The 57,292-nt window shown below is 57.2% G+C and carries 60 protein-coding genes, 1 pseudogene and 1 riboswitch (2 of these 62 only partly in view); of the genes and pseudogenes, 11 read left to right on the forward strand and 50 right to left on the reverse strand.

Annotation, left to right across the window (positions count from 1 at the left end):
* The 6 genes from tapB to yacG all read left to right on the forward strand — a co-directional run.
* Positions 1–508, forward strand: partial view of a PilB family type IVa pilus assembly ATPase TapB gene (tapB, locus tag ACB040_RS03800; protein ID WP_139740536.1) — the end only. It extends 1,199 nt beyond the left edge of the window; the window shows 508 of its 1,707 coding nt (coding positions 1,200–1,707); the start codon falls outside the window, past its left edge; it ends in the stop codon at positions 506–508.
* Between the two features lie 240 nt (positions 509–748).
* A complete protein-coding gene (locus tag ACB040_RS03805; RefSeq protein WP_005336136.1) occupies positions 749–1,990 on the forward strand; it encodes a type II secretion system F family protein in 1,242 nt (413 codons plus the stop codon).
* Positions 1,991–2,050: 60 nt separating this feature from the next.
* Positions 2,051–2,923, forward strand: a complete 873-nt coding sequence (locus tag ACB040_RS03810; RefSeq protein ID WP_338773535.1) for an A24 family peptidase — start codon at positions 2,051–2,053, stop codon at positions 2,921–2,923.
* 13 nt (positions 2,924–2,936) lie between these two features.
* Positions 2,937–3,551 (forward strand): dephospho-CoA kinase, encoded by a 615-nt coding sequence (gene coaE / locus ACB040_RS03815; protein WP_338773534.1) that lies wholly within the window; start codon positions 2,937–2,939, stop codon positions 3,549–3,551.
* Between the two features lie 37 nt (positions 3,552–3,588).
* On the forward strand, positions 3,589–4,311 hold the full coding sequence (zapD, locus tag ACB040_RS03820; RefSeq protein ID WP_005336141.1) for a cell division protein ZapD: 723 nt from the start codon (positions 3,589–3,591) through the stop codon (positions 4,309–4,311).
* Positions 4,312–4,320: 9 nt separating this feature from the next.
* The gene (yacG, locus tag ACB040_RS03825; protein WP_005336142.1) at positions 4,321–4,515 is read left to right on the forward strand and encodes a DNA gyrase inhibitor YacG; all 195 of its coding nucleotides are present in this window, start codon (positions 4,321–4,323) and stop codon (positions 4,513–4,515) included.
* A gap of 77 nt (positions 4,516–4,592) precedes the next feature.
* On the opposite strand, the gene mutT is transcribed toward yacG, so the two are convergent.
* From mutT to mraZ, 18 genes are all read right to left on the reverse strand, one after another.
* Positions 4,593–4,997, reverse strand: a complete 405-nt coding sequence (gene mutT, locus ACB040_RS03830) for an 8-oxo-dGTP diphosphatase MutT (protein ID WP_204384572.1) — start codon at positions 4,995–4,997, stop codon at positions 4,593–4,595.
* A 184-nt stretch (positions 4,998–5,181) separates the two neighbouring features.
* A complete protein-coding gene (secA, locus tag ACB040_RS03835) occupies positions 5,182–7,902 on the reverse strand; it encodes a preprotein translocase subunit SecA (protein ID WP_005336144.1) in 2,721 nt (906 codons plus the stop codon).
* Between the two features lie 59 nt (positions 7,903–7,961).
* A complete protein-coding gene (locus ACB040_RS03840; RefSeq protein WP_005355107.1) occupies positions 7,962–8,867 on the reverse strand; it encodes a M23 family metallopeptidase in 906 nt (301 codons plus the stop codon).
* A gap of 140 nt (positions 8,868–9,007) precedes the next feature.
* Positions 9,008–9,931 (reverse strand): UDP-3-O-acyl-N-acetylglucosamine deacetylase, encoded by a 924-nt coding sequence (gene lpxC, locus ACB040_RS03845; RefSeq protein ID WP_005336146.1) that lies wholly within the window; start codon positions 9,929–9,931, stop codon positions 9,008–9,010.
* A 99-nt stretch (positions 9,932–10,030) separates the two neighbouring features.
* Complete coding sequence (gene ftsZ, locus ACB040_RS03850; protein WP_005336147.1) at positions 10,031–11,182, reverse strand: cell division protein FtsZ; 1,152 nt, start codon at positions 11,180–11,182, stop codon at positions 10,031–10,033.
* 39 nt (positions 11,183–11,221) lie between these two features.
* Complete coding sequence (gene ftsA, locus ACB040_RS03855; RefSeq protein WP_005336148.1) at positions 11,222–12,481, reverse strand: cell division protein FtsA; 1,260 nt, start codon at positions 12,479–12,481, stop codon at positions 11,222–11,224.
* Positions 12,462–13,214 carry a cell division protein FtsQ/DivIB gene (locus ACB040_RS03860; RefSeq protein ID WP_005336149.1) on the reverse strand — a complete coding sequence of 251 codons (753 nt, stop codon included), beginning with the start codon at positions 13,212–13,214 and terminating at the stop codon, positions 12,462–12,464. Before ACB040_RS03860 ends, ftsA begins: the two co-directional genes overlap by 20 nt.
* A 97-nt stretch (positions 13,215–13,311) precedes the next feature.
* The gene (murC, locus tag ACB040_RS03865) at positions 13,312–14,766 is read right to left on the reverse strand and encodes a UDP-N-acetylmuramate--L-alanine ligase (RefSeq protein WP_005336150.1); all 1,455 of its coding nucleotides are present in this window, start codon (positions 14,764–14,766) and stop codon (positions 13,312–13,314) included.
* 111 nt (positions 14,767–14,877) lie between these two features.
* Complete coding sequence (gene murG / locus ACB040_RS03870; RefSeq protein ID WP_213389782.1) at positions 14,878–15,960, reverse strand: undecaprenyldiphospho-muramoylpentapeptide beta-N-acetylglucosaminyltransferase; 1,083 nt, start codon at positions 15,958–15,960, stop codon at positions 14,878–14,880.
* A complete protein-coding gene (ftsW, locus tag ACB040_RS03875; RefSeq protein WP_338773529.1) occupies positions 15,960–17,141 on the reverse strand; it encodes a cell division protein FtsW in 1,182 nt (393 codons plus the stop codon). Before ftsW ends, murG begins: the two co-directional genes overlap by 1 nt.
* Positions 17,138–18,421, reverse strand: coding sequence for a UDP-N-acetylmuramoyl-L-alanine--D-glutamate ligase (gene murD / locus ACB040_RS03880; protein ID WP_338773527.1), 1,284 nt, complete (start codon positions 18,419–18,421; stop codon positions 17,138–17,140). The genes ftsW and murD overlap by 4 nt, the downstream gene beginning before the upstream one ends.
* Positions 18,422–18,425: 4 nt before the next feature.
* Positions 18,426–19,508 (reverse strand): phospho-N-acetylmuramoyl-pentapeptide-transferase, encoded by a 1,083-nt coding sequence (gene mraY / locus ACB040_RS03885; RefSeq protein WP_005356635.1) that lies wholly within the window; start codon positions 19,506–19,508, stop codon positions 18,426–18,428.
* Positions 19,502–20,857, reverse strand: a complete 1,356-nt coding sequence (murF, locus tag ACB040_RS03890; protein ID WP_338773525.1) for a UDP-N-acetylmuramoyl-tripeptide--D-alanyl-D-alanine ligase — start codon at positions 20,855–20,857, stop codon at positions 19,502–19,504. Before murF ends, mraY begins: the two co-directional genes overlap by 7 nt.
* Positions 20,854–22,386, reverse strand: coding sequence for a UDP-N-acetylmuramoyl-L-alanyl-D-glutamate--2,6-diaminopimelate ligase (gene murE, locus ACB040_RS03895; RefSeq protein WP_338773523.1), 1,533 nt, complete (start codon positions 22,384–22,386; stop codon positions 20,854–20,856). Before murE ends, murF begins: the two co-directional genes overlap by 4 nt.
* Positions 22,319–24,073 (reverse strand): peptidoglycan glycosyltransferase FtsI, encoded by a 1,755-nt coding sequence (locus tag ACB040_RS03900; RefSeq protein WP_005336163.1) that lies wholly within the window; start codon positions 24,071–24,073, stop codon positions 22,319–22,321. Before ACB040_RS03900 ends, murE begins: the two co-directional genes overlap by 68 nt.
* Entirely contained in the window at positions 24,070–24,384 is a 315-nt protein-coding gene (ftsL, locus tag ACB040_RS03905) for a cell division protein FtsL (RefSeq protein ID WP_005336166.1), read from the reverse strand. Before ftsL ends, ACB040_RS03900 begins: the two co-directional genes overlap by 4 nt.
* A gap of 3 nt (positions 24,385–24,387) precedes the next feature.
* A complete protein-coding gene (gene rsmH, locus ACB040_RS03910) occupies positions 24,388–25,326 on the reverse strand; it encodes a 16S rRNA (cytosine(1402)-N(4))-methyltransferase RsmH (protein WP_005336168.1) in 939 nt (312 codons plus the stop codon).
* Positions 25,327–25,785 (reverse strand): division/cell wall cluster transcriptional repressor MraZ, encoded by a 459-nt coding sequence (gene mraZ / locus ACB040_RS03915; protein WP_338773521.1) that lies wholly within the window; start codon positions 25,783–25,785, stop codon positions 25,327–25,329. It lies immediately after the preceding gene.
* 114 nt (positions 25,786–25,899) lie between these two features.
* On the opposite strand from mraZ, the gene ACB040_RS03920 reads away from it, so the two are divergent.
* Together ACB040_RS03920 and ACB040_RS03925 are read left to right on the forward strand one after the other, a co-directional pair.
* Positions 25,900–26,349, forward strand: coding sequence for a hypothetical protein (locus tag ACB040_RS03920; RefSeq protein WP_159157764.1), 450 nt, complete (start codon positions 25,900–25,902; stop codon positions 26,347–26,349).
* 80 nt (positions 26,350–26,429) lie between these two features.
* Positions 26,430–27,437, forward strand: a complete 1,008-nt coding sequence (locus ACB040_RS03925; protein WP_338773519.1) for a lytic transglycosylase domain-containing protein — start codon at positions 26,430–26,432, stop codon at positions 27,435–27,437.
* Here ACB040_RS03925 and ACB040_RS03930 read toward each other — a convergent pair.
* From ACB040_RS03930 to lfgB, 23 genes and pseudogenes are all read right to left on the reverse strand, one after another.
* The gene (locus ACB040_RS03930) at positions 27,370–27,831 is read right to left on the reverse strand and encodes a hypothetical protein (RefSeq protein ID WP_158110345.1); all 462 of its coding nucleotides are present in this window, start codon (positions 27,829–27,831) and stop codon (positions 27,370–27,372) included. The genes ACB040_RS03925 and ACB040_RS03930 overlap by 68 nt on opposite strands.
* Entirely contained in the window at positions 27,818–28,765 is a 948-nt protein-coding gene (gene lafU / locus ACB040_RS03935) for a lateral flagellar motor protein LafU (RefSeq protein ID WP_139494768.1), read from the reverse strand. The genes ACB040_RS03930 and lafU overlap by 14 nt, the downstream gene beginning before the upstream one ends.
* A complete protein-coding gene (gene lafT / locus ACB040_RS03940; RefSeq protein WP_338773515.1) occupies positions 28,765–29,622 on the reverse strand; it encodes a lateral flagellar motor stator protein LafT in 858 nt (285 codons plus the stop codon). The genes lafU and lafT overlap by 1 nt, the downstream gene beginning before the upstream one ends.
* 50 nt (positions 29,623–29,672) lie before the next feature.
* Entirely contained in the window at positions 29,673–30,389 is a 717-nt protein-coding gene (lafS, locus tag ACB040_RS03945) for a lateral flagellar system RNA polymerase sigma factor LafS (protein WP_047438672.1), read from the reverse strand.
* Positions 30,390–30,396: 7 nt separating this feature from the next.
* Positions 30,397–30,819 carry a lateral flagellar basal body-associated protein LafF gene (gene lafF, locus ACB040_RS03950; protein ID WP_272870671.1) on the reverse strand — a complete coding sequence of 141 codons (423 nt, stop codon included), beginning with the start codon at positions 30,817–30,819 and terminating at the stop codon, positions 30,397–30,399.
* Positions 30,820–30,890: 71 nt separating this feature from the next.
* Positions 30,891–31,973 (reverse strand): flagellar hook-length control protein FliK, encoded by a 1,083-nt coding sequence (locus ACB040_RS03955; protein WP_338773510.1) that lies wholly within the window; start codon positions 31,971–31,973, stop codon positions 30,891–30,893.
* Positions 31,964–32,365, reverse strand: coding sequence for a LafX (locus ACB040_RS03960; RefSeq protein WP_234921483.1), 402 nt, complete (start codon positions 32,363–32,365; stop codon positions 31,964–31,966). Before ACB040_RS03960 ends, ACB040_RS03955 begins: the two co-directional genes overlap by 10 nt.
* Before the next feature lie 59 nt (positions 32,366–32,424).
* On the reverse strand, positions 32,425–32,817 hold the full coding sequence (gene lafC, locus ACB040_RS03965; RefSeq protein ID WP_005336195.1) for a lateral flagellar export chaperone LafC: 393 nt from the start codon (positions 32,815–32,817) through the stop codon (positions 32,425–32,427).
* 48 nt (positions 32,818–32,865) lie between these two features.
* Entirely contained in the window at positions 32,866–34,152 is a 1,287-nt protein-coding gene (lafB, locus tag ACB040_RS03970) for a lateral flagellar capping protein LafB (protein ID WP_338773507.1), read from the reverse strand.
* 121 nt (positions 34,153–34,273) lie between these two features.
* Positions 34,274–34,789 (reverse strand): flagellin, encoded by a 516-nt coding sequence (locus ACB040_RS03975; protein WP_371153441.1) that lies wholly within the window; start codon positions 34,787–34,789, stop codon positions 34,274–34,276.
* 129 nt (positions 34,790–34,918) lie between these two features.
* Positions 34,919–35,440, reverse strand: a pseudogene (locus ACB040_RS03980) (Lateral flagellin); the annotation flags it as partial.
* Between the two features lie 249 nt (positions 35,441–35,689).
* Complete coding sequence (locus ACB040_RS03985; protein ID WP_371153324.1) at positions 35,690–36,694, reverse strand: hypothetical protein; 1,005 nt, start codon at positions 36,692–36,694, stop codon at positions 35,690–35,692.
* Between the two features lie 17 nt (positions 36,695–36,711).
* Complete coding sequence (gene lfgL / locus ACB040_RS03990) at positions 36,712–37,629, reverse strand: lateral flagellar hook-associated protein LfgL (RefSeq protein WP_338773501.1); 918 nt, start codon at positions 37,627–37,629, stop codon at positions 36,712–36,714.
* A gap of 11 nt (positions 37,630–37,640) precedes the next feature.
* Entirely contained in the window at positions 37,641–38,984 is a 1,344-nt protein-coding gene (gene lfgK / locus ACB040_RS03995; RefSeq protein WP_338773499.1) for a lateral flagellar hook-associated protein LfgK, read from the reverse strand.
* Positions 38,984–39,382, reverse strand: a complete 399-nt coding sequence (locus tag ACB040_RS04000) for a rod-binding protein (RefSeq protein ID WP_118854516.1) — start codon at positions 39,380–39,382, stop codon at positions 38,984–38,986. The genes lfgK and ACB040_RS04000 overlap by 1 nt, the downstream gene beginning before the upstream one ends.
* 8 nt (positions 39,383–39,390) lie before the next feature.
* Entirely contained in the window at positions 39,391–40,497 is a 1,107-nt protein-coding gene (gene fgIL, locus ACB040_RS04005; protein ID WP_267517642.1) for a lateral flagellar basal body P-ring FlgIL, read from the reverse strand.
* An 8-nt stretch (positions 40,498–40,505) separates the two neighbouring features.
* Positions 40,506–41,177, reverse strand: a complete 672-nt coding sequence (flgH, locus tag ACB040_RS04010; protein WP_101529990.1) for a flagellar basal body L-ring protein FlgH — start codon at positions 41,175–41,177, stop codon at positions 40,506–40,508.
* Positions 41,177–41,962, reverse strand: a complete 786-nt coding sequence (gene lfgG, locus ACB040_RS04015; RefSeq protein WP_005336212.1) for a lateral flagellar basal-body rod protein LfgG — start codon at positions 41,960–41,962, stop codon at positions 41,177–41,179. The genes flgH and lfgG overlap by 1 nt, the downstream gene beginning before the upstream one ends.
* A 78-nt stretch (positions 41,963–42,040) precedes the next feature.
* Positions 42,041–42,775: a lateral flagellar basal-body rod protein LfgF gene (lfgF, locus tag ACB040_RS04020; protein WP_047438690.1), complete on the reverse strand. Its 735-nt coding sequence runs from the start codon at positions 42,773–42,775 to the stop codon at positions 42,041–42,043.
* Between the two features lie 9 nt (positions 42,776–42,784).
* Complete coding sequence (gene flgEL / locus ACB040_RS04025; RefSeq protein WP_139440292.1) at positions 42,785–44,029, reverse strand: lateral flagellar hook protein FlgEL; 1,245 nt, start codon at positions 44,027–44,029, stop codon at positions 42,785–42,787.
* An 18-nt stretch (positions 44,030–44,047) separates the two neighbouring features.
* Positions 44,048–44,755, reverse strand: coding sequence for a flagellar hook assembly protein FlgD (locus ACB040_RS04030; RefSeq protein WP_279465664.1), 708 nt, complete (start codon positions 44,753–44,755; stop codon positions 44,048–44,050).
* A gap of 3 nt (positions 44,756–44,758) precedes the next feature.
* Positions 44,759–45,184, reverse strand: a complete 426-nt coding sequence (gene flgCL, locus ACB040_RS04035) for a lateral flagellar basal body rod protein FlgCL (protein ID WP_019444815.1) — start codon at positions 45,182–45,184, stop codon at positions 44,759–44,761.
* Positions 45,185–45,186: 2 nt separating this feature from the next.
* A complete protein-coding gene (gene lfgB, locus ACB040_RS04040; RefSeq protein ID WP_101529985.1) occupies positions 45,187–45,576 on the reverse strand; it encodes a lateral flagellar basal body rod protein LfgB in 390 nt (129 codons plus the stop codon).
* Positions 45,577–45,713: 137 nt separating this feature from the next.
* On the opposite strand from lfgB, the gene flgA reads away from it, so the two are divergent.
* The 3 genes from flgA to ACB040_RS04055 all read left to right on the forward strand — a co-directional run bounded on the left by flgA (position 45,714) and on the right by ACB040_RS04055 (position 47,219).
* Entirely contained in the window at positions 45,714–46,427 is a 714-nt protein-coding gene (gene flgA, locus ACB040_RS04045; protein ID WP_371153331.1) for a flagellar basal body P-ring formation chaperone FlgA, read from the forward strand.
* Positions 46,428–46,503: 76 nt separating this feature from the next.
* Complete coding sequence (gene flgM / locus ACB040_RS04050) at positions 46,504–46,779, forward strand: flagellar biosynthesis anti-sigma factor FlgM (RefSeq protein ID WP_043821914.1); 276 nt, start codon at positions 46,504–46,506, stop codon at positions 46,777–46,779.
* Positions 46,776–47,219: a flagellar protein FlgN gene (locus tag ACB040_RS04055; RefSeq protein WP_371153334.1), complete on the forward strand. Its 444-nt coding sequence runs from the start codon at positions 46,776–46,778 to the stop codon at positions 47,217–47,219. The genes flgM and ACB040_RS04055 overlap by 4 nt, the downstream gene beginning before the upstream one ends.
* 9 nt (positions 47,220–47,228) lie before the next feature.
* Here ACB040_RS04055 and lfiJ read toward each other — a convergent pair whose 3' ends face one another.
* From lfiJ to flhB, 9 genes are all read right to left on the reverse strand, one after another.
* Positions 47,229–47,642, reverse strand: coding sequence for a lateral flagellar protein LfiJ (gene lfiJ / locus ACB040_RS04060; protein WP_005336226.1), 414 nt, complete (start codon positions 47,640–47,642; stop codon positions 47,229–47,231).
* A 9-nt stretch (positions 47,643–47,651) separates the two neighbouring features.
* Entirely contained in the window at positions 47,652–48,983 is a 1,332-nt protein-coding gene (gene lfiI, locus ACB040_RS04065; protein WP_371153336.1) for a lateral flagellar FliI-like assembly ATPase LfiI, read from the reverse strand.
* The gene (gene lfiH / locus ACB040_RS04070) at positions 48,976–49,668 is read right to left on the reverse strand and encodes a lateral flagellar assembly protein FliH (protein WP_005336232.1); all 693 of its coding nucleotides are present in this window, start codon (positions 49,666–49,668) and stop codon (positions 48,976–48,978) included. Before lfiH ends, lfiI begins: the two co-directional genes overlap by 8 nt.
* 12 nt (positions 49,669–49,680) lie before the next feature.
* Positions 49,681–50,709: a lateral flagellar motor switch protein FliGL gene (gene fliGL / locus ACB040_RS04075; RefSeq protein WP_069527056.1), complete on the reverse strand. Its 1,029-nt coding sequence runs from the start codon at positions 50,707–50,709 to the stop codon at positions 49,681–49,683.
* Positions 50,696–52,438 carry a lateral flagellar M-ring protein FliFL gene (fliFL, locus tag ACB040_RS04080; RefSeq protein ID WP_371153443.1) on the reverse strand — a complete coding sequence of 581 codons (1,743 nt, stop codon included), beginning with the start codon at positions 52,436–52,438 and terminating at the stop codon, positions 50,696–50,698. The genes fliGL and fliFL overlap by 14 nt, the downstream gene beginning before the upstream one ends.
* A 17-nt stretch (positions 52,439–52,455) precedes the next feature.
* Positions 52,456–52,782 (reverse strand): lateral flagellar hook-basal body complex protein LfiE, encoded by a 327-nt coding sequence (lfiE, locus tag ACB040_RS04085; RefSeq protein ID WP_245095695.1) that lies wholly within the window; start codon positions 52,780–52,782, stop codon positions 52,456–52,458.
* Positions 52,783–52,785: 3 nt separating this feature from the next.
* The gene (lafK, locus tag ACB040_RS04090; protein ID WP_201905118.1) at positions 52,786–54,171 is read right to left on the reverse strand and encodes a lateral flagellar response regulator transcription factor LafK; all 1,386 of its coding nucleotides are present in this window, start codon (positions 54,169–54,171) and stop codon (positions 52,786–52,788) included.
* Between the two features lie 135 nt (positions 54,172–54,306).
* A riboswitch (cyclic di-GMP riboswitch) is annotated at positions 54,307–54,394 on the reverse strand.
* Positions 54,395–54,568: 174 nt separating this feature from the next.
* Positions 54,569–56,644, reverse strand: a complete 2,076-nt coding sequence (gene lfhA / locus ACB040_RS04095) for a lateral flagellar biosynthesis protein LfhA (RefSeq protein ID WP_371153340.1) — start codon at positions 56,642–56,644, stop codon at positions 54,569–54,571.
* Positions 56,645–56,647: 3 nt separating this feature from the next.
* Positions 56,648–57,292 carry the 3' portion of a flagellar biosynthesis protein FlhB gene (gene flhB, locus ACB040_RS04100; RefSeq protein WP_005336244.1) on the reverse strand. Its footprint extends 492 nt past the window's final position, so 645 of the gene's 1,137 nt are visible here — the last part of the coding sequence; the start codon falls outside the window, past its right edge; its stop codon occupies positions 56,648–56,650.

The raw sequence follows: 57,292 nt of genomic DNA on the forward strand, positions 1-57,292 counted from the left end.
TCTCGAAACCGCCGAGATTGCCATCAAGGCTGCCCAAACCGGTCACCTGGTGCTCTCCACCCTGCACACCAACTCCGCCGCCGAGACCCTGACCCGGATGATGAACATGGGGGTTCCGGCCTTCAACATCGCCTCCTCGGTGACCCTGATCATGGCCCAGCGGTTGGCCCGTAAGCTGTGCGACCACTGCAAGGCGCCGGAGGTGGTGCCGGAAGCCGAACTGCTGGAGCTGGGCTTTACGCCACAGCAGCTGGCGGCCGGGCTGCGACTGTTCAAACCGGTCGGTTGCAAGGAGTGTTCCGGCGGCTACAAGGGACGGGTCGGCATCTACGAAATCATGCTGATGTCGGAGAACATCGCCAAATTGATTATGCAGGGGGCAAACTCCCTGCAAATCGCAGCTATCGCGCAGAAGGAGGGGATGCGCACCCTGCGCACCTCGGGGCTGGAGAAGGCCCGGCTCGGGGTCACCAGTCTGGCCGAGGTCAACAGGGTCACCACCAACTGATCCGTATGACGGAACGACCCGACGGTTTGGCTGGCAGAGCGAATTCGTCGTTCACGAACATGGAATAGATGACAACCCGAACGACAGAATAATCAGGCATTAAAGTGACCGGGCTGGCGCCAAGAAGGTACCACCCACCCTATCAGTACCCCGCAGGCATCAAGCCAGTCGGGCACCTTGACCAGGTTGGTGACGTGCAGAGTCCGACTCTGACAACCAACCCCATTGCAGGATGCAAAGATGGCAACCCTAACGAAAAAGAACAATGCCCCCAAGAAAGTCTTCGCCTTCCGCTGGCACGGGGTTAATCGCAAGGGGCAGAAGGTCTCCGGCGAGCTGCAGGCCGACAGCATCAACACCGTCAAGACCGAACTGCGCAAGCAGGGGGTCAACGTCACCAAGGTAGCCAAGAAATCCCAGGGGCTCTTCTCCAAGGGCGGCGCCAAGATCAAACCGATGGATATCGCCATCGTCTCCCGTCAGATCACCACCATGCTCTCCGCCGGTGTACCGCTGGTGCAGAGCCTGCAGATCATCGCCCGCAGTCACGAGAAAGCCTCGATGCGCGAGCTGATGGGGCAGATTGCCGCCGATGTGGAGACCGGTACCCCCATGTCGGAGGCGCTGCGCCGCCATCCCCTCTACTTTGACGATCTCTATTGCGATCTTGTGGAAGCCGGTGAGCAATCCGGTGCACTGGAGACCATCTACGACCGTATCGCCACTTACCGGGAAAAGTCGGAAGCGCTCAAGTCGAAGATCAAGAAGGCGATGTTCTACCCCACCATGGTCATTCTGGTCGCCATCGTGGTCACCTCCATCCTGCTGCTGTTCGTCATTCCGCAGTTCGAGGATATCTTCAAGAGCTTTGGTGCCGAGCTGCCGGTGTTCACCCAGTTTGTTATCGGCATCTCCCGCTTTATGCAGAACTGGTGGTATGTCTTCTTTGGTGGCACCGCCCTTGGTATCTTCCTTTACGTGCGGGCCTGGCGGGCCTCCCAGAAGGTAAAAGACAATACCGACAAATTTGTCCTCACCATTCCGGTGGTCGGGATGATCCTGCACAAGGCGGCGATGGCTCGCTTTGCCCGCACCCTGTCGACCACCTTCTCCGCCGGTATTCCGCTGGTAGATGCGCTGATTTCGGCGGCTGGTGCCTCCGGCAACTATGTCTATCGCACCGCCGTCATGGCCATCCGCAACGAGGTGGTGGCAGGCATGCAGATCAACGTGGCGATGCGCACCGTCGATCTCTTCCCCGACATGGTGATCCAGATGGTGATGATCGGTGAGGAGTCCGGCGCCATCGATGATATGCTCTCCAAGGTCGCCACCATCTTCGAACAGGAGGTGGATGATCTGGTCGATGGCCTCACCAGCCTGCTGGAACCCCTCATCATGGTGGTGCTCGGGGTGCTGGTCGGCGGCATGGTTATCGCCATGTACCTGCCCATCTTCAAGCTTGGCGACGTGGTAGGCTGATTCATCAGGGCATGGCACCAAAACCATGCCCTCCCCTCATTCAATAACTGACGGTTGGTTATGACACTTCTTCTCGAGCTGGCTCACAGCTTGCCCTGGCTCTACTTCTCGCTGGTTTTTCTCTTCTCCCTGATGATCGGCAGCTTCCTCAACGTAGTGATCCACCGCCTGCCCATCATGCTGGAGCGGGAGTGGCAGGCCGAGTATCGCGGCTACTTTTCCCCCGATGAGGAGGCCACTGCGCCAGAGCGCTACAACCTGATGGTCCCCCGCTCCGCATGTCCTCACTGTGGCCACGCCATCACTGCGCTGGAGAACATCCCGCTGTTGAGCTGGCTCTGGCTCAAAGGGCGTTGCCGCGACTGTCAGGCCCCCATCTCGGCCCGCTATCCGCTGGTAGAGCTGCTGACAGCCCTGCTCTCGGTGGCCGTTGCCATGGTCATAACCCCGGGCTGGGGCACGCTGGCCGCCCTGCTGCTGACCTGGGTGCTGGTCGCCCTCACCTTTATCGATCTCGACAAGATGTTGCTGCCCGACCAGCTCACCCTGCCCCTGCTGTGGGGTGGGCTGCTGTTCAATCTGGTAGGTGGCTTCGTCCCCTTGGCTGATGCAGTGATCGGCGCCATGGCGGGCTATCTGGTGCTCTGGAGCCTCTACTGGGCTTTCAAGCTGCTAACCGGCAAGGAGGGGATGGGCTATGGCGACTTCAAGCTGCTGGCGGCGCTGGGCGCCTGGCTCGGTTGGCAGGCGCTGCCCATAATTCTGCTGCTCTCATCCTTGGTCGGTGCCGTGATCGGCATCAGCCTGATCGCCTTGCAAAAACACCATCAGGGCAAGCCCATACCCTTCGGCCCCTACCTCGCCATCGCGGGCTGGATCGCCCTGCTATGGGGCGATACCATCACCCGCTGGTATCTCTCTACCCTGCTTTGAGCAAGAGGCCCCCATGTATGTAGTTGCTATCACAGGTGGTATCGGCAGCGGCAAGACCACTATCGCCAATCAGTTTGCCGCGCTGGGTATCGAGGTGGTGGATGCCGATGTGATCGCCCGCGAAGTGGTCGAGCTGGGTACCCCGGCCCTTGCCGCCATAGCCGACCATTTTGGCCCGAATGTGATTGATCCGAGCGGTCAACTCGACCGTCGCGCCCTGCGCGACCGGGTCTTCAGCGACCCGCAGGCCAAGGGGTGGCTCAATGCCCTGCTCCACCCGCTGATTCGCAGCGAAATGCTGCGCCAGTGTGCCGCGGCCAGTTCACCTTACTGCCTGCTGGTGGTGCCGCTGCTGGTGGAGAACAAACTCACCGGCCTCGCCAATCGGGTACTGGTGATCGATGTGGATGAAGCCACTCAGATTGAACGCACCTGCCGCCGTGATGGGGTATCGGCCGAGCAAGCCAAGGCCATCATCGCCGCCCAAGCGAGTCGGGTGGAGCGCCTCGCTGCGGCGGATGATGTCATCGAAAACCACAATGGCAGCGAAATGGCGATTAAAACGCGGATTTTGGCGCTGCACGAGACATATCTGGCAATTGCCTCTCAACAAGGCCGCCAAGTGTGAGTACACTAGGCCGGTTTATGGCTGGCCAGGATTAGGCATGATTTACGATTTCCCCCTCAATGAAAAAAGCCGGACCTATCTTCGTCTGGAGTCCCTGTTTTCCCAGATCCGCGACAATCTGGAGAGTGAACAATCCTGGGCACATATCGCCTTCTTCAAGGGGCTGTTCGATCTGCAGGAGTTGCTGGAGCGTGGTGACCTGCGCGCAGACCTCATCAAGGATCTGGAGCGTCTCGGCCAGCGTCTGAGCCACTGGGCCAGCCTGCCCGATGTCGATCTGGAGCAGATCAAACTGATGCAGCAAGAGAGCAGCCAGCTCTCTCGCAACCTGCTCAACTCGCCACGCCCAGGTGCCCGCCTGAAAGAGGATCGTCTGCTCGGCTCCATCCGCCAGCGCTTCTCCATTCCGGGTGGCCTTTGTGCCTTCGACGTACCGCAGCTACACCACTGGCTCGGTACTCCGGCCATCACCCGTCACCAGCAGATGCAGGGCTGGCTGAGCGATATCAACCTGCTGATGAATGCCATCACCCTGCTGCTGCGCCTGTGGCGTGAATCAGGCAGCTTCAGTGAGCAGGTTGCCAGCAACGGTTTCTTCCAGGACACCGCCGAGAGCGCCGAGCTGATCCGCATCAAGCTGCCGGGCAATCTGTTCTGCTACCCCACCCTGAGCGGCCACAAGAACCGCTTCGCCCTGCGCTTTCTGCCCACCGCAGAACAGCCGATTGGCGACGTGCCGTTCCAGCTCGCCTGCTGCTAAGGAGGGCTTATGGTCACCAAGGTAAAGTGTCCGACCTGTCAGAGCGAAGTGGAGTGGGGCCCGCAGAGTCCGTTCCGCCCCTTCTGCAGCAAGCGCTGCCAACTGATTGATCTTGGCGAGTGGGCCGATGAAGAGAAGCGGATCCCGGGGGAGATCAACCCGGATCTGCTGCCGGAGCCGGAAGAGGGCGATCAGTGGCTATAAGCCCCTGGTCACTCACCTCTGCAATATCAAAAAAGGGCCGATTGGCCCTTTTTTGATGCTTGTTGATTGCTACCGGCTCAAGCCTGCAGACCCTGTAGCCGCGCTACAATCGGGCCATTGGCATCGGGGAAGTGGTAGTTGTTCAGCTCGGCCACCGGCACCCACAGACACTCTTGCCCCTCCTTGCCGAACGGCTCACCGCTGAAACGGGTCACCTTCCAGATATCCAGCAACACCTGCTTCTCGGGGTAGTCGTGCTGCAGTTCCATAAAGGGGGCACAATCCAAAACCCGGATGCCAATCTCTTCCCACAGCTCCCGATCCAGCGCGGTGAGCAGATCCTCGCCCGACTCCACCTTGCCACCGGGAAACTCCCAGCGATCTCCCTGATGGCGATCGGAGGAGCGTCTGGCGATGAAGATATCGCCCCGTTCATTCTCGATGACGCCAACCGCCACCCAGATCCGTTTTTTCTGTTCCATCTTGCTACCTTTACACGCGATACATGATCGTGCCGTTCGATGAGCCCAACCTCCGGCTGGGTGAGCGACCGATGATGCCTGATATCCGATTTCTTTCCGTCAAGTGGCGCCACCCTAGTGACTTTGCCACCCTCTGGCAAAAACAAGGCGGGCACTTGGCCCGCCTGTTATGGCATAGCGTCGATCAGGTCAACTGACCGTGGCAGTGCTTGTACTTCTTGCCAGAACCACACGGGCAGGGATCGTTGCGACCGACCTTCTGCTCGTCACGTACGAAGGTGGTGTGCCCCTCTTCGCCTGCGGCCTGTTCATCAGCCAGCTGGCTCTCAGCTGCGGCGTGGGTATAGGTGCGGGGAGCGGCTTCCGCCTGCTGGCGCTGCTGCTCTTCCATCGCTTCCACATCGCGCTCCTGCACCTGAACACGGCTCAGGATGCTGACCACGTCGCGCTTGAGGGTTTCCAGCATCTGGGTGAACAGATCGAAGGATTCGCGCTTGTACTCCTGCTTGGGGTTCTTCTGGGCGTAACCGCGCAGATGGATGCCCTGACGCAGGTGATCCATGGCCGCCAGATGCTCTTTCCACAGACCATCCAGAGTTTGCAGCATCACCGCCTTCTCGAAGTTGCGCAGCACCTCTTTACCGACCAACTCTTCCTTGTGGGCATAGAGCTTGGTGGCTTCATCCAGAATGCGCTCGCGCAGCTTCTCTTCATACAGCTTGTCATCTTCCGCCAGCCACTGCTGCAGCGGCAGATCCAGCGCGAAGTCGGCCTTCAGGCGCGCTTCCAAACCCGGCACATCCCACATCTCTTCCAGAGACTGGGGCGGGATGTATTCATCGATCACGGCGCCGTACACATCATCACGGATAACGTGGATGGTCTCGGAGATGTCGTTGGTATCCAGCAGCTCGTTGCGCTGCTCGTACACCACCTTGCGCTGGTCGTTGGCCACGTCATCAAACTCCAGCAAGCTCTTGCGGATGTCGAAGTTGCGACCTTCCACCTTGCGTTGGGCGTTTTCGATCGCCTTGGTGACCCACGGATGCTCGATGGCTTCGCCCTCTTCCATGCCCAGCTTCTTCATCATGCCGGTCACGCGATCGGAGGCGAAGATCCGCATCAGGGTATCTTCCATGGAGAGGTAGAAACGGGATGAGCCCGGGTCACCCTGACGACCGGAACGGCCGCGCAGCTGGTTATCGATACGGCGGGACTCGTGACGCTCGGTACCGATAATGTGCAGACCACCGGCGGCCAGCACCGCATCGTGACGCACCTGCCAGGCGGCTTTTAGCTCGGCAATCTGCTCGCTGGTCGGGTTCTCCAGCTTGGCAATCTCTGCCTGCCAGTTGCCGCCCAACACGATGTCGGTACCACGACCGGCCATGTTGGTGGCGATGGTGACCGCACCTGTCTGACCGGCCTGGGCAACGATCTCCGCTTCCATGGCGTGGAACTTGGCGTTCAGCACCTTGTGCGGGATCTTCTCCTTGGTCAGGATGCCGGAGAGCAGCTCGGAGTTCTCGATAGAGACGGTACCAACCAGTACAGGCTGGCCCTTGGCCACACACTGACGGATATCTTCGATGATGGCGGCATACTTCTCATTGGCGGTCAGGTAGACCAGATCGCCCATATCCTTGCGCACCATCGGCTTGTTGGTCGGGATAACCACGGTATCCAGGCCATAAATCTGCTGGAATTCAAAGGCTTCGGTATCCGCAGTACCTGTCATCCCCGCCAGCTTGTTGTAGAGACGGAAGTAGTTCTGGAAGGTGATGGATGCCAGCGTCTGGTTCTCGTTCTGGATCTTCACCCCTTCCTTCGCTTCAACGGCCTGATGCAGACCATCGGACCAGCGACGACCCGGCATGGTACGGCCAGTGTGCTCGTCGACGATGACGATCTCGTCTTTCTGGACGATATAGTCCACGTTGCGCTCGAACAGGGTGTGAGCACGCAAACCCGCATTGACGTGGTGCAGCAGGCTGATGTTGGAGGCGGAGAACAGGGAGTCGTTCTCATCCAGCAGCCCCTCTTTCTTGAGCAGCTCTTCCACGAAGATCTGACCGTTTTCGGTCAGCAGCGCCTGGCGGTTCTTCTCGTCCACCGTGTAGTGACCGTCGCCGGTGTACTCTTCGGTGTCTTCCTTGTCCTGCTTGACCAGCAGCGGGATCAGCTTGTTGACGCGGATATAGAGCTCTGAGCTGTCTTCGGCCGGGCCGGAGATGATAAGCGGAGTACGGGCCTCATCGATAAGTACCGAGTCCACCTCATCCACCAGCGCGTAGTTGAGCGGACGCTGTACCCGCTGCTCGGGCGAGAACGCCATGTTGTCGCGCAGGTAGTCAAAACCGAATTCGTTGTTGGTACCGTAGGTGATGTCGGCGGCGTAGGCGTCACGCTTCTGGGACGCATCCATACCGGGCACGTTGCAATCAACGGTCATGCCGAGGAAGGCAAACAGCGGGCGGTTCGCCTCCGCATCACGCTTGGCCAAATAGTCGTTCACCGTTACCACGTGCACACCACGGCCGCTCAGGGCGTTCAGGTAAGCTGGCAGGGTGGCGGTCAGGGTCTTACCTTCACCGGTCTTCATTTCCGCGATGCGGTTGGAGTTCAGCACCATGCCGCCGATCAGCTGCACGTCGAAGTGGCGCATGCCAAACACCCGCTTGGAGGCTTCACGCACGGTCGCGAACGCTTCCGGCAGCAACTGCTCCAGGGTCTCACCCTGCTCGATACGCTGACGATATTCAGCCGTTTTGGCCTGCAACTCGGCATCGGACAGAGCCTCGAACTGCGGCTCCATGGCATTGATCTGTTTTACAATTTTGCGCAAAGCCTTGAGCGTTCTGTCGTTCCGGCTGCCGATAATCTTGGTAAGCAGTGTGCTAATCATGGGTACCAACTATTTCTGGTTATAAAAGCGTTCCGTCACTGGAACCTGAAGAAAAAAACCTAACCCCGTCTGGCACTGAGAAAGCGTGCGGGGTTGACCTGACGACCATCTTTCAACACTTCGTAATGCAGATGGACCCCGGTCGCGCGACCGGTGCGTCCCATCAAGGCAATCTTCTGACCCTGATCAACCAGGGTGCCCACCTCGACCAGCAACTTGGAGTTGTGGGCATAGCGGGTGACCAGGCCATTGCCGTGATTAATCTCCACCATATTGCCAAATTCCGGATGACGGCCGGCCCAGCTGACAATACCGGGCCCGGTGGCCAGAATCGGGGTTCCGGGTTTGCCACGGAAATCGACCCCTTTGTGCATCTTGGCACGCCCGTTGAACGGATCGACCCGTCCACCAAACCCGGACGAGACCCAAACTCGCTCCTGCTTGACTGGCGTGCCGGAAATAAAACCGGCATCGGTGATATGGTGATTCATGATGAAAGATTCAAGTACCGACAGCTGCTCTTCACGGCTGCTGAGCTGCTGGCTGAGGTGTTTCATCGAGGCTTGCAGCTCGTTGAGGCTCACTTCCAGCTCTTCATCATAAGAAGGGCCGCCCATGGGGGGCAGCTCTTTGAAATTGAACTCGTCGGGATCGAGATCGGCCTGCTCGGTCAATCGTTCACCGAGGGCATTGAGACGGCCAAGCTGACCCTGCATGGTGCCCACCTGAGCTGCCAGCATTGCCAACTGTTCACGGGCTTCGTCACCACTCTGGTCAACGGACTGTTGCTCGGCAACGGCAAGCGCCACTTCCAGCGCCTCCATTTTCTGGTGCCAGCTCTGCCAGAGCCAACCACCACCAAGGGCCAACAGGGAGAAGAGAATACCGCCGACCCAGGCCAGACGTTGTTTGGGCAGGTGCAACTTGCGTCGCTGCTTGCCGTGGAGGATCAGGGTAATGCTCATAGAAATCAGTCTGCTCGGTCAGGTGCGGCCAGGAGCCAGCACGGGAAATAAAACCGGGAGATAATCGGTATTAAAGGATGGAGTAAACAAATGACGGAACGTCGGTGCGGAGAGAGGACCGACGTTCCGTTGCACAGCTATCAGGCCAGAACCAGACCGTTATCGTAGTAAGCGATAGGCGCTTTGTCGCCCTCACCCTCGAAGGTCACCAGTTCCCAAGCCTCCTGCTCGGCCAGCAAAGCACGCAGCAGCTTGTTGTTCAGGGCATGCCCGGTCTTGTAGGCACGGAACTCACCGATGATGCTGCGGTTACACATATAGAGGTCACCGATCGCGTCCAGCATCTTGTGCTTGACGAATTCGTCCTCATAACGCAAACCGTCTTCGTTCAGCACCCGATAATCGTCCAGTACCACGGCGTTTTCCAGGCTTCCGCCCAGCGCCAGGTTCTGGGAACGCAGGTACTCGATATCACGCATGAACCCGAAGGTACGGGCACGGCTGATCTCTTTCACGAAGGAGGCACCGGAGAAATCCAGTACGCAACGCTGATTGCGCCCTTCAAAGACAGGATGCTGGAAATCGATCTCGAGATCCATCTTGAAGCCGTTGCGATAGGGGTGGAATTCCGCCCACTTGTCGCCGTCTTCAACCCGGATGCTCTTCTTGATCCGCACAAACTGCTTGGCAGCATTCTGCTCACGGATCCCGACTTCCTGCAGCAGGTAGATAAAGGGATGCGCACTGCCGTCCATTACCGGGATCTCGGGTGCGTCAACCTCAACGTAGAGGTTGTCGATCCCCATCCCGGCCAGCGCGGCAGAGAGGTGCTCAATGGTAGAGACACGGACACCGGCTTCGTTGACCAGAGCGGTACAGAGCACGGTATCGCGCACCTGATCGGCATTGGCTGGCAGCTCCACCACAGGATTCAGGTCGGTACGCAAGTAAACGATCCCTGTGTTCACAGGCGCCGGACGGAACGTCATGGTGACTTTCCGGCCCGAATGCAGGCCGACACCAGTCGCCTGTACACTCGTTTTCAAGGTTCTTTGTCTAATCATGGGTGTACCCTAAACAGCTTAAAATCCGGACCAGATGGTCGTTGGCAGGCCATCTTAGCACATTCCTTGAACAACAAACAAACGAGAGCCATAAGAGGCTTAGTCAGCTTGCTTGCGCAGGAACGCCGGAATATCCAGGTAATCCGGTTCACGACGAGCTTGCGGCTCGGCGTTGACCACCTTGGCCGGGGCTTCGTCCATCACGCGGCCTTGCATCATGTCGCTAACCAGCGGCTGACGCACCGGGCGCTCTTGCACCTGGCTGCTCTTGACCAAAGTGATGTCCGGCTTGCGCTCGGCACCGATACCGGTAGCAACCACGGTCACACGCAGTTCGTCGTGCATTTCCGGATCGATTACGGTACCCACAACTACAGTGGCGTTCTCGGAAGCGAAGGCCTTGACCGCGTTACCCACGGTTTCGAACTCTTCGATGGTCATGTCCATACCGGCGGTGATGTTGACCAGGATGCCACGGGCACCAGCCAGATCCACGTCTTCCAGCAGCGGGCTGGAGATGGCTTTCTCGGCCGCTTCTTCGGCACGGTCATCACCAGAGGCGGAACCGGTACCCATCATGGCAGTACCCATTTCGCGCATAACGGTACGCACGTCCGCGAAGTCGACGTTGATCAAGCCCGGACGGGTGATCAGCTCGGCAATGCCCTGTACCGCGCCAAGCAGTACATCGTTGGCCGCCTTGAAGGCATCCAGCAAGGAGATACCGCGACCCAGCACCTTCAGCAACTTGTCGTTGGGGATGGTGATCAGGGAGTCGACGTTTTTGGAGAGCTCTTCGATACCGTGGGCGGCGAAGCCCATCCGCTTCTTCCCTTCAAAGGAGAACGGCTTGGTGACCACGGCAACGGTCAGGATGCCCATCTCGCGCGCCACTTCGGCCACGATCGGCGCAGCACCGGTACCGGTACCACCACCCATACCGGCGGCGATGAACACCATGTCGGAACCGGTCAGCAGCTCACGCAGCGCTTCGCGATCTTCCATGGCCGCATCACGACCCACTTCCGGATTGGCGCCGGCACCCAGACCCTTGGTGATGCCACCGCCGATCTGCAGGGTAGTGTTGGCGCTGGAGTTACGCAGTGCCTGGGCGTCGGTGTTGACGGTAATGAACTCAACACCCTCAATATTTTGACGAACCATGTGTTCGACAGCGTTACCGCCGCCGCCACCTACACCGATCACTTTAATGACGGCTTCGTCAGTGTGGCTATCCATAAATTCAAACATGTTGTCTCTCCGCTTTATTTGCCTGACTCAGCAAAATTCTTAGAACTCGCCACGCAGCCAGTTGCTAACCCGTTTGACCAGGCCACCGACGCTTGCCTTGGCGGCATATTCTTTGTTGCTACCTGTGGCTTGATGGGTGCGGCCATATTGCAGCAACCCGACCGCAGTCGAGTACACCGGTGCCTGCACGTAATCACTCAAACCACGTATGTTCATGGGCTCTCCCACCCGGACCTGGCTCTGGAAGATCTGCTCTGCACACTCCACAATGCCTTCAATCTGGGCAGCGCCGCCGGTCAAGACCACACCGGCTGCCAGCTGATGCTTGACCCCCTGCGCTTTCAACTCGCTTTGTACCCGCACCAGCTCATCATTCACCATGGAGAGCAACTCGGTGTAACGGGGCTCAATCACTTCAGCCAGTGTCTGCCGTTGCAGGCTGCGCGCCGGGCGACCGCCGACACTGGGTACTTCAATATTGTCTTCCTTGCTGACCAGACGACCGAGGGCGCAACCGTAGCGCACCTTGATCGCTTCCGCGTCGAGCGGCGGCGTGCCGAAGGCGTAGGCGATGTCGCTGGTCACAGTACTGCCAGCGTACGGGATCACCTTGGTGTGGCGCAGAGCACCGCCGGTAAACAGCGACATGTCCATGGTGCCGCCACCGATGTCCACCACGCAGACACCCAGCTCTTTCTCGTCTTCGGTCAACACGGCATAGCTGGAGGCCAGCGCGGAGAAGATCAGTTGATCCACGCGCAAACCGACCTTCTCCACACACTTCTCAATGTTGCGAGCCATGTCGTTGTGGCAGGTGATCAGGTGAACCTTGGCTGCCATCCGCACACCGGAGAGGCCGACCGGATTCTTGATCCCTTCCTGATAATCGATGGCAAACTCCTGAGGCAGCACATGCAGCACGCGCAGCTCGTCGGAGAGGCGAACCGACTTGGCGGTGTGGATCACGTTGTCCACATCCTCCTGGGTCACCTCTTCATCGGAGATGGGCACCATACCGGTCTCGTTGCGGCAATCAATATGCTTGCCGGACAACCCCAGATAGACCGAGCTGATCTGGCAATCTGCCATCATCTCGGCCTCTTCCACCGCGCGGCGCAGTGACTTGACCACGGAGTCGAGGTCATTGACCCCGCCCTTCTCCATTCCGCGAGAAGCGTGACTGCCCATACCGATGACGTTCAGTTCACCGTCCGGCAATACTTCCCCGACCAGAACCGCCACCTTGGTTGTGCCGATATCCAGTCCGACAATCAAATTCCTATCTGCGGTGTTGGTCATGCACTTTCTCTTCGCTCTTCTTCCAGCCAACTGCCATTCCGGTGTCGTATCGAAGATCCACGTAGGCGACTTGCGCACGGGGTTCGATAACCGGGAAGGCATCGATAAACCGCTGCAGCCGGAGCGCAATGTCATTGCGTCCCAGGAACAGCTTGATATTGCCATCCAGGGTCAGTTCCCAGGCATGGCGGGGGGTCAGATTCACCCCCAGCAACTTGTATCCCTTGGCAGCCAGTTGCGACTCGTACTGCCGACTCTCTTTCAACACCCGGGCGGCCTGGTCATCCGGCCCTGACAGCTGCAACAGCGGCGTCTTGACCCGATCCGGGGCACTGAATACCTTGCCCTTGGTGTTGACGAAGCGGTTGCCATTCCAGCGCGCCGCCACATCTTGTTCCGTGAGGTAGATCTTGATCTTGTTCGGCCACTTCTTTCGTACCGAGACCGAGGCCACCCATGGCAGGGCGTTGAGCCTTGCCTGCAATTCGTTGACGTCCAATTCGAAGAAGTTGCGCAGCTCGGCGCCATCCAGCACGGCCATCCGCAGCTCTTCGGTTTGCAAATACTGGTGTTGCCCCTGCAGCAACAGCTCGCTCATGGGCAACCGGTTGGCATCTGTCAGCCAACCTTTAACATCCAGCGCCGTCCGGTAGCAGCCCCATATCACCAGCAGGAAAAACGCTACCCCTGCGATGAAGCCACCCTTGGTGCGCCCCTGTGCCCTTGCCTCCACCCGATCGATCCCCGTGTAACGCGCTAAACCGGCCTTTGACAGACCGGTTCGCCATTATATAGGCCCCGGCTTGGCGGTCAAAATACTCATTGGGCCCTCAGGCGCCAGATTTCATGCTATCTATGCTCAATTTCATCTCTCCGAGACGACGGGCCAGCGCCCCGACGTTCCCGGCGCCTTGAGTCAGCACCAAATCCCCCTCGCCGATCAGGTCGGCCAGCACGGCTGGCACGTCATCCGGTGTAGCGACGAAGATGGGTTCCAGGTTGCCACGCGAGCGAATGGAGCGGCACAGTGCCCGTCCATCAGCGCCCGGGATCGGCTCCTCACCGGCAGCATAAACCTCCAGCATTACCAGCACGTCTACCTTGGAGAGCACATCGGCGAAGTCCTCGTAGAGGTCGCGGGTGCGGGTATAACGGTGCGGCTGGAACACCATCACCAGACGCTTTTCGGGCCAACCGGCACGGGCGGCGTTGATGGTGACCTTCACTTCGCTCGGGTGGTGACCGTAATCGTCCACCAGCATCGCCTTGCCGCGACCGGTTTCAAACTCGCCATACTGCTGGAAGCGACGACCGACCCCTTCAAATTTGGCCAGTGCAGAGATGATGGCCTCGTCGCTAACACCGTCCTCTGTCGCGACAGCTATCGCCGCTGCGGCGTTCAATGCGTTGTGAATACCCGGCAAATTGAGGGTCACCTGCAGCTCACCCGCCTCTTTGCGGCGAACACGGAAGCAGCTGTGGTTGGTGGTCTGGACAAAATCCAGCACCTGCACGTCGGCATCATCAGAGAGGCCGTAGGTCAGAGTCGGACGGGCAATCTCGGGCAACATGCCACGGATCACCGGATCATCGATGCAGACCACCGCCAGTCCGTAGAAGGGCAGATTGTGCAGAAACTCGATGAAGGTGGCCTTCAGCTTGGAGAAGTCACCGCCGTAGGTATCCATGTGATCCGCTTCGATATTGGTCACGATAGAGACCATCGGCTGCAGATGCAGGAAAGAGGCGTCGCTCTCGTCCGCCTCGGCAATCAGGTAGCGGCTGCTGCCCAGTCGGGCATTGGTACCGGCACTGTTGAGCAGGCCACCGATGACGAAGGTCGGGTCGCGGTCGGCTTCGGCATAGATGCTCGCCACCAGACTGGTGGTGGTGGTCTTGCCGTGGGTACCGGCAATGGCGATACCGTGACGGAAACGCATCAGCTCGGCCAGCATCTCGGCGCGGCGCACCACCGGGATCCGCAGTTCGCGGGCAGCCAGCAGCTCCGGGTTGTCCTGCTTGATGGCAGTAGAGACCACTACCACGCTGGCACCCTCAACGTGTTCGGCACTGTGGCCGACGAAGATGTGAGCACCCAGTCCGGCCAACCGCTCGGTCACGGCGTTGCGGGCCAGATCAGAACCCGTTACCTGATACCCTTCGTTGGCAAGCACTTCGGCGATCCCGCCCATACCGGCACCACCGATGCCGATAAAGTGGATGCGACGCACGCGGCGCATTTCGGGGATCACAGTACGCAGTTTTGCCAGTTCAACCTTGGTCATAATCGTCTCTTTAGTCTGCCGCAGGCCATGTGCCGTCAAAGCGCGGCTGCACGGTGGCATCAATACATACAGGTACAAGGCTGCACGGTGTCACCGCTGCAACCTTGCTCATCAATCTTTACCACACTGCCCGGTTGCGAGCTGTTTGCACTCATCCGCAACCCGCTCGGCCGCATCGGTGATGGCGACGCGGCGAGCCGCTTTCGCCATGTTAAACAGGGTCTCCCTGCGACCAGCCAGCCAGGTCAGGCGAGCCGCCAGTGAAGCGGTGTTCAGCTCGGACTGGGGCAGAAACTCGGCTGCACCGCCGTCGACAAGGGTCAAGGCGTTTCGGGTCTGGTGATCATCCACAGCATGGGGCAGCGGCACGAAAATGGCGGCCACACCGGCGGCAGCCACTTCGGAAACAGTCAGCGCACCGGCACGGCAGACCACCAGGTCGGCCCAAGCGTAGGCGCTGGCCATATCCTTGATAAATTCGCTCACCTCGGCATTGATGCCGTGCTGGGCATAGGCAGCAGAGACAGTCTCGGCATTGCCCTTGCCACACTGGTGACGCACTTCAATAGGCACGCCGGATGCCGCCACCGCAGCAGGTACCTGCTCGTTGAGCACCCGCGCCCCCAGACTGCCACCCACGATCAGCAGATGCAGTGGCTCATCCCCGCTGCGCAGTTGCGGATCCGGCAGGGCGACCACTTCGGGACGCACCGGATTACCGACCACGGCGGTGCGACGGCTCGGCGCGAAGGCGCCCGGAAATGCCATCAACACCCGCCTGGCGATACGGGCCAGCAGCTTGTTGGTCATGCCGGCAGCGGCATTCTGCTCATGGAGCAGCAGCGGGATGCCGGAGAACCAGGCCGCCACGCCACCCGGGCCGGAGGCAAAACCGCCCATGCCGAGCACCACGTCAGGACGAACGGTCTTGAGCACCTGACGCGCCTGCAGGATCGATTTGACGATGCGATAGGGCGCAACCAGCAGTCGTTTGATGCCGTTGCCACGCACCCCCTGAATATCGATGAAGGAGATGGGATAACCGTGGGCGGGCACCAGCTCCGCCTCCATCCGGTCGGCAGTGCCGAGCCAGTGGACAGTCCAGCCCTGGGCCTTCAGGCGATCGGCCACGGCCAGACCGGGGAACACATGCCCACCGGTACCACCTGCCATCACCAACAGAGTCTTGCTCACTAAACCTCCCGCACGCGCGCCTGGGCTGTCGCCTGACGCAACTCAAAATCGATTCGAATCAACATGCTCACCGCCACCGACATGATGATGAGACTGGAACCACCGTAACTGACCAGCGGCAGGGTCAAGCCCTTGGTTGGCATCATGCCGCTGGCCGCGCCGACGTTGACAAAGGTCTGGAAGCTGAACCAGATGCCGATGCCGATGGCCAGATAACCGTCATAGAGCCGCTCTGCCACCAGCGCACGATGCCCCAGCTTGAGCGCCTTGACCGCCAGCGCAAAAATCAGGAACAGGGCGCCCAGCACCCCGACGTAACCCAGCTCTTCACCGAGAATCGCAAACACGAAGTCGGTGTGCGCTTCCGGCAGGTACTCCATCTTCTGGATAGAGTTGCCAAGCCCTTCGCCAAACCAGCTGCCACGGCCAAACGCCATCAGCGACTGGGTCAACTGGTAGCCACTGCCAAACGGATCGGCCCAGGGATCCATAAAGGAGGTCACCCGCCGCATCCGGTAGGGCTCGACGATGATCAGCATCACCACCGAACCGAGGCCCGCGCCGATCAGGGTCAAAAACTGCCCCAGTCGGGCACCGGCCAGAAACAGCATGCCGAACGAGGTAACGAACATCACCACGGTAGAACCCAGGTCAGGCTGCAACAGCAGCAAGACTGCCAGCACCCCGAACACCGCCAGCGGTTTCAGGAAGCCGATCCAGGCTTCGCGCACTTCGCTCTGGCGCCGTACCAGATAGCCGGCCAGATAGACAAACAGCGCCAGCTTGCCAAACTCGGCAGGCTGCAGGTTGAAGGGGCCGAGCGGCAACCAGCGCACCGCACCGTTGACGTTCCGCCCCACCAGCAGCACCAGCACCAGCATCAAGATCGCCAGCAGCAGCATGGGGCCATTGTGCTGTTGCCAGCGCGCCATCGGCACCTGCAACACAAACCAGGAGATACCGAGCGCCATCACCAGAAACAGGGCGTGACGCTTCACAAACATGAAGGGGTCATCCCCCAGCGCAATCCCTTCGGGGATCGACGCCGAGGCCACGATGACCACCCCGACCGCCATCAGGGAGAGCGCCAACAGTACCAGCTGCCGATCGTAGAGACCGGCAGGACGCGCCGGTAACACCCAGCGCTGGAACAGACCTGCTGCTGCGCGAAGGGCGTTCATAGCGCCAGCACCATCTCGGTGAAGCGATCGCCGCGCACCTCGAACGACTTGAACTGATCGAGGCTGGCACAGGCCGGCGCCAGCAGCACCCAGTCACCGGGCTTGGCATCGGCAGCCGCTTTGGCAACTGCAGCGGCCAGGTCGTCCACCCGTTCGGTCTGCTCGCCCAGTGCCAGCAGCACCTCGGCATCCTGACCGAAGCAGTACATGTGATCGATCTGGTTGCCCAGCAGCGCCTGGATCGGGCCAAAATCCTGCCCCTTACCCTGACCACCGGCCAGCAGCAGCAGGCGCCCCTTGACCGACTCGCGCACACCGGCAACGGCAGCCAGCGTGGCCCCCACGTTGGTGGCCTTGGAATCGTTGATCCAGCGCACCCCGTTCACCTCCCGCACGAAGCGGGCACGATGGGGCAAGCCCTCGAAACGACGCAGCACGGTAAGCTGAGCCGCACGGGGAATACCGACCGCATCGCACAGCGCCATGGCCGCAAGGGCGTTGGCCTGATTGTGGGCACCGACGATCTTCATCTCGTCTACCGCCAGCAGTGGTTCACCGTGCAACGTCAACCAGTAGCGGCCATCCAGCAGGCAACGGCCATAGCCATTGCAGTCGAGACCAAAGCTCTGCCACACCTGACCCACATCGGGCAGGGTCTGAGCATCGTCACGATTGACCAGAATGTGTTTGGAGTGCAGATGGATCTCCATCTTGGCGGCACGATAGTCGGCCATGCCCTGATAACGATCCATGTGATCTTCTGAGAGGTTCAGCACCACGGAGGCGGCAGCACGCAAACTGTGAGTAGTTTCCAACTGGAAGCTGGAGAGCTCCAGCACGCAGAGATCCATCGGCTGCTTGAGCAGCTCCAGCGCAGGCGTGCCGATATTGCCGCCCACGCCGACATTGAGACCGGCTTCGGCAATCATCTCGCCCACCAAGGTGGTAACGGTGCTCTTGCCGTTCGAGCCGGTGATAGCGATGACCGGGGTCTGGGTCTCGCGCACAAACAGCTCGATATCACCGACGATCTGCACGCCACACTCGGCAGCTGCTTTCAGTTCGGGGGTCGCCAGCGCGATACCCGGGCTCGCGACGATCATGTGCGCCTGCTTGAGCAGCGCCTCGTCGAGACCGTGAATGAGCTCTACCTCAGGCGGCAGTTGATCCTTGCCGGGCGGGTTGGCACGGGTATCCATCACCAATGGCGTCACGCCACGGCCGAGGAAGTAGTCGACGCAGGAAAGTCCGGTTTTGCCCAATCCGATGATGATGACCATGGCCTTACCTCACCTTCAGGGTGGCAAGACCCAGCAGCACCAGCACGAGGGTGATGATCCAGAAGCGCACGATGACGCGCGGCTCCGGCCAGCCCTTCTTCTCGTAGTGGTGATGGATCGGCGCCATGCGGAAGATCCGCACGCCGCGCAGCTTGTATGAACCCACCTGCAGGATCACCGAGACGGTCTCCATCACGAAGACGCCGCCCATGATCACCAGCAGGAACTCCTGACGGACCAACACGGCGATGGTACCGAGCGCGCCGCCCAGTGCCAGGGAACCAACGTCCCCCATGAATACTTGCGCCGGATAGGTGTTGAACCAGAGGAAACCCAGACCCGCCCCGACGATGGCAGTACAGACGATCACCAGCTCGGAGGTATAGGGCACGTAGGGAATGTGCAGGTAGCTGGCAAAGTTGACGTTACCGGTAGCCCAGGCGATCAGGGCAAAGCCCCCCGCCACCATCACGGTCGGCATGATGGCCAGGCCATCGAGACCGTCGGTCAGGTTGACCGCGTTGGAGGTGCCAACGATGACAAAGTAGGTCAGCACGATAAACATCAGGCCAAGCTGCGGCATCACATCCTTGAGGAAAGGCACCACCAGCTGGGTCTGCCCCTCATGGGTTGCGGTCGCATAGAGGAACACCGCCACCGCCAGCGCTACCGCGGATTGCCAGAAATACTTCCAGCGTGCGATCAGGCCGTCGGTGTTCTTGCGCACCACCTTGAGGTAGTCGTCGGCAAAGCCGATGGCACCGTAGGCACCCAGCACAAACAGCACCAGCCAGACATAGGGGTTGTCGAGGCGGCACCAGAGCAGCACAGACGTGAAAATCGCAGCAATGATCATCAGGCCACCCATGGTCGGGGTGCCCCGCTTGCTGAGGTGGGACTCGGGACCGTCGTTGCGGATCACCTGACCGAATTTCAGGATCTGCAGGCGACGGATCAGGCGTGGCCCCATCCAGAGGGCAACCCCCAGTCCGGTAATGATCGACAGGATGGCGCGAAACGTCAGGTAGGAGAAGACGTTGAAGAAGGTGAAGTGCGGGGTGAGCAGTTCGGCCAGCCAGACTAGCATGTGGCTGACTCCTGACGGCCTTTGACCATCTCGACGATATCTTCCATGCGGGAGCCACGTGCCCCTTTGACCAGAATCGAAATTTCCTGATGTGTATTTATCATTTGCGCAAGCACTTCAAACAACGACGCCTTGTTATCGAAATGTCGGCCCGCCGCGGCATCTGCGGTGTGGCGACTCTCTTCCCCCACTGTCAGCACGGCATCCAGACCGCACTCGCGGGCATGACGGCCAACCCGGGCGTGTTGCTCGGCAGACTCCTCACCCAGTTCCCGCATATCACCGAACACCAGCACCTTGAAGCCGCTCATGGCGGTCAGGGCATCGATGCCCGCCAGCACGGACTCCACGCTGGCATTGTAGGTATCATCCACCAGAGTCAGACCGCCCCAGCGTTGAACGCAGAAGCGTCCCTTGACCGGAGCCATCTGCTCAAGACCGGCTTTGACCGATGCCAGAGAAGCGCCGAGCGCCAGGGTACCGGCAGCAGCAGCCAACGCATTGGCCACGTTGTGGCGACCCGGGATCGCCAAGGTCAGGCTCAGCTCGCCCTGCGGGGTCACCATCACGAACTCGGCACAACCTTGTTCGTTGAGTACAAGGTTGCGCGCGTGGAACGGCTGGCTCTGATCGTCGATGGAGAAGGCGCACTGAATGCCGCGTTCCCGCCACTTCGGCCAGAATTCGTTGTCGGCGTTGACGATGGCGGTGCCACCCTCGCTCAAGCCCTCAAAGATTTCGCTCTTGGCGTGGAACACCCCTTCCAGCGAGCCGAAGCCCTCCAGATGGGCCGCCGCCACGTTGTTGATGATGGCGGCATCGGGTTTGGCCAGCGAGGTAGTCCAGGCGATCTCGCCCGGATGATTGGCACCCAGCTCCATCACCGCAAACTTGTGCTGCGGCTCGAGGCGCAGCAGGGTGAGCGGCACGCCCACCTCGTTGTTGAAGTTGCCAGCGGTGGCCAGCACTTCCCCTTCGTTGCGCAGGATGGCGGTTGCCATCTCCTTCACCGTGGTCTTGCCGCAGCTGCCGGTAATGGCCAGCACTTTCGGGTTGATGCGCTCACGCACCAGTTTGCCAAGGCGGCCCAACCCCTTGAGGGTATCGGCTACCACCAGTTGGGGAATGGCCAGCGGCAGCTCACGCTCGACCAGCAGGGCAGAGGCCCCTGCCTGAACGGCCTGCTCGCAAAAATCGTGGGCATCGAAGCGCTCGCCGCGCAGGGCAACGAACAGGGCACCCGCGCCCAGTGTGCGGGTGTCGGTACTGACGACGGTGATCTCGCCATCGTCACCAATCAGACGGGCATCGAGTACCTGAGCCAGCTCGGCAAGCCTGAGGGTCATCATTTGAATGACTCCAATAATGTGTGCAAGGCAGCCGCGACGGTTTCCCGGTCGCTGTAGTGCCGCTTGTCGGTTCCAATGATCTGATAATCCTCGTGACCCTTACCGGCCACCAGGATGATGTCCTGTTTGCTCGCCTGACCGATGGCCAGCGCAATCGCCTTGACCCGGTCGTGCTCCACCTGCACCGCAGCAGGATCGCGAAGACCCGCCACCATGTCGGCCATGATCCGGGCCGGCTCCTCGGTACGGGGATTGTCATCGGTCAGGATCACGCGATCCGCATACTGTTCAGCCATGGCAGCCATCATGGGGCGCTTGCCGCGATCCCGATCACCACCACAACCGACCAGACACCAGAGCTGGCCTGTGCAGTGCACCCGCAGGGCTTGCAATGCCTTCTCCAGTGCATCCGGGGTGTGGGCGTAATCGACCACCGCCAGCGGCGTATCGCCACCACCAAAACACTCCATGCGGCCGGTCACTGGCTGCAATTGAGGCGCTGTCGCCAGCAGCTCGTTGAAGTCGTAACCGAGCACCAGCATCACGCCCATCGCGGCCAGCACATTGCTGACGTTGAAGCGCCCGAGCAAGGGGGCGGATAATACACCATTCCCCCAGCTGGAGTTAATCTGCGCGCGAAAACCTTGCTGGTGAAAATCGAGCTGCTGCGCCGTTAATTGACGGCCAGAATGGTGTTCAATCGGGCCATTAACGCTGAACGCCACCGCTGCCGGGTATTTTTCGAGCCACTTGGCACCCAACTCGTCATCACGGTTGATCACCGCATTCGACTCATCGACCAACTGCAGCAACTGCTCTTTGGCCGCGCCATAGGCTTCCATGGTGCCGTGGTAGTCGAGGTGATCCCGGCTCAAGTTGGTGAAGACAGCGGCGGCAAACGGCAGTGCGGCAACACGATGCTGCACCAGACCGTGGCTGGAGACCTCCATCGCCACCAGATCCGCCCCCTGCGCTTGCAGCGCAGCCAGATTGGCTTGCACCTGCACGGCGCTGCCGGTGGTGTTTTCCGCTTCGATCAGGTTGCCGAACAGGCCGTTGCCGATGGTGCCCATCACGCCCGCTTTACCACCCAGCAGGGTGCGCCAGTTGGCGACCAGCAGTGCTGTAGTGCTCTTGCCGTTGGTGCCGGTGATCCCCACCAGTTGCAGCTTGTTCGCAGGCTGGTCGTAGAAGGTACCTGCGAGTGCTGAGAGGTGAGCGGGCAGATCCCGCATCCCGATACAGGAAACCGAAGTCGATGGTGGGATAAATTCACCATCCTCCTCAAACACAACAGCGGTCGCTCCCTGAGCCACCGCCTGTTCGATAAACCGTCTGCCATCCACTTGATGACCACGAATGGCCACGAAGAGCGAGCCGGGGCCAACCCGCCGACTATCCAGCTGGATATCGGTCAGGGTGAGCGCCGGCGCCTGGATACCGAAGGGGCGCAGTAATACATCAAGTGCGCGGGACAAGAGAGGCCTCCGTACGGGCAAGTTTGGTGGGCACCGCTGGCGGCACCGCATCGGGACGAATATTGAAGAGCTGCAGCACCCCGCCCATGGCCTCTGCAAACGGTGGGGTAGCCACGGCGCCGCCATAATAGGCGCTGCCTTTTGGCTCGTTGATCACCACCACCATGACGAAACGGGGATCACTGGCGGGTGCGAAACCGGCAAACCAGGCCATGTAATCCTTGCCATAGCCACCGGCGACGGCGACCTTGGCGGTACCACTCTTGCCGCCAACCCGATAGCCCGGGATCTTGGCTTTTGGAATGGCGTTGTCGACCACATACTCCAGCGCCTGCAACATGGCAGCGGCGTTGTTGTGATCGATAACCTGCTCACCCTTGGGCGGCGTAGTCACCTTGACGATGGAGAGCGGCACCCGCTTGCCCTTGTTGGCCAGGGTGGCGTAGGCGGAAGCCAGCTGCAGCGGGGTGACTCGCAGACCATAACCGAACGAGAGGGTTGCCCGCTCGATATCGGACCAGCGACGACGCTGGGGCAGCATGCCGCTGCTCTCGCCCATCAGCCCGCTGCCGGTATCCATGCCGAAACCGAACATGCTGAGGGTATTGATCATCTCCTGCGCCGGCATCCGCAGCGCGATGCGTGACATACCGATGTTGGAGGAGTAGCGCAGGATGTCGTAGAGGTTGGTCGCCTTGTGGATACTGACGTCCTTGATCTGCTTGGCACCGATAAAGAGCGGACCACCGGGAATGAAATCCTTCCAGCTGGTGACACCTGCCTGCAAGGCACTGAGCAAAATCAATGGCTTGACGGTCGAACCCGGCTCGTAGGTATCAGTCACCACCCGGTTGCGTACCCGGAAGCTCTGATACTGGCCTCGGTTGTTCGGGTTATAGGAGGGGGTGTTGACCATGGCGAGCACTTCACCGGTCTTGATATCCAGCATCACCATGGAGCCGGAGGTCGCCTTGTTCTCGTCGGTTGCCCGCTTGAGGGCACGGTAGGCCAGAGCCTGCACCCGCTGATCGATACTGAGCTGCAGGTCGTTGGCGTTCTTGCCCTCTTTGACGATGCCAAGCCGCTCGATGACGCGACCTTGACGATCCTTTCGTACCCGCATTTCGCCGGGTGTCGCCGTCAGCCACTCGTTGTAGCTGCGCTCAATCCCTTCAATACCGCTGCCATCGATGTTGGTTACCCCCACCAGATGGGCGCTGATCTCGCCGGTCGGGTAGAAGCGGCGTGCTTCAGGGCGCAGGTAGACGCCACCCAGCTTGAGCCCCTTGATATATTCCGCCACCGCAGGAGTAACCTGACGCTGCAGATAGACGAAACGCTTGCTGGGGTTGGCGATGCGGTGTTTGAGGGTATTGATGTCGAGCTTGAGCACGGCGGAGAGCGCCAGCCAGGCTCGCTCATTATTGATGGCCCCGGATTCATGCACCGTCTTGGGATCGGCCCAGACCGCCTCGACCGGTACCGAAACCGCCAGCTGCTCGCCGTTGCGATCGGTGATCATGCCGCGCACCGCTTGGGTAGAGGTGGTACGCAGGGAACGCATGTCCCCTTCCTGACGCAGGCGATCCGGATTGATCACCTGGATCCAGGCCAGACGCAGGATCAGACCCACAAACGCGATGCCGATAAACACCGCAAGCGTGCGAAAGCGCCACGGATAGATCGATGGCGCTTTGACATTCGCTTTGGCAGCTTTGGCTGTAGCCTTGCGTTTCATGGTTGGGTAATTACCTTCTCGGTGGTCACCAGCGGACGACCCATCTGCAACTTGTCCATCGCCAGACTCGCCACCCGGGAGTGCTCAGCCAGGGTGCCCTGCTCCAGCAGCAGGTGGCGCCATTCGATATTGAGGCGATCCTCTTCCGCCATCAGATCGTTCTGCTTGGCCGTCAGACCACGGGTCATGTTGGTCACCAGGATCACGGCAAACGCGGTCACCAGCACGGCGACCGACAGAAAAATCTGCAGCTTGTGCCGCCAGAGATCGGCAACGATCTCCTTGGCCAGATGAACACGCACTTCGCTCATCGCTTACTCCGCCAGCCGTTCGGCAACCCGCAGCACCGAGCTGCGTGACCGGCTGTTTTCAGATACTTCATGATCAGAAGGCTTGAGCGCCTTGCCGACCGACTTCAATTTGCGACCGCCAGCCAGCTGGGCCTCGGTCAACGGAATGCCGTAAGGCACTTCCGGCCCCTTCTCGTGCTTGCGGATGAAATGCTTCACCAATCGGTCTTCCAGCGAATGGAAGCTAATCACTGATAGACGTCCATGTGGTGCTAGCACTTCCAGTGCACCGTTGAGCGCGGTTTCGATCTCGTCCAGCTCGCTGTTGATATAGATGCGAATGGCCTGGAAACTGCGTGTTGCCGCATGCTTACCCTTCTCCTTGCTCGGATTGACCCGGGCAATCATCTCCGCCAGTTGGCGGGTACGCACATAAGGCTCGGTCACTCGGTCATGCACAATGGCACGGGCGATCTTCTTGGCAAAACGCTCCTCACCGAAGGTCTTCAGCACCCAGGCGATGTCATCCACATCTGCCTTGGCCAACCACTCGGCGGCGCTCTGACCGGAGGTGGGGTCCATCCGCATATCGAGCGGACCATCTTTCATAAAGCTGAAGCCGCGCTCGGCATCATCCAACTGGGGTGAAGAGACCCCCAGATCCAGCAGGAAGCCATCCACCTTGCCCAACAAACCGCGCTCATCCAGATAGGAGGCGATGCCGGAGAAGGGGCCGTGCACAATTTCGAAACGGGGATCCTGGATCTTGGCCGCTTCGGCGATCGCCTGGGGATCGCGGTCGATGGCGATCAGGCGGCCATTGGGGCCAAGGTGCTGCAGGATCAGACGAGAATGACCACCACGGCCAAAAGTACCGTCGACGTAGACACCGTCCGGCTTGATAGCCAGACCTTCAACGGCTTCGTGCAGCAGCACAGTGATGTGTTCAGCGGCTTGGGTCATTTATAAAGAGAAATCCTGTAGTCGTGGTGAGCTTGCCCAATCGTCCCCGGGCAGACCCAAGATGTCGTCATTGACCTGTTGTTGCCAGCGGGCTTCATCCCACAACTCAAACTTGTTGAGCTGGCCCACCAGCATGATTTTCTTGTCCAGCCTCGCATGGTTGCGCAGTGGCTGACTGAGCAGCAGACGGCCATTGCCATCCAGCTCGCATTCGGTTGCATGTCCCAGCAGCAGTCGCTGCAAACGGCGCTCTTGCGGATTCATGCTGGAGAGAGTCTTGAGCTTGCGCTCGACCTCTTCCCATTCATTCAGGGGATAAAGCAGCAGACAGGGATGGGCAATATCGATGGTGCAGACCAGCTGGCCGTCGCTTTCGTCGCGCAGCCAATCACGGAATTTGGTCGGAATTGCCAGCCGCCCTTTACTGTCCAGGCTGATGGCATGAGCGCCACGCAACAAATTGCAGTCCCTGAAGGTGAGTGAGCAGGCAGATTGCCCCTCTAAAAACCACTTTGATCCACTTTTCCCCACCTTGAAGTTTAAGGACGAGCAGGGGGCTTTTCAAGCAAGGAGATGGGACAGAGGGAACATATTGACGCAGCAATTGCATGCTGCGGATTGAGTAGGTTGATTTTCCAAGAGTTATTGCTGAAAAAACAGAAAGTGATTAATAAGCAGCAAGTCGGTGAGCGGTCACTATCTGGGCGATATGATGAAACGGAACAATACCACTGCACAGAGCAAAATACTGACACATATCACTGGATAGATGATGTAACCATCTTTCGAACGGCGAGCACGCAGAGACACCAGCTGACAAAGCAACAGATTGTAAATAATCAGCAGGGATGTCAGCAGAATATTGGTGGCAAATGTCAGCTCTTGAGCGTAACCAATGTACAAGCCCATCAGAATGAAATTGGCGAGTATCAGATACAGCAAAAACTTCTGAATCGCTTTACCCGAATTTGGGCTCTTTTTTACTCGTGTTATCATGCTTGCTACGTCCTGGATTACACATGATCAGACGACCTTAAATTCAAAAAACTGTTGAGATATATCATGTTTTTATTATTGCGCGATCCTTGCTCAACAATTGCCCCATGACCCGGCTCGTTTTTTTGCTAATGAGCGGGATGTTAATGATATCAACATCTTGCCATGCTTATCACAATTATCACTGGCAAGCAGGTTTCCCAATCCCGATCCAGGGAAAAGGGGTCGACTTGGTCAGCCAGCAGCAACAATTCCTGTTGAAGCAGCGCCCTTATCTCCAACAACGTCTTGCGGAGACACAGCCCGTTATTCGCTGGGTCGCGGAACAGGTTCACGAACGCAAACTGCCGCCCTTGCTTGCCTTTGTTCCTTTACTGGAAAGCAGTTACCGATTGGATGTGGTCTCTTCCGCTGGCGCCGCAGGCCCCTGGCAGCTGATGCCAGATACCGCCACCCGATTTGCCATTCCCATCACCAGCGAATTTGATGGGCGCTATTCACTGCCATTGGCGACAGAGGCTGCCCTTTCCTATCTGGCATGGCTGTATCGCTTCTTTGGCAATGACTGGCTGCTTGCTTTGGCCGCCTACAACGCAGGAGAAGGGCGGGTACTCAATGCGGTTTTAAAAGCGGGGACACGTAATATATGGGAACTGGATCTTCCGACTGAAACACGCTTTTATGTCGCGCGCTTTGTTGCGCTGGCAAGACTGCTTGATATGGCTGACAGCTATCAGTTTCAACTTCCGCTATGGCACAGCGGCAATGACTTGCAAATATTCCGTCATCCGAACGGCTGCTCACTGCCCGCGTGGGCTCAGGCAAAAGGCGTATCAATGAATGAAGCCAGCCGCTGGAATCCGGCCTGGCAACTCCCTATCGCGCAAGGGATAACCCATTGCCCTATCGTCTATAGCAAAGGCAAAGCCCCCACCGCCAACCGGAAGAAAGGGGCGACCGCCATTGTCAAAGCGGTCTCACTGGACAGTCTGCATGATCCCCTGTTGCTGAAAGCTGCCAGGGGGCTTGATATGAGTCGAGGCGAGATCAGGCTGGAACGCTTGCCTGATCCTCTTGGGATTCAGCAGAAGCGGCCGCTGATTGCGGCACCATGAAACTGTGGCGCCAATGGCTCAGTACCGGAGCCAAATCAACCTCTTCCGGATATGACCAGCGAGCACCATAAAAGCAGAGCTGCCGGCCAATGGCGCGACGATGAGTGATGTTGCAATCCAGCGCAATTCGCGGCAATAGGGCGAGCTTCACCGTTTCGGGTAATTCAAATCGAGCAGGAGCAAGGAAACCGACCCCGCCCGGACCAATGTCTTTGATCACTGCGCGGCCAATGCTCTTGTCAAACAGCAATCCGGAAATCAGCAATCTGGCCGCAATCCCGCAACTCTGTGACTCGAAAGGCGTAGTTCCATCGTGCAGATACCAGCGCGGTACCTTTCGGCGTGGATCATTGTGCGAGGTATGTAGCGGAAACTCGATCTCAGGGTCGTCCATGGGAAATCATCTCCTTGGCATGACTAGCTGCCGCTTGCGTTTGGGAGCTGAAAAGTTGCTCCAGATTAGTTTCTGCCTGGGTTGTCATGACCAGCAATTCAATGCGCCGATTACGGCTGCTTTGTGGATTCCGGGTATCTTCCAGCATGGTATCGGCCATCGCGACAACCTGCCCGACCCGTTCAGGTGGCATGCCTCCCGCCAGCAACACCCGTCTTGCCATCATGGCGCGGTCTGACGATAGCTCCCAGTTGCTGTAATTGTCACCGGCAAACGGTGTGCTGTCGGTATGGCCAGAAATCATGACCCGATTCTCGATACGCTGGAATATGGGTGCCAGCGCCATCAACATATGGCGAAAGAAAGGGCTGATACGGGCACTGCCGCGGCTATACATTTCCCGATCAGCATCATCACGGATCAGGATCCGCAATCCTTGGGGAACAATTTGAATCTCGAGGTTATTCTTCGCCTGCATCTGCTCAGCAAGATGGTCGATAAAGCTGGCCAGCTGCTTCATCTGGGCTTCACCTTCAAGCTTGCCTATCAACAGCTTTTCATACCCACCACCCGGGCCGTCAGAAAAAATGCTCTGATTACGGTCCATATGCTTGGGCATCAGCTGGCCCTGCTGATCGAACTTGGGATTCAACTCATCCATCACAGAGGGGTTACCCCCGAGATCGACAGGATAGGGGCTGTTGCGAATATCAAACGGGTTGGCTTCACTGTCCATGATGCTGTAGTCCCGCAGGCGGCTGGCAACGACTTCCCGCTCCTCCTGATTGGACACAGCCAGGATCCACAGCACCATGAAGAACGCCATCATGGCCAACGTAAAGTCAGCAAATGCCACCTTCCAGGCGCCGCCCCCTTTGGGACCGCTGTTACGACGCTGCTGGCGCTTGACGATAATCTGTTCGTGGTTACGCATTACATCGCCCTGTTAGTCACCCAATCTTCCAGCTCAAGGAAGCTTGGTTTGACTTCAGGCTCCAGGATCTTGCGACCCGAATCGACGGCAAGTAAAGGAGTTTTGCCACGCAACTGGGCAATCAGGATCGACTTGATGCACATCAACAGGCCGATACGGCGCTTGACCATATCTTCCATGGCATTGCTGATTGGCTCCAGCAAGCAGTAGCAGAGGAAAATACCGATAAAGGTGCCCACCAGAGCGGCCGCCACATGGACACCGATATTGCTCAGGGGGCCGTCGAGTTGCTGCATGGTGATGATGATCCCCATCACCGCAGCAAGAATGCCGAAGCCCGGGCAGGCCTCACCGGTTTTGTGCAAGGCATGGGCCGGTTTGAGCATGTCCTCTTCAATGGCCATGATCTCCTGCTCCAGCACTGTATCCAGTTCATGGGGTGTGATCTTGCCCATTCCGAGCAGACGCAGGTTATCGATAATGAAACCAAGCAGTTGGGGATCTTCCGAAATCTGGGGATACATCAAGAAAACCGAGCTCTGCTGGGGATTTTCAATATGCTCGTCGAGCGCCTTCATCCCCTTGTTGCGTGTCTCTTCAAGCAGTTGATGCATCAGAGTCAACAGCTCACGATAGACCTCTTTCTCTTCTTTATTCGCTTTGAAGCACATCTTTATCTGCCGCCACATTTCATGCATCACCTCTTTCGAGTTGCCCAGAAACATGGAGCCTACCGCTGCGCCGATGATGATGATGAGCTCGGCTGGCTGCCACAAGGCTGCGAGGTTTCCCCCGGCCATCATGAAGCCACCCAGCACGCACACTAATATGACGCCGATGCCAATCTGTTTTTGCATGAATGTTCCCGCACGATACAAGAAGGGTCACCAGTAAAGGTGAAGCACTACTATATGGAGTCGACCAATCGCTGCTTTAGCTGAAGTACACATTGCTTGTGCAACTGACAAACCCGGGATTCGGTTAATCCCAGCACCAGCGCGATCTCTTTCATATTGAGCTCTTGCTGGTAATAGAGGGAAAGCAATAACTGCTCGCGTTTATCCAGAGTGGCCAACACCTTGCTGATGGTCATCGCCATATCGACATCATCAGACTCGGTTGTTGGCGCCTTGCCTCCATTCTCCAGCCACTCTTCCAGACTCTGCAGTGCTTCAGCCTGGCTGGCGTAGGACAACTGACGCACCTCATCCACCGAACAGTCGAGCGCAGCAGCAAGTTCTTGCTCTGAGGGGGGGCGCCCCAAACGATTGTGCAGTTCACGCTGCGCCTGATTATGGCCATGTACCTGCTGTCGCAGTTGGCGGGGTCGCCAGTCCAGACGGCGCAACTCATCGAGCATGGCGCCACGAATCCGTTTGAAGGCATAACTTTCAAACTGGGCATCGGGCTCGCTGCCATAACGGCGCCACGCCTCCAGCAATCCCATCATTCCCACCTGCTCCATATCCTCCTGATCAAAACAGGCACTGACCTGGCTGCGCAGATGACTGGCGGCTCGCTTCACCAAGGGCAGATAGCGAGCAAGAATAGCGGGCTCTCCCGTGCGAGGAAGTTGCGGAGTATCGGCAAACTCTTGTTGAGCATCCCAAACGGAATCAGTCATATCGTGGCTACTGTACCAGCACCTTGGTGATCAGCACTTCATCCAGATAGGGCTTGTAGCCATATCCCTGTACCGTAGTGACCAGCTTGTCGCGCAGAGAGACCTGCAACTTGGAAATATTCTGCAGCTCGACTTTTACGTCATCATGGGAGCGGTGGCTGAAATACTGCACCATGGCATTGCGGATCAGTGGTGTCAGTTCATCCAGCTTGGCAACCTGCGCCGGGTTGTAGGTCACCAGTGCCAGCTCCAGCACCAGATAATGGGACTGTTCACCCCCTTCCAGACTGATGACAAAGCGCTCCATCGGCTTGAACAGCGGAGTGCTGCTCAGCTCGGGCTTTGGCTCTGCCAATCCGAGCCAGACTTCGACCACATCGCGCTTAAGCCATGTGCCATAGGCCAGTATGGCCAACAGACACAGAGCCATGACGAATATCATCAACCACTTCATGACACGCCGCATAATGTAAAACCACTCTCGCTGTTACGGGTTAAAAATCAGACCAGTGTATTGAGCCAGTCGTGCACCGTATCCCATTGGGAATCCGGATCATCCTGCCACTGGCGGCGGCCAGCCAGGATCTTCTCCTGTTGCCACCGCTCCTGCTGTCCCTGTTCGCCACCCTGCCCCACATTGACCTCGACCCCGCCGGCATGATGGGGCGCCAGGCTCATGCGCAAGCGCTCCATCGACTGGATCATCGCATCGCGCACCGCCGGATTGGTCACGTTCAACTGGACATTGAGCCGATCACCATCGAGCTTGACGGTCAACTCAAGTCGCCCCAGCTCTGGCGGGTCCAGCCGGATGTGAGCCTGTTTCACCTGTTGATTGACCTGCAGTTCAACCTTGTCCTGAAGCAGGCTAACCAGCTGCTGTCCCCACTGGCTCTGGTTGTCTGACAACCGGACAGGTGCCCATTGATAGTCGACCGGACGCAGCGGTGCAACGGCGAGTTGTCCAACTGCCAGCTGGCGAGCATCTGGCAACCTGTTTTCTACCGCAGCGGTATCAGGCACATTTCCAGCATCGAGACCGGCGGCCATAATCGGCAAGGTGAAGCGGCTGGGCAATACACCGGTTTGCCCATTTGATTTGACAAGCAACGTAGAGAGCGCCTGTTCTGCAGCAGCAGAGACCGTTTCACGACGCGGCATCACCTCTTGCTCGGGCAGCGTGGTCAAACTCCCCATCAAGGCACGAAGAGAGGGCGGCAATTTGTTATCCACCACCACCTGCTGGCCACCGGTGCTACCTTCAGCTCGGGAAAAAGTACGACTTACAAGCACACCATCAAGATCGGCATCACTTACTCTGACAAAGAGAGGAGGCATATTGGTAAACGCTTGCAGCTGTTCAGCCGGGTCGCCTTCCATCCTTGGCTGTTCGCTCTCTTTTTCCTCTACCGCAACATCGCTGGCAGCCAGCTCGGGCAAGGGCAATACAACCAGAGGCTCAACCGCCTCATCCAGCGGTTGATACAGCTCACCTTCACTGCCGGCTTGGCCGGACAAACGGTTCAAGGCCGTGACATCCGGCGAATACGCAGCGTCAAAACCGCTAAATTGAATCAATCCCATTGCTCTGTCTCACCGTAGGCGGTCAAACCTTCACGAATCGAAGAAAGCTGCTGCCACTCCTGTTTACGAACCTGGGTCTCCTGCTCGCAGAGTTGCAATGCCTGTCGATACAAAATTCGGGCTTTATCTCTTGCTGGTTGCAACGCAGCCCAGAGTTGGGGATTCCGGCTAACTTGAGAGACAAATTGTGCAAAACGTCCATCGGTTAGCCTGACTGCATCCCACTGGCCAGCTTGCGCTTGTTGCAGCAAGAGCGTACCCAACCCCAATAACTGACGCTGGCGAGTCTGCAGTTCGGTCTCACGCAACACGGGAGCAATACCTGACATGACGAGCCCCAAAAAGAAGATGAACCAGCCCACAAGCAAGGAGTGGGCCAGACCGAGAACCAAGAAATTTCAATATGTTGGGCGTGAGGAAGAACAGAGAGGAAGGAAGTACTACTTCCGTATTAACGAGGATGACGCGCCATTGCTTCCCAACCCTCTTTCAGCTCTTGCAGGATTTTGCGCACTTCGGCGAACCCCTCAACATTGTTGGAAACGCTGATTTCGAACAATTTTTGACCGCAGTAGTCATAAAGACGATGCAGGTTAACCGCCAGCTCACCACCCTTATTCATATCAAGCGCACTGTCCAGCCCACCCAGGATCTGCAGACACTTGTTGATGGCCAACCCTTTGCGCTCAAACTGTTTCGCCAAGATATGCCCTTCTGCTCTGGCTATCTCGTCAAGCAAGCCATCCATCAACATCAGCACCAGCTGATATGGATCGGCACTCGCGGCCTTGGCTTCTGTGGCGGCAAATCGATAGGCATCATAGCCATCTTCAGATTCAAACATGGGTCACTCGCTATTGCAGGTTCAAACCAGTGCATCCAGGGGAAAAGCTTACAGTGCTCCCATGGTCTGCATCATCTGGTTCATGGTGGTGAATTGATTGAGGTAACGCTTGTAAACAGATTCCATCCGTTTATTCAGCGACTCCATTTTATCATCAAGTCGCTTTTGATTGGCTTCCAATGTGCTCTTGCGAGTGGCCATCACCCCGTTGCTCTTGGAGAAAGGGTCGAGCACCTTGCTCATCCGCTTGAGCAAACCGTCATCCCCCATCAGCGCCTTGCCCAGCAGTTCAGGGCCCTTCTCGAGCGACTTTTTGAAATCAGAGTCACTAAACACCAGCTTGCCCGACTTCTCGGTTTTGATACCAAGCTGAGTCAGGGTCATGCCAGCAGGCAGATTGCGAACCGCGTTGGCCAGCGCACCTTTCAAACCTCGCACCGTGGCATCAGAAGCCAGTGCGCCTTTTGCCTTGATATCGGTGGATGTCTCTTTGTTCAGCAGATCCAGCAGTTCGTTATAGCTATCAACAAATTTTTTCAATGAGCCGGTGACGGCTTCATTGTCATAAGCCACCGTCACCTGCATCGGGCCATCGGTTGGCTTTTGCACCTTGGTGAGATCCAGCGTCAGCCCTTCAACTACGTTCTCAATTTTGTTGGTAGGCGACTTGATCTCCAGCGCACCGTCGCCAACCCCCATCTTGATGATGGAGTCCTGACCCGGGGTGATCACCTTGCCATCGATAAAAGCCTTGCCGAACGCAGAAGCCGGGTCGCCATCATAGGTGGGGGTAAACACCTTGGCTACTCCGCTCTCTTTGCTGGTCAGCACCAGGTTAACCTTGCCATCCGTGCGGATCAGGCTTGCCTTGACCCCTGGGTTATCCGCCGAATCATTTATCGCAGAAACCAGACTCTGGGCTGTCGCCCCCGCAGGCAAGGTCGCCAAGTCGATAGCAAACGCCTTGCCATCAAGGGTGAACGACACTTTGCCGGAGGTTGGCAATGGCGCCTTTTCATCTGCCAGTTGCACCCCGAACTGATGGGCCTGTGCCAGTTGCTTGACCTCAAAGTTATATTGCCCCGGGGTCGCCTTGCCATTGCTGGAGACCGTCATGATCCCCTCTTGCGAGAGGCTGGCTTTCTGGGCCTGCAAAGCCGCTGGCTTGTTCAGATCTTTCAGCAAAGTCTGAAAGCTGGAGAGTTTGGAGTTAATGGATGACAGCGAACTCTGCTGCGCCTTGACATTGGCCAGCTGCCCCTTGAGCAGCTTGTCCATGTTCTTGCGCTCATTGGTCACCATATTCATCGCGGCTGAAGCGGGATCGACCTGCATATATCAACTCCTTCGGTATCAGGGCAAGACTTGCTTGTTGAAAAACGCTGTTTCGCCAGCACTTTTCAACCGGCAAGGGGAAGAAAAGAGGCCGCCACACAGGTAGCGGCCCTTATAACGATTAACGCAGCAGACCGGTGACCATACCAGTCATCTGGTTTGCCTGACCCAGCACAGACATGCCAGCTTGCATCAGCATCTGGTTCTTGGTCATGTTGGTGCTTTCGGTGGCGAAATCGGCATCCATGATACGGCCCTTGGCGATATCGGTGTTCTCTTTCATGTTGGAGAGGTTGTTAACGGTGTGCTCCAGACGGTTGATATTGGCACCGAAAGCGGAACGTACGCTGGTGATATCCTGCATAAAGGATTCCAGCTCACCGATAGCTTTTTGAGCGTGTTCTTGGCTCTTCAGGCCATACTCCAGGGTCTTGGAATCCAAGCCAGAACCTGCGGTCATGGCGCCAACAGTAGACTTGTCAAAATTCTTCTGAGCAGTATCCAAATCGGTCTGCTTGGTGGTCAACGTGTTTGCCGCAGTGTCATACGCGGTCTTTGCTGTATTGTAAGTACCTTCTTTGATTAACTTTTGTGCAGCATCAGACTCTCCCTCCCAATCAGTCTTGGCTGTATCCATTGTAGCTTTTTTGCCATCCGCATCAGTTTTAGCGGTATCAAACGCGGTCTTGGCACCATCCAATTTGGTATTCAGATCAGTCACCCCATCAACCAGCTTCTGATCTTCAGCACTCAGGGTTGCGCCACCGACAACCTTCTTGAGGGTATCGCCGATAGCCAGGGTCAAACGCTCACTGTCGGAGCCACCAATCTGGAAGGTCACTTCCCCCTTGGCAAACTTGCCGTTTTTGCTATCCAGCAGGTTTTCGCCACCGAAGGTGGTATTGCCGGCGATATTTTTCAGCTCTTTGGTCAACTCGCCGAATTCGGCGTTCATGGCGGCAATATCTTTATCGCTGCTGGTGCCGTTGGCGGCCTGGGTAGCCAGATCCTTCATGCGCTGAACGATATTGGTCATTTCGTCCATGGCACCTTCGGCAGTCTGCATCATGGAGATGGCATCCTGGGCGTTGCGCATACCGATCTTCTGGCTGTTGGACTGGGATTGCAGACGAGTAGCGATTTGCAGACCAGCGGCATCGTCAGCGGCAGAGTTGATGCGCAGACCGGTACCCAGACGCTGCATGGCAGTGCTGGCCAGCTTGTTGGTGGTGGTCAGTTGGTTCTGGGTAACCATGGATGCAAAGTTGGTATGAATTGACAGACTCATTTTCGTTTCCTCGAAATAGATGCTGCCACAGGCAGCGTTTGGGTTGACCCCAATGAAGAACGACCACAGCGTCGTGAAAATTAAATCTTTTTTTGCTGAACAGCAGTTTCTCTTGGCCCCCCGTTCAGTACTCAACAATGTTCTTGCAAGCAGACCGCGTCGTCACAGGCACAAGAGGGCATCACAGAGATAAAAAAACCGCACAAGTCAGCTTGTGCGGTTTTTTAACGATGAGACAGGTCAGCGCTATCAAGTGAGTAACGCAACCACCCCTTGCCGAGTGACGTTGGCCTGCGCCAGCAGACCGGACATGGTGCCCATATAGCCGCCTTGTGAGAGGCGGGCGGCCAGAGAGGATTGCAACTGTGCCAGCTCCTCCTGTTTCAGGTTCTGACTGCGAGCCTTGACCTTGTCCAGTTGCAGCACCATCTTCTGGCGAAACTGTTTCAACTCCCGTACCGATTGCTCAATCTCGCCAAGTACTTTTTGCAGCCGCTGCCGCTCCTGACGGATCTCCCCTTTGGCAATCCCTTCGGCCATATGGGTCAGCGCTCCGGCCCTGGGCTTGAACTGCACCGGGATCGGGTTGCCTGCCGGGATACGAATCCCCTCCCCCCGGATCAGTACCGGCTCATCCAGTTTGCGACGATAGGGTTCAGCGACAGAGAGCTCCAGCTTGCCCAACTCATTCAGCCGAGCCCGGATATGCTCTTTACGCAGCGCCCGATCGAGTATGGTGACAACCTCCCCCTCTCGTGCTCCGGCGGGGATGGTCACCTCCACCGCACTACTGCTTTGGGGGAAAGAGAACACCAGTCGCTCAGTGCTATTTTTGGCGCTTAATAAATCCAGATGCTCGGCACTGAACCGGGTGCGCAGTTCCTGAGGTGACGCAAGAAGTCTGGGCTTGAGCTCGTCAGTCAAAGGGCCTCTTGGTTGGGTGACTTTCTCTTCCAGCATTTTTAAGCGGTTGGCAACGTCACTGCTGGCCAGCTCACGCTGACCCAACTGGCGTTCCAGCCGCTTCAATTCGCCCCAAACCTGATTGAGTGCCTGTTCCCCACCCTGAGCATGGGCAATGCGCTGTTGCGCTGCGCCGATCAGGGCCCATCTATCCATCCGGATAATATTGGGGTGGCGCTCGTTCTGCTTTCGATTTTCCGGAGTGTGAGCCTGTGCAGTTGCGCGGCCCTGCAACTTGGGCTTTGCCTGCGCCTCGGCAACGCCCCCAAGACGGGTTTGCTGGATCTGCATCATGACTCCTTCACTCGTTACGGCATGTAGTTGAACAGGCTAAGGCCATTAACCTTGGCAAAAGCTTGCTGCTGCACCTGTAATGCCATCAGGACGTGGGCCTGTCGGGTCGCCGCCTCGGCATAATCCAGCGACTCTATCTGGTTGCTCACTTCCTTGCTATAGACACCTTTCTCGGCATGGCTCTCATCAATCTGATCCAGCAGATTGATCCGGGCACCAATCGTGCTCACCGCCTGGCTGATACTATCTTGCAGCGTCTGGCTGCGGCCGAGCATGGTTCGGGCTTGATCGACGGCGTCAGGTGCTGCGTCATTAATGGCCGTCACCATGCTATCGAGTCGCTTGAAAAAATCGTCAGGCTTCAGAAACAGCTGGTCAGCCGTCTGGTTCAAGCCCACAGTGACGCCGTTGGCAATACTGACATCGCGAATTAGACCATCGCCGTTGTACTTATAGCTCCCAAAATCAGCAGCCTTAGGGTCAGTCACCTTGACCAATGCGGTCTGGTCAACCTTGCTACCGGTAAAGAGGCTGGAGCCACTCTCGTTACGCGCATTGGCTAGATCCAGCAGACCATCCTTGATAATGGCGACCTCACTGGCCACCGCTTTGCGATCCGCATCCGACAAAGAGCCTGTTGCAGCAGTCTGGGTCAACTCCCGCAACCGCATCAGCATGTTGGTCATGGTTTCAAACTGCAGTTCCCCCTGAGAGAGCTGGCTCTTGGCGTTGGCAATATTTTTCTGGTACTGCGCCATCGCCACCTGCTCTTTCTGCAAGCCCAGCAGTTGCACACTGCCAACAGGATCATCAGAGGGCTGAAGAATGCGTTTTTGCGTGGAGATTTGGCGATCAAGCCGGGCATATTCACCGAAGCCATGCTGCAAGTTGTCTAGCATGCTGAGCTGGATCTGGTTGGTACTGATGCGCATGGTCACCCTCCTCAGAACATATTCAGAATGGAATTGAAGAGTTGTTCCGAGGTGCTGATCACCTTGGCATTGGCCTGATAAGCCTTGGTGTAAGCCATCACTTTCACCCCTTCCTCATCGGTATTCACCCCGCTGACACTGCTCAGCTTGGCCGCCATCTGTTTTTCCATATTGGCATCGGCCTGCATGCTCGCTTTCGCCTGCCCGCTCTGCACCGCCATCTTGCCAAGCAGGGCACTATAGGCATCGTATTGGCCATTTTTTATCGTCAGCAGGTCCTGCAGGTTGCGGTTATCGCCCTTGCCACCACCGGCCTTGGCAAAAGCCAGGTCGTCTCCGGTAAAACCATCAGCCACCCGCAATGTTCCCAACGCATTGATGTAGTTACCATGGATATCTTTTGTTTCGTCAAAAGCGAATAGCCGTTTCCCGGTTACTCCATGAAGGTCAAAACCACCGGCCTGTTTATCATTGAAATCCTTTGCGAGCTTGCCCGCTATCTGATTCAGCGCCTCTCTGGTCGGCCGCAATACTGTGGTGCGATAATCAATCACACCCGCCAGCGAACCACCGTGCAATTTAGGAACTTCAAACGTCTGACCACCGAAAGCGAGGCTGAGTTTATCGCCAGCAAGCGCGAGAGTACTGCTGCTTCCCCCCAACACCAGCGGCTGTCCTTGCGGCAGGCTGATCGCGAAAGCGCCGTCACTCTGACGATTAACCCGCACTTCCATATAGGTCGACAACTCACGAACAACCTGTTCGCGACTATCTTCCAGCGCTGAGGTATTGACGCCCTTGGCGGCTTGATCACCAATCTGGACATTCAATTCGGCCAGTTGTGACAGGTAGCTGTTCACTTGGGAAACAGTGCTGCTCAACTGATCGTCGATCTGTTTTTCCTGGGTAACCAGGCTCTCGTCCAGCTGGGTAAAGCGGTTGGCGAGCGCCCCAGCCGAGCTGACGATCTGGCTGCGCTGTGCCGGGGTTTCCGGACTGTCGAGCGCAGCACTGAGCGAGGCAAAAAAGCTGTCGAGCCCTTTTGCGATATTCATCGACTCACTGCCCAGCAACTGCTCTGTCGTATTGATGTACTGATGAAAGGCATAAGAAGAACCGGTGGCCGAACGGCTACGCCAGTGTTGAGCAACCAGATAGTCATCCGTTACCCTGCGTACCCCTGTCACCTCGACACCGGCACCATTATCCAACCGCCCGAAACCGGACAGACTGCCCATCATGGCTTCCTGACGGCTATACCCGATGGTATTGACGTTCGCGATATTCTGGGCGGTCAGGTTCAATGCAATCTGGGCTGCATTTAGTCCGCTGGCGCCGATATTGAGCAGTGACATCAGTCAACCTTCTTCATTTTTGCCGAGTTGAGAGGCTGGCTGAACGCAGCCAGGGTCTGCTGCTCTGAAGCGACCATCCCGTCCGGATTCTTTAATGACGGAGCCAGCTGGTTGACCATCTGCTCCCGCAGACCGATGCCACCACGTTTGACCATGCTCATCGCCAACTGGCTGTCATACATATCGCGATAGAGGGATTGTCCCTTGATGATCTTGTCGTCCTCATCCTGCAGGGCATCCGTCGCCGAGCGCATATGTTTGAGCACGGTTTGCAGAAAACTGACTTCAAACTGACCGGCTGCAGCATCCAGCGCGGCACGCTGATCCGGGTTGCTTTTGATTTGCTGCAATTCATTGAGATCCTGATAAAAACCGGGATCCGAGCTAATTCTGGTCATGATAATCCTTAGATAACCACCAGCTCACCCTCAAGGGCGCCAGCCTCATTGAGCGCTTGCAAGATGGCCATGACATCATCGGGGGTTGCCCCGAGTGAATTGACAGCCTTGACGATCACTTCCAAGGAAGTGCCATCCGGCCAGACAAACATGTTGTTACGTTCCCGATCGACCTGGATCTTGGAGTTGGGGGTCGTGGTGGTTTGCCCGTTGGAGAAGGCGTTGGGCTGGCTGACCGTCTGACTCTCGCCAATGGTCACCGTCAGACTGCCATGACTGACGGCAGCCTTGTGAACCTTGACCCCCTGCCCCATCACCACAGTACCGGTTCGACTGTTGAAGACCACCTTCGGCCGCTCCTGACCCGGATCCACCTTTATATCTTCCAACAGTGCCATAAACGCGATGCGCTGACTCTCGTCCCTGGGAGCAGCAACCTGAACCCGCCCGGCACTCACCGCGCGGGCAACCGGCCCCAGCTGATGATTGATGGCACGCTCCACATTGCGGGCCGTCTTGAAGTTGGGTTGGTGTAGATTGAGGGTCACTTCCGGCTTTTCGGCAAAATTGCTGACCACCTCTCGCTCGATGGTGGCGCCATTGGGGATAATCCCGGCTGTCGGCACGTTAATCGTGACCGATGAACCTGATTGCCCTTCCGCTTTCACCCCGGCGACGACCAGATTGCCCTGCGCCACGGCATAGACTTCACCGTCGATACCACGCAGGGGGGTCAGCAACAGAGAACCGCCACGCAGACTCTTGGCATCACCAATGGAAGTCACGGTTACATCGAGCAACTGCCCCTTGCCAGCCAAGGCTGGTAGCGTGGCTTGGACCGAAACGGCTGCCACGTTCTTGAGCTTGGGATCGAGATCGTCCGGTAACTGCACGCCAAACTGCTTGAGCATGTTGGCCATGGATTGGCCGGTAAATTTGACCTGGCTTTTATCACCGGTCCCGGAGAGACCGACCACCAGACCATAACCCACCAGCTGGTTGGTTCTCAGCCCCTGCACATCGGCAATATCCAGCAAGGCTCGTTTGGCCGGTGCGGCAGCCTGACTAAACAAGGGCAAGCAGAGACAAAGCAGGGCGATAAACCATCTGTTCATGTGATTCCTCAAAATGGCGCAAACGCCGAGCTAAAGAAGCGGCCCAGCCACCCCATCTGGTTACTGTCGGCGAGGGCACCACGACCGGCATAGGTGATGCGGGCATCGGCAATGCGCTGGGAGGAGATACGGTTACTCTGGTCAATATCTTCAACCCGAACCATGCCGCCCAAGCGGATATATTCATCCCCCTGATTGAGGCGGATCCACTTTTCACCGCGGATCCCCAGCACACCGTTGGGCATCACTTCCGCGACCGTCACGGTTATGGAACCTGCCAGGGTATTTTGCTGACTGGAGGTCGCTCCGCCATCAAAATCCCGATCCGCACTGAGGGCGGCCCCCCAGTCGGGGCGCAGTTTACCGCCAATAGAGGGGGCTGGCACATTCATGCTGCTGTTTTTGCTCATGCTGGTATTGGCTTTCTTGCTCGACTGGGTACGCTCTTCCAGCACCACGGTGAGAATGTCACCAACACGGTAAGCTCGCCGATCCTGAAACAGGGTCATCATGTAGTTGCCCCGATAGAGGCCACCATCTTCACTCTGCGCAGCCGCGGTCACCTTGGGACGGGATGGCGCCCATTTCTCGTCACCTGGCTCGGGCGCCTGCAGCTCATAGGTGGCACAGCCGCCCAACAGCAATACCAACCAGATATAACGCAGCATCGACTTCATCATTACAGTGCCTGAGTGACAAACTTGAGCATCTGGTCGGCGGAAGAGACCACCTTGGCATTCATCTCGTAAGCCCGCTGGGTCGTGATCATGTCAACCATCTCCTCGACCACGTTCACGTTGGAACTCTCCAGCGTGAATTGCTTGACGGCCCCCATCGCCTCTTCACCCGGTACACCTTCAATGGGCTCACCGGACGCGCCGGTTGCACGGTAGAGGTTGCCACCGAGCGCTTCCAGACCGGCCGGGTTGGCGAAATTGGTCAGGGTGATACGGCCCAGCTCGACGTTCTCTTGCTGACCGGGCAACGAGGCGCTGACAGTACCGTCGGTACCAATGGAGATCTTGGTTGCGTTATCAGGGATCTGGATCTGCGGCACCATGGGCAAACCATCCGCGTTAACCAGCTGCCCCTCGGCATTGCGATGCCATTGACCATTACGGGTATAGGCCGTCTCGCCATCCGGGCGCTCAACCCCGAAGAAACCGGCACCGACAACCGCCATATCCAGCTCCTGATTGGTATTCTGGAATTGGCCGGAGGTGAAGACCTTTTGGGTACCCACCACCCGCACACCATTACCCATCTGAATACCGATAGGCGCCAAATTCTGCTGATCCTGCTGGGCACCCGGCTGGCGCTGCACCTGATAAAAGAGATCTTCAAACGCTACTCGATCGCGCTTGAAGCCGACCGTGTTCACGTTAGCCAGGTTGTTGGAGATACTGGACATCTTGGCATCTTGTGCCGACAGACCTGTTTTACTGACCCATAATGCTGCGTGCATTGTTATTCCACCTTGTTCATCAAGCCCAATCCACAAAGGAGTAGCCGGATACCGGACATCAGCCCGATACCGTCAATCTCAACCCTGACCGGAAATCAATCTAGCCCCTTGACGAGCCTGATCATCCGCCGCTTTCATCAACTTGACCTGCAGTTCGAAATTGCGGGTCAATGACATACTGCTGACCAGCTCATCCACGGCATTGACGTTGGCCCCTTCCAGAAAGCCGGATGCCATTACCACCTGCTCGCTGCTTTCGGCATCCCCCCCCTGGCGCATCCGGAACAAGCCATCGTGGCCTTTTACCAGCTCAACCGGATCCGGATTGACCAGCTTCAGGCGGCCAACATCGAGCCGGGCGCCACCACCCGGAGGAGTGATGCTCAGGGTGCCATCCTTGCCGAAACTGATGTCACGATAAGCGGGCAGCACCAGCTCGCCACCTTCCCCCAGCACCGGCCGACCATTGAGGGTCAACAGCCCGTCAGCATCCGCTTCCAGGTTACCAGCACGGGTATAGGCCTCTTTGCCATCCTCAGTCTGTACGGCAAGAAAGCCTTCGCCACGAATCGCCACATCCAGCTTGCGACCGGTCTGCATCAGAGGGCCAGCCTTGAAGTTGGTGCCCGCCATCTCCTCCTTGGCCATCACCCGGCTCTGGTAACCATCGCCCGTCAGGGCATAAGCAGAAACCCGCTCAAAGTCAGCCCGAAAACCGGCGGTATTGACGTTGGCCAGGTTATTGGCACGGATCTGCTGAGCCATCAGGGTATGCTGCGCCCCGGACATGGCGGTGTAGATAAGCTTTTCCACGGGTTACCCTTAGAAGGAGTTGAACAGAACCTGGGTCATCTTGTCAGCGGAACTGATGGTCTTGGCGTTGGCCTGATAGTTACGCTGGGACGTCATCAGGCTAACCAGTTCACCGGTCAGGTCCACGTTGGAACTCTCGTAGGCCCCGGCAGTCAGCTTGCCCATGGTGCCGGTTCCCGGCGCCCCCAGTACCGGCTGGCCGGAACTGAACGACTGTTGCCAGGTGGTGTTGTTGGTCTGCAGCAGACCATTGGGGTTGGTGAAGTTGGCCATCACGACCTGCCCCTGCAACAGGCTCTGGCCGTTGGTAAAGGTGGCATAGACACCACCATCGGCATCAACCCGTACACCGGTCAGGTCACCTGCGGTATAACCATTGGACTGGTTGCGGGTAGCGTTGAAGTCGGAGGCATACTGGCTCATCTTGCTGATATCGATGTCTAGCTTGATATCCGCAGCCCCTGGCGCCTGGATGGTTAGTGACGGTGGGGTCTTGAAGTTTGCAAGGGTACCATTTCCACTGAACGTAAGAGTGTCAATGGAGGTATAAGCCACTGGAGACACTGGCGTTTGCTCCTTGCCATTCTTATCAATAACTTTGCCATCAAAGGTACTGTATCGCTCCCAAGTATTGTCGCCAGTTTTAACAAAATACTGGGTCAAGGTATGTTCTGTGCCCAGAGAGTCATAAACCTTGCTGGATTGGGAATAGTTAAAGGTCTCTGACTTTGTCGGGTCGAACTTATTAGCAGCTACCGTCTGATCAATTTTGCTGGCATCCGCTTTGAGATTCGCCACAAACTCCAGTTTGTCGGATGGCTTGGCTGGCAGGCTGCCCGCCTTGACCTGAATATCCCCAACCACACCAGATTGCAGTTTGCCCGCGTCATCAGTGGTATAACCCTGCAGACGGGTACCACTCGCCGTGGTCAGGTAGTTACCGCTATCACGCTGGAACATGCCCGCTCTGGTGTAGGAGGTTTGTCCGCTGCCATCTTTCAGCACGAAGAAACCACTGCCAGAAATCGCCAGATCCAACCCGCGCCCGGTGCGCATCACATCACCGTTGCGATCAAAGTTCTGGGAGACGTTGTTCATCTCGACACCGCCAGCCTGACCACCACCATAGATGGCGGCAAACTCAGCACGGCTGGATTTGAAGCCTGCGGTACTGGCGTTAGCAACGTTGTTACTGATAACGCTCAATTCCTGGTTTACGGCGCGCAGGCCGCTCAATCCGATACTGAAAGACACTGTGTCGCTCCTCTCTAATTACGCTGATTTACCGAACTGGATTGCACTGAACAGCGGGACATCACCCACACCGGCAACCTGCAGCATGATTTCTCCCGTACCGGGCAAAGCAACACGTTCTACCTTGCTCGCTACATAATTTTTGGTCGCCACCAAGGTCTTGCCCGCCGAGGCCTTGACCTCAAAGCGGTACTCTCCGGCAGGAAGGGGGGGCAGTTCATAATCCAGCCCACCCGCCTTGCTCTCACCCCAACTCTTGCTGGCCACCAGCACGCCGTGCTGGTCATACACTTTGAGATCCACTTGCTCCGCCGCACCTTGCAGCTCGATTTGACCGCGGACCTTGTGCTCTTGCTGTTGTTTAAGGGTTTTGCTCGGCACCATGACCTCTTTGTCGACCAAAGCGGTACTCTGCAACACCTGCTGGGTATCCATCTTGGTGTTGCTCTGTAGCTGAAGCTTCTTCAGTCCTTCGACGCCCTCTACCATGCTGAACTGGGCCAGCTGGGCAACATACTGGGCTCCATCAAGCGGGTTGGTGGGATCCTGGTTCTGGATCTGCGCCACCATCATCTGCAGGAATTCGTTACGCAGTTGCATCCCGCTATTCTGATTGGCTTGCGTTTCCTGAGCAGCACCGGCGCCATTGCTGGCAATCTTGGGGTCAGCAACAGCCTGACCTGTACCACGCGCCGTATCCAGACTGCTTATCTGTGGCAGACTCATGGCTTAGGCTCCCTGACCAAGACGCAGCAAACCTTGCTGCATACTGTTGATCCGGTTGATCACCTCCACCGAGGTTTCAAAACCGCGAGAGGCGCTCATCATGTCAGCCATCTCCTCCACCACATTGACGTTGGAGTAGTAGACAAAGCCATCCTGATCGGCCATCGGGTTAGTCGGCTCCAGCCGTTTCTCGACCTGACGGTCGGACTGTACGATACCCGCCACTTGCACCGACGCAGCTCCGAGGCCATCGGCATCCTGAATCTTCTGATAGAGAGTGGAAAAAACCGGCTTGATGGCACGAAACGCGGCGTCTTCACTGGCGGCCGCGCTATCCACGTTGGCCAGGTTGGAGGCAACGGTATCCAGCCGCACGGTCTGGGCGCGCATGGCACTGCCGGCGATGTCATAAATCTTGTTGAACGACATGGTTAACGGCCCTCGATCGCCTTGGCGATCCCGGTAATCTTCATATTGAGGAAAGTGAGACTGGTCTGAAAATCGGTGGCGTTGTTGGCAAATTTGCCCTGCTCAACCCCCAATTCGGCGGTATTGCCATCCATGGAGACCTGATAAGGAATGCGATAGAGGGGGTGATGCATATCGTCACGCATGGCGCCCTGGCTGATGGCCTGACTCTCCTCGCCCGCAGCAACTTGCTGCGCGACACGGCCCAGAATCGTCTTATAATCGACATCCCGAGCCAGATAGCCCGGTGTATCCACGTTGGCCAGATTTCCCGCCAGAATACGCGCCCGCTCCGCCCTGACATCGAGGGCATAAGGGTGTACGCCGAGGGCGCTGTCAAATGAGATACTCATGCTTCATCCTTTATCGTTCACTCAGACCGGGGTTACCCTTATCAAGACTCATGCCAACCATGAAGATACCTAGTTTCAAGCGGTTACCATGCACCATCCACTGCAAGCAGATGAGAAATGAGGAAGTGCGACTTCCCGTGTGGAAATGGAGCGGCATCCTCTGGCTACTGCTGAGCGCATTGGCTCATGGTGCCCAGCAGGCGCAAAGCGCCATGCTTGAACAGTTGCTTGAACAAGATGCCCGCCAGAGTCTTGATGACTACATCACCCAGCAGGGATGGCCTGCAACCTCAGGGGAGTTTCGGGTCTGGCTTGCCCCTTCCGCCGAGCACCTTCCTCCCTGCCCCTCACACTCACTCTCGTTACAAGCAGGCGGTCAGTATCGGCAACCCTGGGGACGACGCCCCTATCTCATCGAATGCACAGATCCCGCCTGGCAAGTGCGCGGACGGGTAGAGGTCTCGTTGCTCTTGCCGGTCTGGGTTGCTGCACGGGATATCGCAAAAGGCCAGGCCATCAGCGCCAGCGATCTGGTGGAGAAAGAGTTGGATGTCAGCCGCATACAGCGCGGGTTTACCCCGAGCAATCACTCCCTGCTGGGCCATAAAAGCAACCGGCATCTGAGAAGCGGACAGCTCATCGGTGAGCTGGACTTACAAAAAAGTTGGGCGGTCAAACAGGGGGAAGGGGTACTGATCCGCGCAGGGAAAGGTGAGTTCTCCGCCACAACCAGAGGGGAGGCCCTCGATAATGGCGGAATAGGCGACGGGATCAGAGTGAAAAATCTTAGCTCTGGCAAAGAGATACAGGCATGGGTGACTGATATAGGGGAAGTTGAAACCCGTTTTTGAACCAAGATCGCAATTTGATTCAAGTTCGACAAGCCTTGGGTCGCTTGTCATAGACAGACCATCAGGAATTTATGTTATGAAAATTACCCGTACTGACTCGCTCTATATTCAAAACCAGCCTGGCCGCAAACCGGATGTCACGACCAAGCCGGAAACTAGGTCCGCACAGTCATCCGAAACCCGGATCAGCAGCACAGCGCAGTCAGTAGCCAACGCCCGCAGCCAGCTGGCCACCACATCCGACGTCGACATGGACAAGGTCAACGAGATCCGCAAAGCCATCAGTGAAGGCAAGCTGGAGATCGATCTGGATGCGCTGGGTCAGGCCATTCTGGATATGCATCGCCGATGAGCGTGGATACCAAGGCCACCGTCAAGGCATTGATCCTCGGGATCCAGCAGGATTATGGCCACTATACCGAACTCACCGCCCTGTTGCTTCGCCAGCATGCACTGCTGGCAAGCCATGATGTCGATGGCCTGCAAGCCCATAACGAACAGCAGACAACACTGATGGCCAAGGTGACACAACAGGCAAAATTGCGTTGCCAACAGCTGCAGACATTGGGCCTCAAACCCGATGAGAAGGGGATGGCCACCCTGATAGCCAAGCTGCCACTTCCCCTGCGCACCAAGGTAGCCAATCAATGGCAACAGCTTGAACAGCTGCTGCACCAGTGTCTGCGCCAGAATGATCTCAATGGCCGTCTGCTGGCAGGCCAGATGGAGACGATTCATTCGCTGTTGGGACAAGATTCAGGTTATCGCGACCCGGACAGCATTACGGATTAACCTTCCGTCTTACTCTTTGCGGGTCAGGTGACGCAAACTCGCCAGCTCATCCAGCTGCAGTTGATCCCGCCTCTCCTGCTGCTGGCGAGCAACATCATCACGTCGTGCCAGCAATAGCTCCAGCCCCTTGACCCGCCCGAACTGCCGGACAAGTTCCCCTTCGTGGCGCTCCAGATCCAGTCTGGCCAGCGCCGATTGCTGCACCTGATGGGAGAGCAAACGGCGCAACTGGCCATCCATCTGTTGCTTGTTTTGCCATAGCAAAGGGTGAAACTTGTCGGAACCGGGTCGCAGCGAGGAGATCACTTCCTGCAATTTGTGTGCTCGCTGCTCTTCCCGCAACGCCAGCTCCCGCAAGCGTCGACGCTCGGCGCCAAGATTTTCCAGCTCTTCCTGTTGCAACCCCAGATAAGACTTCAGCATTACGAATCCTTATCCCTGCCCCAGCACCTGCTTGAGACCAACCATCACCTGCTCAAAGGCCATCTCTTCATGCAAGCCTTGCTGCAGAAATGCCGCAATCCCCGGATAACGCTGAACAGCTTCATCCATCTGCGGATCGGCCCCGGGTTGATAACCACCCAGTGGCAGCAGTTCACGCACCTGCTGATAGCGTCCCCATAGCTGGCGCAAGGTGACCGCCAGCGTTTGCCATTCGGCAGGTACGACTTGCGGCATAACCCGACTGACCGAGGCACCGATATCGATGGCGGGATAGTGGCCCTCTTCCGCAAGACGGCGGGTCAGCACGATATGACCATCGAGAATGGCGCGCGCCGCATCGACCACCGGATCCTGCTGGTCATCCCCTTCCGCCAGCACTGTGTAGAACGCACTCAAACTGCCATCCGGATGCGTGCCGTTACCGGCTCGCTCCACCAGCTGGGTCAGCATGCTGAATACCGAGGGTGGATACCCCCTGGTGGCAGGAGGTTCACCGATGGCCAGCGCGATTTCCCGCTGCGCCTGGGCATAGCGGGTCAGTGAATCCATCAGCAGCAGCACATCCTGCCCCTGCTCACGGAAAAACTCGGCAATCCGGTGGCATAGCTGGGCCGCTCGCAACCGCATCAGGGGAGATTGATCCGCTGGCGCCGCAATGACCACGGCGCGAGCCAGACCTTCCGCCCCCAGACTGTGTTCGATGAATTCGCGTACTTCACGGCCCCGCTCACCAATCAGCCCCACCACCACAATCTGGGCAGCGGTATTGCGGGTCATCATGCCCAGCAACATACTCTTGCCGACCCCCGAGCCGGCGAACAGCCCCAAACGCTGGCCCTTGCCAACAGTCAGCAGGCCATTGATGGCGCGGATACCGACATCCAGCGGTTCACGTACCGGGGTTCGCAATAGCGGATTGGGGGGAAGAGCAAACAGGGGGACACTGTCACCAACATCGGGTAACGGCTGCCCGTCGAGGGGCTGCAGCAGTCCATCGAGTACCCGCCCCAGCAGATGACTACCAAGCCGAACAGTTTCTTCTCCATCGATCGGTTCGACCTGAGCCCCCGCGAAGAGGCCACTCATCGGCTGCAGCGGCATCAGGTAAGAGATATCCCGGTTAAAACCGACCACCTCGGCCAACAGAGGAGCTCCACTTGCCGTGCTGACACGACAACGCTGCCCCATCACCAGTTGACAGCCGACTACTTCCAGAGTCAAACCGGTGACTCGCACCAACCGGCCAAAACGACGAAACGCGGGCAGTTCATCCAGATTATCCAGCGCACTGGTCAATGCCTGCTGCAAGGCTTCATGCATCTTGCGGCACGTCCAGCGAGCTGTTGAGCTGTTCGATGCAGGTTGCCAGACGGGAGCTGGTGCTCACCTCGACGACGGCAGCGCGGGTTTCGATACGGGCATCGCCTACCCCGAGCGCTGCATCGACTTGCAATGGCCATCCTTCGCAGCGAGTCACCCCCTGCTCGGCGAGTCGCTGCCGGTCTCCCTCATTGAGGTAGATCACCAGCTCTTCCGACTCACTCGGCAAGGTAGCCAGCGCCTGCTCGACCTGATTCATCACCTGCTGCGGATTGAGGGTGAACTCCGCCATGATGACTCGTTTAGCAACCTGCGCTACCAGCTGGGCAATCAGCTCTTTCTGCTCGGCCATCCGAGCCCGGCTCAGTGACTCCCACTGCTCTTGCAGCTTGGCAAATGGCACCATTGCCTGTTCGAAGGCAGCGCGTCCCTCCGAAAGGCCCTGAGCAAACCCGCGAGTTTGCCCTTGTTGCAAACCGGTGCTCTCGCCTTCCTGCAGGCCGCTGGTCAGCCCTTGCTGATAGCCGGCCTGATAACCTTCGTCATGACCTTGCTCCAGCCCCTGCTGATAGCCGAATTCAAACTGTTCTTGCTGACTCCGTGCCTCTTCCCCACTCTGACCGAGCGCAGGGAAACGATACAGACGGGTCGCCCCAGGCATCAATTTGCGCACATTGTGACTCATGAATGCCTCCTGTTAACTGACGGTGGGCTCTTCGAACAGCTGGAACTCGATCTCGCCCTGCTCCACCAACTCGCGGACCAGTTGCATGACCTCTTCCCTTGCCTGCTCGACCTTGCGCAAAGAGACACTGCCCTGGTTCTGGATCTGATCGTCCAGCGCCTGAGCCATCCGCTTCGGCATGGCACCCAACACCACTTTGCGGAAGCTGGTTTCGGTGTTCTTGAGAGCCAATGCCAGCAATTCACTGGGCAACTCCTGTACCAAACGTTGCAAGGTGTCATCGCTCTGACGGCGCAACGCCATGAAATCGAACATGTTCTTCTCGATCTCCAGTGCCATGTCGCCGTCGTGTTCGCGCAACAGGGAGAGCATCTGCTCCTTGTCCCCCTGATAACGGTTGAGAATATCGGCTACCTGCCGCACCCCGTTTACCTTGGCACCGGATTGATCTGCCACGTAGGTGAGACAGCGATCCAGTGTCAGCCTGAGTTCGCCCAGCACATGTTCACTGACACTGGTGAGACTGGCAACGCGCACCAGCAAATCGTCATGCACCGAGCCTGGCAAGGCATCGAGCACGGCTGATGCGGTCTGGGGCGGCAGGAAGGCCAGCAGCACAGCCTGCATCTGGGGATGCTCGTTGCGGAAGAAACGGGCAAGCACATCGGCAGGCACCCACTGCAGGCGCTGGATATCCTGACTCATCACATCGCCGTACAGACTGTCGAGCAAACTACGGGAGAGTCGTTGCCCCAGAGCAAGATCCAGCGTCTGTTCCAGATACTCCCGTGAGGCACTGCCAATTCCGCTCTGCTCACGGTAGTGATTGAAGAACTGCTGCAACGTCCACTTGGCTTCCATCGAGCTGACGCCAGAGAGGGAGGCCATCTTGGAAATCAAACGCTGCACTTCGTCACGGGAGAGCTTTTGCATTACCTTGGCAGCAGACTCGGTCCCCATGCTCAGCAACAAGATGGCGGCCTTCTCGAGGTTGTCGATATCGATATCAACGGCACTCTGATTCAAGTTAACGCTGTTCATTGCCACTCACCCATGCTCTGACAACCTCCGCCACCCGGGCGGTATCTTTTTCAACCAGCAACTGCAAATGCTTGAGCTGAACCTCCAGCTCGGATCCCGGTTCCGGCAACGACTCCATATCGAGTGACGAGAACTGGGGCTCCATCTTGTTGTCAGTACGGATCAGACTATTTGAAAGTGCAGACGTCAGCTGGGGATCATCGTCATCCCTGCGCATGGACAATCCGACAGTGGGCTCCAGATCTTCCTCAGTCTCACTCATTTCCATATCCGGCTGTTGCTGGGTACGAACCAGATGTTTCACCAACGGCCGAATACCGAAGAAGACCAGTGTCAGGCCAAGCAAACCACCGACCAGATAACGCAGGGAGTCTTGCCAATAAGGGGTTTCCCACCAGCTGGATTCGGGAGCAGCTACTGGTACCGCACCATTGAAATCGAAGGCCTGCAGACTAATCTGATCGCCACGCGTCTCATCGAAACCGACAGCACGCTCTACCATCTGACGGATCTGTTCCAGTTGCTCGGCACTCCAACCCCCCTTCGGAGCAATCTGCTGATTGAGCAGAATGGAGACGTTAATTCGCTCCAGACGTCCCTGCTGGTAACGGGTGTGCACTATGGTGCGACTGTTTTCGTACTGCTTGCTGACTTCCTGACGCTCGGTACGAGTGTCGTTCTGTTGTGTTGCGGTATTTACATTGCCTTTGTCGGCATCTGCCTTTTCATTTTTTGCCGCCGTTTCAGGCGGGCGGTTGGATAGCGCCCCCGGGATCCCCATCGCCAACGCATCGATGGTCTTGTCTGACTTGTTGGACTCGCGAGTAACCACCCCTTGTGGATCGAGCTGCTGCTGGGTCTCTTCAACAGCGTTGAAGTTAACGTCTGCCGCAATCTGCACCTTGAAATTGGTGCTGCCGAGCATGGGATAGAGCATGTCATTGGCACGCTGACGAATGTATTGTTCCAGCTTGCGGACATACTCCATCTGTTGAACGCTCTGCTTGCCAAAACCGACCTTGTCCCCCAGCTCTGCGCTGAGCAACTGGCCGGATTGATCAACCACAGTGACGGCACCGGGCTTCATTCCGGAGATACTACCTGCTACCAGGTTGGCAATCGCCTCGACCTGACCCGCTTCGATGGATTGGCCCGGTTGCATATCGAGCATTACCGATGCGCTGGGTTTCTCCTCATCGCGCCCCACGAACAACGTGCGTTTCGGAATAGCCAGATGAACGCGGGCACTGCGCACGGCATCGAGGGCTATGATGGTACGGGCCAGCTCCCCTTCTAGGGCATGACGATAACGCGCCCCTTCCATAAATTCGCTGGTACCCAGTCCGGTTACGTTGTCCAGCCCTTCCAGACCAGACGGCATGGCTGCACGCACCCCTCGTGCAGCAAGCGCCATCCGGACATGAGCCAGCTGGTTTTCAGGAACCAGTACCTGACCGGTGCTCTTTTCCAGACGGAAAGGTACCTGCTCTTTCTCCAGCATCTCCATGATGTTGGCGGTATCGTATAGCTCCTGCTTGCCATACAGGGGCACATAGTTTTTGCTGGAGGTCCACAGGATAACGACTATGGTACCGGCCACAATGGCAGCCAGCAGAGCAATGGTCAGGATCGATTTGTTGTCACGGGAGAGGGTACGCCAGTTGCGTAATCCCTCTTGTAACCTGATTTTGAGCGAATCAGGGGCTCCCCCCTGAGGAGACGTTACCAGTTCAGTCATCTGTTACCTCAGAGCGGCATGCGCATAATGTCGTCAAAACCGGTCATCAGCTTGTTGCGAACCTGCATCAAGGCTGAAAAACTCAAGCCGGCTTTTTGACTCGCCACCATGGCGCCCACCAGATCATCGCTCTGCCCGGCATCTACGGATGCCATTAATTTTGACGCGACATTCTGCTGTTCATTGACGCGCCCGACCACATCCCGCATGGCATCGGTAAATGATGCTCCCGACAGATCATTGGATTCGATAGAAGGGCTCTGGCTTGCGACACGCTGCATCTCCTGCATCTGCTGCAGTAGTGTCACCTGTGATGACATCATCTGAATCTTCACTTTTTATCCCTCTGCTTGAATCTGCTGTTCAATATCAATGCCTTGCTCACGCATCGCCGCAAGCTTGTAGCGCAGTGCCCGGGTTGTCATGCCCAGTGCATCGGCTGTGCGGGTACGATGGCCACGAAAGCGGCGCAAGGTCTCTAATACAAATTGGAACTCGGCATGCCGCCGGGTTTCACTTAACCCCTCGGGAGCATGCCACGTGTCTGCTGCGACTGTTTCTTCGGGAAGAATACAATTTGGCAACATCAAATCGACGGACTGTATATGCAAACCACGCGCCATTATTAATGACCGTTGAATGACATTATCCAGCTCTCGTACATTTCCTGGCCATTCATATGACAGCAACAACTGACAGGCACGTTCACTCAGGCGATAGCCCTGTTGGGATGCATAACGCTCAATAAAGTAGTTGGCCAGCGGAATAATATCCTCAGGACGTTCACGCAATGCGGGCCAATTCATTGGCAATACATCAAGACGATAGAAAAGGTCTTCACGAAATAGCCCACATGCAACCAGTTTGCGCAGATCTTTATTGCTGGCGGCAATGATTCGAACATCAAGAGCAATCGTTTGATTACTGCCAAGCCGCTCAACTTCTTTTTCTTGCAGCACTCGTAATAATTTTGCCTGCAAGTTCAAAGGGAGCTCTGAAATTTCATCCAGCAACAAGGTTCCCCCCTGTGCCAACTCAAATTTTCCGGGCTGGGCAGAAACAGCACCAGTAAATGCACCTTTGTTGTGGCCAAAAAGAATAGACTCAAGCATTGCCTCAGGAATAGCTGCACAATTAATCGCCAAAAATGGTTTTTCCGCTCGGGCAGACATTTCGTGAATATAACGGGCCAACCGCTCTTTACCGGTTCCTGACTCACCCCCGATCAGAATGGTGGCAGAGGTTTTGGCTGCTCGTCGGGCCAGTTGCAAGACCTGCAGGCTCATGGGCGACACAGCGATAAGATTGGGGATCGCCTGACGAAGGCGTAAAGCACCACGGACAGCATCGAGCAATTGCTGGGGGCAGAAGGGCTTGACAATATAGTCAACAGCCCCGGCACACATAGCTTCCGCAGCAATGGTGGCCTGGTGCTCATTGACCATGATGACACAATCGAGCCCTTCAAACTCACGCAGAATACGCGGCCCAAGCTCGGTCATAGCATCCATATCGAGCAGGATCAAATTGACATTACCATCAGCAATAATGCCCTTTGATTGTTTAACAGAATTAACGCTTGATACCCTGATGCCTTCCTTGGATAGGATTTTTTCAACCTCATTTTCAGCAACTATTAGCGGCTGAATCAATAATATATGTGGCCCAGCCAAGCTATCGCCACACAACCCGATTGTTGTATTTATTGGTAATCCCGAAGACATAGACGTCTGACACCTGTGATTGTGGATAGAACAATCAATAGAGCTGAATTATCAGACACAAAGGAGAAATACAAATTCGCACTTAAAAAAGTGAAATTTGTATCTAGATGGTAACGGAATTGTATCCAAACTCACCTTGGTAACCCCGCTGTCATTAGCTTTCCTGCTGTTAGACCGGAGGCTTTGCGTCCTGACTTTTCAGTTCAGTTTGCCCTTACAATGTGATAACACGCCTCGCCTGATGGGCTAAGCGTGTAGCAACACAATTAATATTGTTTTTGTTATTTAACTTTCACACATTGCTGCGTCAATTTTCGCCACATCATATAGTATTCATACGGCAATTCAAGCTGGGGCGGAAAAAACACTTCCCTTCAGGATATTTATCCAACAGTAATTAACCAAGTGTACCAATTACCTCCACCCGTAGCTCTTCAGGTATCTCATTGTAGGAAAGCACTTTGAGTCCCTTTGAAAATGATCGGGCATAACGGGCTATTAACGGTCTCAGTTGCGGCATAACAACCAATACGGGGGCATGTCCCAACTGCTGCAACTGCTCCTTCACCAACGGCATATTTTGCTGCAATTGGGCCAGCAGTTGCGGATCGACCGGGAAGCTGTCCAGCTGGATTTTGCCCTGCTGTTGTGACTGATTCATTGCAGCCAGCAAGGTCTGCTCAAGGCGATCATCCAGCGTAAAGGTGGCCAACACATCGCGATTACCAATAGCCTGCCGCACAATCTGGCGCTTCAAGGCACAGCGCACATCGGATGCCAGCAAGACAGGGTCTTTGGTCAACTCGCTCGCATCCAGCAGCGTCGTGGCAACGGTTCGTATATCGGTAAGACTGACCTGCTCCTTTAGCAATTGACGAAACACTCTCAATTGCTGCATTTGGGTCAGCGCCAGATTCAGCTCTTCAGCCAACCGGGGGGACTGACTGGCGAGGTATTGGCCCAGTTTGCCAACTTCATCGTGACCAAAAAGTGCATCAAGTTGTTCACGCAACAACTTGCTGGCGTGAGTGGCAATCACGGTGGCCGAATCCACCACCGAGTAACCAAGATTAAGGGCCTTGGCCTTTTGCTCAGGGGAGATCCAGACCGCACTCATGCCGTAGGCCGGATCCTGGGTCAACTCGCCATCTAGCGAGCCATAGGTCTCACCACTGCTGATGGCCATCAAGCGCTGGCAATCCACATTCCCCATCGCCAACGCGACACCGGACAACTTGATCCGGTACTGATCCGGCTGCAACTGCAGATTATCGCGCACCCGGATCTCGGGGAGCAGAAAACCATATTGTTCGGATAGGGTTTTGCGGATCCCGCGCACCCGGGCAAGCAGTTCAGCCCCTTTATCCGTTTCAGCCAAAGGCACCAGACGATAACCAAGCTCGATGGCGACCGTATCAACTGGCGGCAAATCCTGCCACTCCAGTGCCTGCTGTTCAGGCTGAATCATTTGACGAGTCAGCTCTTGCGCTGCATCCAGATCCGGCACATTGACGGCTCGCTTGCTGACACTCCAGCCAGTCCAGGCCAGTACAGCTGCGAAACTGAGGAATGCGAGCATCGGCATTCCGGGCACCAGACCCAGGATCAGCATGATGGTTGCAGAGGTATAGATAACGCGAGGGGATGCCAGAATCTGCTGACCAACCTGATCAGCCATCTCCCCCTCATCACTGACCCGGGTCACGATAATGGCCGCAGCAGTCGACATCAGCAGGGACGGGATCTGGGCAACCAGACCATCACCAATGGTCAGCAGCGCATAGCGCTGGAAGGCTTCGGCAACTGGTAAGGCATGCTGGAAGATACCGATGGCCAACCCACCCACCAGGTTGATGATCAGCACCAACATGCCAGCTATCGCGTCACCACGAACGAACTTGGAAGCACCATCCATCGCACCATAGAAGTCTGCTTCGCGCGCGATCTCCTCACGGCGAGCCCTGGCCTGATGCTGATCCATGGTGCCGGCATTCAAGTCGGCATCGATGGCCATCTGCTTGCCGGGCATCGCATCCAGAGTGAAGCGGGCGGATACTTCCGAAATCCGCTCGCCACCCTTGGTGATCACCACAAAGTTGATGATCATCAGGATCACGAAGACCACCAGACCGACGACATAGTTGCCACCGATCACGACTTCACCGAATGCCTGGATGACCTTACCGGCCGCTTCATGCCCTTCATGACCGTGCAGCAACACCACACGAGTAGAGGCCACGTTCAGCGACAGCCGCATCAAGGTGGCAACCAGCAACACGGTTGGGAATACCGAGAAATCGAGTGGTCTGCGGGCCGAGACGGATACCAGCAACACCAGAACCGCCAACACGATGTTGAAGGTAAAGAGCGCATCCAGCAGCCAACCGGGCAGAGGCAGGATCATCATGGCCAGAATGGCCAATAACATCAGCGGAATTGCGGTATAGGATTGGGTGAATACACGCCAGTTCACAACTTACCTCTCAGGTTGACGTAACTCGGGCGGTACATATAACGGGGCAAGAGGGGTCGGTTTCCTCCCCTTGCCTGCCTCATACGCCCTTAACTGCAATACATGGTTCAATACATAGGCAACTGCCGTGTACAGCCCTGCGGGGACTTCCTGATCCACCCTGGTCGAGTGATAGATGGCTCGCGTCAACTCGGGCAAGCTCATCACCATCTTGTCATGCTGTTTGGCGACCTGACGGATCCGCTCGGCCATGCTGTCGACCCCTTTGGCAATCACGAAAGGGGCATTGGCACGAGCCGCATCATATTTTATGGCCACCGCATAATGGGTCGGGTTAACGATGATCACATCCGCCTGTGGTACCCGCTGTTCGATACGCGCGCGGGCAAGCATTCCCTGTACCTGGCGGATTTTGGCTTTGATTTCGGGACGCCCTTCGCTGTTCTTGTGCTCATCCTTGACCTCTTGTTTGGTCATCCTGAGCTGCTTGTTAAGCGACCAGCGCTGATAGGGCACATCCAGCACGGCAATCAGCATCTGAACGCTCCCTAGCAAAATAAATGCCTGGGAGAGGATCCGTAGCGCCTGCTCGAGGGCCGCCTGAGGGGGCATCCGGTTCATCATCAACAAGGAAGGCCATTGATGATT

Origin of the sequence: Aeromonas sp. S11(2024), assembly GCF_041402345.1 — a bacterium.
Classification (GTDB): Bacteria; Pseudomonadota; Gammaproteobacteria; order Enterobacterales; family Aeromonadaceae; genus Aeromonas; species Aeromonas veronii.

Coding starts and splice junctions, on each gene's coding strand:
- ACB040_RS03805 (WP_005336136.1), top strand. CDS start 749: ATGGCAACCCTAACGAAAAAGAACAATGCCCCCAAGAAAGTCTTCGCC.
- ACB040_RS03810 (WP_338773535.1), top strand. CDS start 2,051: ATGACACTTCTTCTCGAGCTGGCTCACAGCTTGCCCTGGCTCTACTTC.
- coaE (WP_338773534.1), top strand. CDS start 2,937: ATGTATGTAGTTGCTATCACAGGTGGTATCGGCAGCGGCAAGACCACT.
- zapD (WP_005336141.1), top strand. CDS start 3,589: ATGATTTACGATTTCCCCCTCAATGAAAAAAGCCGGACCTATCTTCGT.
- yacG (WP_005336142.1), top strand. CDS start 4,321: ATGGTCACCAAGGTAAAGTGTCCGACCTGTCAGAGCGAAGTGGAGTGG.
- mutT (WP_204384572.1), bottom strand. CDS start 4,997: ATGGAACAGAAAAAACGGATCTGGGTGGCGGTTGGCGTCATCGAGAAT.
- secA (WP_005336144.1), bottom strand. CDS start 7,902: ATGATTAGCACACTGCTTACCAAGATTATCGGCAGCCGGAACGACAGA.
- ACB040_RS03840 (WP_005355107.1), bottom strand. CDS start 8,867: ATGAGCATTACCCTGATCCTCCACGGCAAGCAGCGACGCAAGTTGCAC.
- lpxC (WP_005336146.1), bottom strand. CDS start 9,931: ATGATTAGACAAAGAACCTTGAAAACGAGTGTACAGGCGACTGGTGTC.
- ftsZ (WP_005336147.1), bottom strand. CDS start 11,182: ATGTTTGAATTTATGGATAGCCACACTGACGAAGCCGTCATTAAAGTG.
- ftsA (WP_005336148.1), bottom strand. CDS start 12,481: ATGACCAACACCGCAGATAGGAATTTGATTGTCGGACTGGATATCGGC.
- murC (WP_005336150.1), bottom strand. CDS start 14,766: ATGACCAAGGTTGAACTGGCAAAACTGCGTACTGTGATCCCCGAAATG.
- ftsW (WP_338773529.1), bottom strand. CDS start 17,141: ATGAACGCCCTTCGCGCAGCAGCAGGTCTGTTCCAGCGCTGGGTGTTA.
- murD (WP_338773527.1), bottom strand. CDS start 18,421: ATGGTCATCATCATCGGATTGGGCAAAACCGGACTTTCCTGCGTCGAC.
- mraY (WP_005356635.1), bottom strand. CDS start 19,508: ATGCTAGTCTGGCTGGCCGAACTGCTCACCCCGCACTTCACCTTCTTC.
- murF (WP_338773525.1), bottom strand. CDS start 20,857: ATGATGACCCTCAGGCTTGCCGAGCTGGCTCAGGTACTCGATGCCCGT.
- murE (WP_338773523.1), bottom strand. CDS start 22,386: ATGCGGTGCCGCCAGCGGTGCCCACCAAACTTGCCCGTACGGAGGCCT.
- ACB040_RS03900 (WP_005336163.1), bottom strand. CDS start 24,073: ATGAAACGCAAGGCTACAGCCAAAGCTGCCAAAGCGAATGTCAAAGCG.
- ftsL (WP_005336166.1), bottom strand. CDS start 24,384: ATGAGCGAAGTGCGTGTTCATCTGGCCAAGGAGATCGTTGCCGATCTC.
- rsmH (WP_005336168.1), bottom strand. CDS start 25,326: ATGACCCAAGCCGCTGAACACATCACTGTGCTGCTGCACGAAGCCGTT.
- ACB040_RS03920 (WP_159157764.1), top strand. CDS start 25,900: ATGGGACAGAGGGAACATATTGACGCAGCAATTGCATGCTGCGGATTG.
- ACB040_RS03925 (WP_338773519.1), top strand. CDS start 26,430: ATGACCCGGCTCGTTTTTTTGCTAATGAGCGGGATGTTAATGATATCA.
- ACB040_RS03930 (WP_158110345.1), bottom strand. CDS start 27,831: ATGGACGACCCTGAGATCGAGTTTCCGCTACATACCTCGCACAATGAT.
- lafU (WP_139494768.1), bottom strand. CDS start 28,765: ATGCGTAACCACGAACAGATTATCGTCAAGCGCCAGCAGCGTCGTAAC.
- lafT (WP_338773515.1), bottom strand. CDS start 29,622: ATGCAAAAACAGATTGGCATCGGCGTCATATTAGTGTGCGTGCTGGGT.
- lafS (WP_047438672.1), bottom strand. CDS start 30,389: ATGACTGATTCCGTTTGGGATGCTCAACAAGAGTTTGCCGATACTCCG.
- lafF (WP_272870671.1), bottom strand. CDS start 30,819: ATGGCTCTGTGTCTGTTGGCCATACTGGCCTATGGCACATGGCTTAAG.
- ACB040_RS03955 (WP_338773510.1), bottom strand. CDS start 31,973: ATGGGATTGATTCAATTTAGCGGTTTTGACGCTGCGTATTCGCCGGAT.
- lafC (WP_005336195.1), bottom strand. CDS start 32,817: ATGTTTGAATCTGAAGATGGCTATGATGCCTATCGATTTGCCGCCACA.
- lafB (WP_338773507.1), bottom strand. CDS start 34,152: ATGCAGGTCGATCCCGCTTCAGCCGCGATGAATATGGTGACCAATGAG.
- ACB040_RS03975 (WP_371153441.1), bottom strand. CDS start 34,789: ATGGATACAGCCAAGACTGATTGGGAGGGAGAGTCTGATGCTGCACAA.
- ACB040_RS03985 (WP_371153324.1), bottom strand. CDS start 36,694: ATGCAGATCCAGCAAACCCGTCTTGGGGGCGTTGCCGAGGCGCAGGCA.
- lfgL (WP_338773501.1), bottom strand. CDS start 37,629: ATGCGCATCAGTACCAACCAGATCCAGCTCAGCATGCTAGACAACTTG.
- lfgK (WP_338773499.1), bottom strand. CDS start 38,984: ATGTCACTGCTCAATATCGGCGCCAGCGGACTAAATGCAGCCCAGATT.
- ACB040_RS04000 (WP_118854516.1), bottom strand. CDS start 39,382: ATGACCAGAATTAGCTCGGATCCCGGTTTTTATCAGGATCTCAATGAA.
- fgIL (WP_267517642.1), bottom strand. CDS start 40,497: ATGAACAGATGGTTTATCGCCCTGCTTTGTCTCTGCTTGCCCTTGTTT.
- flgH (WP_101529990.1), bottom strand. CDS start 41,177: ATGATGAAGTCGATGCTGCGTTATATCTGGTTGGTATTGCTGTTGGGC.
- lfgG (WP_005336212.1), bottom strand. CDS start 41,962: ATGCACGCAGCATTATGGGTCAGTAAAACAGGTCTGTCGGCACAAGAT.
- ACB040_RS04030 (WP_279465664.1), bottom strand. CDS start 44,755: ATGAGTCTGCCACAGATAAGCAGTCTGGATACGGCGCGTGGTACAGGT.
- flgCL (WP_019444815.1), bottom strand. CDS start 45,184: ATGTCGTTCAACAAGATTTATGACATCGCCGGCAGTGCCATGCGCGCC.
- lfgB (WP_101529985.1), bottom strand. CDS start 45,576: ATGAGTATCTCATTTGACAGCGCCCTCGGCGTACACCCTTATGCCCTC.
- flgM (WP_043821914.1), top strand. CDS start 46,504: ATGAAAATTACCCGTACTGACTCGCTCTATATTCAAAACCAGCCTGGC.
- ACB040_RS04055 (WP_371153334.1), top strand. CDS start 46,776: ATGAGCGTGGATACCAAGGCCACCGTCAAGGCATTGATCCTCGGGATC.
- lfiJ (WP_005336226.1), bottom strand. CDS start 47,642: ATGCTGAAGTCTTATCTGGGGTTGCAACAGGAAGAGCTGGAAAATCTT.
- lfiI (WP_371153336.1), bottom strand. CDS start 48,983: ATGCATGAAGCCTTGCAGCAGGCATTGACCAGTGCGCTGGATAATCTG.
- lfiH (WP_005336232.1), bottom strand. CDS start 49,668: ATGAGTCACAATGTGCGCAAATTGATGCCTGGGGCGACCCGTCTGTAT.
- fliGL (WP_069527056.1), bottom strand. CDS start 50,709: ATGAACAGCGTTAACTTGAATCAGAGTGCCGTTGATATCGATATCGAC.
- lafK (WP_201905118.1), bottom strand. CDS start 54,171: ATGTCTTCGGGATTACCAATAAATACAACAATCGGGTTGTGTGGCGAT.